The 57,671-nt window shown below is 60.9% G+C and carries 51 protein-coding genes (1 of these 51 running past the window's edge); 18 read left to right on the top strand and 33 right to left on the bottom strand.

What is annotated here, in order from left to right; translation table 11 throughout:
* Positions 1-104: 104 nt before the first annotated feature.
* A complete protein-coding gene (locus tag AC1DX4_RS23870; protein ID WP_032899629.1) occupies positions 105-1,031 on the top strand; it encodes a LysR family transcriptional regulator in 927 nt (308 codons plus the stop codon).
* Between the two features lie 167 nt (positions 1,032-1,198).
* Positions 1,199-2,071, top strand: coding sequence for an MBL fold metallo-hydrolase (locus AC1DX4_RS23865; protein ID WP_477222628.1), 873 nt, complete (start codon positions 1,199-1,201; stop codon positions 2,069-2,071).
* 81 nt (positions 2,072-2,152) lie between these two features.
* Here the strand turns inward: AC1DX4_RS23865 and AC1DX4_RS23860 are convergent, their stop codons facing one another.
* Together AC1DX4_RS23860 and AC1DX4_RS23855 are read right to left on the bottom strand one after the other, a co-directional pair.
* A complete protein-coding gene (locus AC1DX4_RS23860) occupies positions 2,153-3,319 on the bottom strand; it encodes an ABC transporter substrate-binding protein (protein ID WP_477222627.1) in 1,167 nt (388 codons plus the stop codon).
* A gap of 237 nt (positions 3,320-3,556) precedes the next feature.
* Complete coding sequence (locus AC1DX4_RS23855) at positions 3,557-3,817, bottom strand: hypothetical protein (RefSeq protein ID WP_477222626.1); 261 nt, start codon at positions 3,815-3,817, stop codon at positions 3,557-3,559.
* Between the two features lie 87 nt (positions 3,818-3,904).
* Between AC1DX4_RS23855 and AC1DX4_RS23850 the strand changes: the two genes are divergently transcribed.
* The 7 genes from AC1DX4_RS23850 to AC1DX4_RS23820 all read left to right on the top strand — a co-directional run bounded on the left by AC1DX4_RS23850 (position 3,905) and on the right by AC1DX4_RS23820 (position 12,595).
* A complete protein-coding gene (locus AC1DX4_RS23850) occupies positions 3,905-4,804 on the top strand; it encodes a branched-chain amino acid ABC transporter permease (protein ID WP_477222625.1) in 900 nt (299 codons plus the stop codon).
* Between the two features lie 10 nt (positions 4,805-4,814).
* Complete coding sequence (locus AC1DX4_RS23845; RefSeq protein ID WP_477222624.1) at positions 4,815-6,656, top strand: branched-chain amino acid ABC transporter ATP-binding protein/permease; 1,842 nt, start codon at positions 4,815-4,817, stop codon at positions 6,654-6,656.
* Positions 6,653-7,381: an ABC transporter ATP-binding protein gene (locus AC1DX4_RS23840; RefSeq protein ID WP_477222623.1), complete on the top strand. Its 729-nt coding sequence runs from the start codon at positions 6,653-6,655 to the stop codon at positions 7,379-7,381. Before AC1DX4_RS23845 ends, AC1DX4_RS23840 begins: the two co-directional genes overlap by 4 nt.
* Positions 7,382-7,778: 397 nt before the next feature.
* On the top strand, positions 7,779-9,098 hold the full coding sequence (locus AC1DX4_RS23835) for a sugar ABC transporter substrate-binding protein (protein WP_477222622.1): 1,320 nt from the start codon (positions 7,779-7,781) through the stop codon (positions 9,096-9,098).
* An 18-nt stretch (positions 9,099-9,116) separates the two neighbouring features.
* Positions 9,117-10,721, top strand: coding sequence for a sugar ABC transporter ATP-binding protein (locus AC1DX4_RS23830; RefSeq protein WP_477222621.1), 1,605 nt, complete (start codon positions 9,117-9,119; stop codon positions 10,719-10,721).
* The gene (locus AC1DX4_RS23825; RefSeq protein WP_477222620.1) at positions 10,637-11,758 is read left to right on the top strand and encodes an ABC transporter permease; all 1,122 of its coding nucleotides are present in this window, start codon (positions 10,637-10,639) and stop codon (positions 11,756-11,758) included. The genes AC1DX4_RS23830 and AC1DX4_RS23825 overlap by 85 nt, the downstream gene beginning before the upstream one ends.
* A 42-nt stretch (positions 11,759-11,800) precedes the next feature.
* On the top strand, positions 11,801-12,595 hold the full coding sequence (locus AC1DX4_RS23820; RefSeq protein WP_477222619.1) for an SDR family NAD(P)-dependent oxidoreductase: 795 nt from the start codon (positions 11,801-11,803) through the stop codon (positions 12,593-12,595).
* A 32-nt stretch (positions 12,596-12,627) separates the two neighbouring features.
* Here the strand turns inward: AC1DX4_RS23820 and AC1DX4_RS23815 are convergent, their stop codons facing one another.
* The 3 genes from AC1DX4_RS23815 to AC1DX4_RS23805 form a co-directional block, all read right to left on the bottom strand.
* On the bottom strand, positions 12,628-13,638 hold the full coding sequence (locus tag AC1DX4_RS23815) for an ABC transporter permease (protein WP_477222618.1): 1,011 nt from the start codon (positions 13,636-13,638) through the stop codon (positions 12,628-12,630).
* Positions 13,635-15,152 carry a sugar ABC transporter ATP-binding protein gene (locus AC1DX4_RS23810; RefSeq protein ID WP_477222617.1) on the bottom strand — a complete coding sequence of 506 codons (1,518 nt, stop codon included), beginning with the start codon at positions 15,150-15,152 and terminating at the stop codon, positions 13,635-13,637. Before AC1DX4_RS23810 ends, AC1DX4_RS23815 begins: the two co-directional genes overlap by 4 nt.
* Before the next feature lie 67 nt (positions 15,153-15,219).
* Positions 15,220-16,149 (bottom strand): sugar ABC transporter substrate-binding protein, encoded by a 930-nt coding sequence (locus tag AC1DX4_RS23805; protein ID WP_477222616.1) that lies wholly within the window; start codon positions 16,147-16,149, stop codon positions 15,220-15,222.
* Between the two features lie 427 nt (positions 16,150-16,576).
* On the opposite strand from AC1DX4_RS23805, the gene AC1DX4_RS23800 reads away from it, so the two are divergent.
* Positions 16,577-17,359 (top strand): SDR family NAD(P)-dependent oxidoreductase, encoded by a 783-nt coding sequence (locus AC1DX4_RS23800; protein WP_477222615.1) that lies wholly within the window; start codon positions 16,577-16,579, stop codon positions 17,357-17,359.
* Positions 17,360-17,510: 151 nt separating this feature from the next.
* On the opposite strand, the gene AC1DX4_RS23795 is transcribed toward AC1DX4_RS23800, so the two are convergent.
* Both AC1DX4_RS23795 and AC1DX4_RS23790 read right to left on the bottom strand, forming a co-directional pair.
* A complete protein-coding gene (locus AC1DX4_RS23795) occupies positions 17,511-18,389 on the bottom strand; it encodes an N-acyl homoserine lactonase family protein (protein WP_477222614.1) in 879 nt (292 codons plus the stop codon).
* Between the two features lie 24 nt (positions 18,390-18,413).
* On the bottom strand, positions 18,414-18,935 hold the full coding sequence (locus tag AC1DX4_RS23790) for a hypothetical protein (RefSeq protein ID WP_477222613.1): 522 nt from the start codon (positions 18,933-18,935) through the stop codon (positions 18,414-18,416).
* 111 nt (positions 18,936-19,046) lie between these two features.
* Between AC1DX4_RS23790 and AC1DX4_RS23785 the strand changes: the two genes are divergently transcribed.
* From AC1DX4_RS23785 to AC1DX4_RS23765, 5 genes are all read left to right on the top strand, one after another.
* Positions 19,047-20,087, top strand: coding sequence for a LacI family DNA-binding transcriptional regulator (locus AC1DX4_RS23785; protein ID WP_477222612.1), 1,041 nt, complete (start codon positions 19,047-19,049; stop codon positions 20,085-20,087).
* Positions 20,088-20,237: 150 nt separating this feature from the next.
* Positions 20,238-21,068, top strand: coding sequence for an SDR family NAD(P)-dependent oxidoreductase (locus AC1DX4_RS23780; RefSeq protein ID WP_477222611.1), 831 nt, complete (start codon positions 20,238-20,240; stop codon positions 21,066-21,068).
* A gap of 59 nt (positions 21,069-21,127) precedes the next feature.
* On the top strand, positions 21,128-21,928 hold the full coding sequence (locus AC1DX4_RS23775; protein ID WP_477222610.1) for an N-acyl homoserine lactonase family protein: 801 nt from the start codon (positions 21,128-21,130) through the stop codon (positions 21,926-21,928).
* A gap of 45 nt (positions 21,929-21,973) precedes the next feature.
* The gene (locus tag AC1DX4_RS23770) at positions 21,974-22,882 is read left to right on the top strand and encodes an NAD(P)-dependent oxidoreductase (RefSeq protein ID WP_477222609.1); all 909 of its coding nucleotides are present in this window, start codon (positions 21,974-21,976) and stop codon (positions 22,880-22,882) included.
* Positions 22,883-22,913: 31 nt separating this feature from the next.
* A complete protein-coding gene (locus AC1DX4_RS23765) occupies positions 22,914-24,296 on the top strand; it encodes an MmgE/PrpD family protein (protein WP_477222608.1) in 1,383 nt (460 codons plus the stop codon).
* 138 nt (positions 24,297-24,434) lie between these two features.
* On the opposite strand, the gene AC1DX4_RS23760 is transcribed toward AC1DX4_RS23765, so the two are convergent.
* The 16 genes from AC1DX4_RS23760 to AC1DX4_RS23685 form a co-directional block, all read right to left on the bottom strand.
* Positions 24,435-25,367 (bottom strand): 3-hydroxyacyl-CoA dehydrogenase, encoded by a 933-nt coding sequence (locus tag AC1DX4_RS23760; RefSeq protein ID WP_477222607.1) that lies wholly within the window; start codon positions 25,365-25,367, stop codon positions 24,435-24,437.
* 11 nt (positions 25,368-25,378) lie between these two features.
* On the bottom strand, positions 25,379-26,269 hold the full coding sequence (locus tag AC1DX4_RS23755) for an N-acyl homoserine lactonase family protein (protein ID WP_477222606.1): 891 nt from the start codon (positions 26,267-26,269) through the stop codon (positions 25,379-25,381).
* A 22-nt stretch (positions 26,270-26,291) separates the two neighbouring features.
* Positions 26,292-26,846 (bottom strand): hypothetical protein, encoded by a 555-nt coding sequence (locus AC1DX4_RS23750; RefSeq protein WP_477222605.1) that lies wholly within the window; start codon positions 26,844-26,846, stop codon positions 26,292-26,294.
* Positions 26,833-27,876, bottom strand: a complete 1,044-nt coding sequence (locus tag AC1DX4_RS23745; RefSeq protein WP_477222604.1) for a LacI family DNA-binding transcriptional regulator — start codon at positions 27,874-27,876, stop codon at positions 26,833-26,835. Before AC1DX4_RS23745 ends, AC1DX4_RS23750 begins: the two co-directional genes overlap by 14 nt.
* A 59-nt stretch (positions 27,877-27,935) precedes the next feature.
* Positions 27,936-29,225 (bottom strand): histidinol dehydrogenase, encoded by a 1,290-nt coding sequence (gene hisD, locus AC1DX4_RS23740; protein ID WP_477222603.1) that lies wholly within the window; start codon positions 29,223-29,225, stop codon positions 27,936-27,938.
* Between the two features lie 59 nt (positions 29,226-29,284).
* Positions 29,285-30,508, bottom strand: a complete 1,224-nt coding sequence (locus AC1DX4_RS23735; protein ID WP_477222602.1) for a sugar ABC transporter substrate-binding protein — start codon at positions 30,506-30,508, stop codon at positions 29,285-29,287.
* A gap of 82 nt (positions 30,509-30,590) precedes the next feature.
* Entirely contained in the window at positions 30,591-31,514 is a 924-nt protein-coding gene (locus tag AC1DX4_RS23730; protein WP_477222601.1) for an ABC transporter permease, read from the bottom strand.
* 122 nt (positions 31,515-31,636) lie between these two features.
* Positions 31,637-32,653: an ABC transporter permease gene (locus AC1DX4_RS23725; protein ID WP_477222600.1), complete on the bottom strand. Its 1,017-nt coding sequence runs from the start codon at positions 32,651-32,653 to the stop codon at positions 31,637-31,639.
* On the bottom strand, positions 32,650-34,272 hold the full coding sequence (locus AC1DX4_RS23720; protein ID WP_477222599.1) for a sugar ABC transporter ATP-binding protein: 1,623 nt from the start codon (positions 34,270-34,272) through the stop codon (positions 32,650-32,652). The genes AC1DX4_RS23725 and AC1DX4_RS23720 overlap by 4 nt, the downstream gene beginning before the upstream one ends.
* Before the next feature lie 64 nt (positions 34,273-34,336).
* Positions 34,337-35,284, bottom strand: coding sequence for an ABC transporter permease (locus tag AC1DX4_RS23715; RefSeq protein WP_477222598.1), 948 nt, complete (start codon positions 35,282-35,284; stop codon positions 34,337-34,339).
* Positions 35,281-36,864 carry a sugar ABC transporter ATP-binding protein gene (locus AC1DX4_RS23710; RefSeq protein ID WP_477222597.1) on the bottom strand — a complete coding sequence of 528 codons (1,584 nt, stop codon included), beginning with the start codon at positions 36,862-36,864 and terminating at the stop codon, positions 35,281-35,283. Before AC1DX4_RS23710 ends, AC1DX4_RS23715 begins: the two co-directional genes overlap by 4 nt.
* A gap of 63 nt (positions 36,865-36,927) precedes the next feature.
* Positions 36,928-38,070, bottom strand: coding sequence for a substrate-binding domain-containing protein (locus tag AC1DX4_RS23705; protein ID WP_477222596.1), 1,143 nt, complete (start codon positions 38,068-38,070; stop codon positions 36,928-36,930).
* A 74-nt stretch (positions 38,071-38,144) separates the two neighbouring features.
* Positions 38,145-39,635, bottom strand: coding sequence for an aldehyde dehydrogenase (gene aldA, locus AC1DX4_RS23700; protein WP_477222595.1), 1,491 nt, complete (start codon positions 39,633-39,635; stop codon positions 38,145-38,147).
* A gap of 42 nt (positions 39,636-39,677) precedes the next feature.
* Positions 39,678-40,682 (bottom strand): 4-hydroxythreonine-4-phosphate dehydrogenase PdxA, encoded by a 1,005-nt coding sequence (pdxA, locus tag AC1DX4_RS23695; protein WP_477222657.1) that lies wholly within the window; start codon positions 40,680-40,682, stop codon positions 39,678-39,680.
* 244 nt (positions 40,683-40,926) lie between these two features.
* On the bottom strand, positions 40,927-42,021 hold the full coding sequence (locus tag AC1DX4_RS23690) for a four-carbon acid sugar kinase family protein (RefSeq protein WP_477222594.1): 1,095 nt from the start codon (positions 42,019-42,021) through the stop codon (positions 40,927-40,929).
* Positions 42,008-42,907: a DeoR/GlpR family DNA-binding transcription regulator gene (locus AC1DX4_RS23685; RefSeq protein WP_477222593.1), complete on the bottom strand. Its 900-nt coding sequence runs from the start codon at positions 42,905-42,907 to the stop codon at positions 42,008-42,010. The genes AC1DX4_RS23690 and AC1DX4_RS23685 overlap by 14 nt, the downstream gene beginning before the upstream one ends.
* 198 nt (positions 42,908-43,105) lie before the next feature.
* Between AC1DX4_RS23685 and AC1DX4_RS23680 the strand changes: the two genes are divergently transcribed.
* The 3 genes from AC1DX4_RS23680 (at position 43,106) to AC1DX4_RS23670 (ending at position 46,843) form a co-directional block, all read left to right on the top strand.
* The gene (locus tag AC1DX4_RS23680; protein WP_477222592.1) at positions 43,106-44,269 is read left to right on the top strand and encodes an ABC transporter substrate-binding protein; all 1,164 of its coding nucleotides are present in this window, start codon (positions 43,106-43,108) and stop codon (positions 44,267-44,269) included.
* 73 nt (positions 44,270-44,342) lie between these two features.
* Positions 44,343-45,839 (top strand): sugar ABC transporter ATP-binding protein, encoded by a 1,497-nt coding sequence (locus AC1DX4_RS23675; protein WP_477222591.1) that lies wholly within the window; start codon positions 44,343-44,345, stop codon positions 45,837-45,839.
* 2 nt (positions 45,840-45,841) lie between these two features.
* A complete protein-coding gene (locus tag AC1DX4_RS23670; protein ID WP_477222590.1) occupies positions 45,842-46,843 on the top strand; it encodes an ABC transporter permease in 1,002 nt (333 codons plus the stop codon).
* Between the two features lie 88 nt (positions 46,844-46,931).
* On the opposite strand, the gene AC1DX4_RS23665 is transcribed toward AC1DX4_RS23670, so the two are convergent.
* The 10 genes from AC1DX4_RS23665 to hisD (AC1DX4_RS23620) all read right to left on the bottom strand — a co-directional run.
* Positions 46,932-49,484 carry an ATP-binding cassette domain-containing protein gene (locus tag AC1DX4_RS23665; protein ID WP_477222589.1) on the bottom strand — a complete coding sequence of 851 codons (2,553 nt, stop codon included), beginning with the start codon at positions 49,482-49,484 and terminating at the stop codon, positions 46,932-46,934.
* An 81-nt stretch (positions 49,485-49,565) separates the two neighbouring features.
* Positions 49,566-50,759: a substrate-binding domain-containing protein gene (locus AC1DX4_RS23660; RefSeq protein WP_477222588.1), complete on the bottom strand. Its 1,194-nt coding sequence runs from the start codon at positions 50,757-50,759 to the stop codon at positions 49,566-49,568.
* A gap of 88 nt (positions 50,760-50,847) precedes the next feature.
* A complete protein-coding gene (locus AC1DX4_RS23655) occupies positions 50,848-51,924 on the bottom strand; it encodes an ABC transporter permease (RefSeq protein WP_477222587.1) in 1,077 nt (358 codons plus the stop codon).
* Positions 51,925-51,936: 12 nt separating this feature from the next.
* Positions 51,937-52,824 carry an N-acyl homoserine lactonase family protein gene (locus AC1DX4_RS23650; RefSeq protein WP_477222586.1) on the bottom strand — a complete coding sequence of 296 codons (888 nt, stop codon included), beginning with the start codon at positions 52,822-52,824 and terminating at the stop codon, positions 51,937-51,939.
* A gap of 27 nt (positions 52,825-52,851) precedes the next feature.
* Positions 52,852-53,472, bottom strand: a complete 621-nt coding sequence (locus AC1DX4_RS23645; RefSeq protein ID WP_477222585.1) for a hypothetical protein — start codon at positions 53,470-53,472, stop codon at positions 52,852-52,854.
* Positions 53,473-53,530: 58 nt separating this feature from the next.
* Entirely contained in the window at positions 53,531-54,280 is a 750-nt protein-coding gene (locus tag AC1DX4_RS23640) for an SDR family NAD(P)-dependent oxidoreductase (protein WP_275954858.1), read from the bottom strand.
* 23 nt (positions 54,281-54,303) lie between these two features.
* Positions 54,304-55,218, bottom strand: coding sequence for an NAD(P)-dependent oxidoreductase (locus tag AC1DX4_RS23635; RefSeq protein WP_477222584.1), 915 nt, complete (start codon positions 55,216-55,218; stop codon positions 54,304-54,306).
* Positions 55,208-56,131 carry an NAD(P)-dependent oxidoreductase gene (locus tag AC1DX4_RS23630; protein ID WP_477222583.1) on the bottom strand — a complete coding sequence of 308 codons (924 nt, stop codon included), beginning with the start codon at positions 56,129-56,131 and terminating at the stop codon, positions 55,208-55,210. Before AC1DX4_RS23630 ends, AC1DX4_RS23635 begins: the two co-directional genes overlap by 11 nt.
* Positions 56,118-57,002: an amidohydrolase family protein gene (locus tag AC1DX4_RS23625; protein WP_477222656.1), complete on the bottom strand. Its 885-nt coding sequence runs from the start codon at positions 57,000-57,002 to the stop codon at positions 56,118-56,120. The genes AC1DX4_RS23630 and AC1DX4_RS23625 overlap by 14 nt, the downstream gene beginning before the upstream one ends.
* A gap of 102 nt (positions 57,003-57,104) precedes the next feature.
* Positions 57,105-57,671 carry the 3' end of a histidinol dehydrogenase gene (hisD, locus tag AC1DX4_RS23620; RefSeq protein WP_477222655.1) on the bottom strand. It continues 741 nt past the right edge of the window, so 567 of the gene's 1,308 nt are visible here — the last part of the coding sequence; its start codon lies off the right edge, out of view; its stop codon occupies positions 57,105-57,107.

Below are 57,671 nucleotides of genomic sequence, written 5' to 3'. Positions count from 1 at the left end.
GGCCTGCCGAACGCTTGTCAACGCTTTCGATGTATCCCAAACTCGTCAATTCGTTGCATGACAACGGAATTCGATCTTCCGCATTGTGCGACGAGGCAAAGCCCATGTTCGATCTAAGGCAGCTCCAGCTATTCATAGCAGTTGCGGAATTCGGGAGCTTTTCGCGGGCCGCCGTCGCGCTGTCCGTGAGCCAGCCGGTTCTCAGCAGGCAAATCAAGTCCCTGGAAGAGAGTGTCGGTATAGCGCTTCTTTACCGCAACGGCCGTGGCATTGTCCTGACCGAGGCGGGCAAGCTTCTGCAGAATTATGCGTCCGCAATCCTCGAGCAGGCCTCGCGGGCAACGAGCGAACTCGGGGCAATGCGATCAAACCCGCGCGGTGCGATCGTGCTTGGAATGCCCCCATCCGTGGGAGTTGTCCTGACCGCGCCCCTCGTCCAGCATTTTCACGAGCAGTTCCCGCAGGTGAGCATGCGGGTGGTCGAGGGGTTCAGTGGCCATCTCCTCGAATGGCTCGTCATGGGCAAGATCGACGTGGCGGTGCTCTACAATGCGCCGCGTATGAACAATTTGCTGGCGGAGCCGATCCTGCGCGACGAGCTATTCCTCCTCGGCGCCAAGAACGATCCCTGCAATCTCGGTTCCTCACCCGTCGACGCCGCAGTCGTTTCGAAGATACCGATGATCCTTCCCGCACGGCCGCATGGGTTGCGAGTGCTGCTGGACCACATCTTCGGCGCGGTCGGCATCGAGCCCAGGATCGAAGTCGAGGTCGAGGCGATGCCTTCGACACTACGCCTCGTGGAGGCCGGAATGGGCTACACGATCTTGTCCTATTCGAGCTGCCACGACCTGGTTGCGCAAGGCAAGATCAGCTACTGGCGGATCCAGAATCCGTCGATTGAAAGGGAGCTGCTGCTCGCAACATCTAGTCAGCGGCCGACCACCACCGTTATCCGGGCATTGACGACCATGATACGCGACGAAGTGCGCGCTCTGCGCAAAATGGGAATCTGGGAGCCGAAGCCGTAAGGCTTCTCCCAGTCATCGGTCCCGCGTCATGCCGGAAGCGATATATCTGTTATCCCGAACCCGATCAGTGAGTTCGCTTCACTTGGCTGCGCGCAGCGGTCACATTGTGGCGAAACGCGAGGAGGAGGGTCCGTGCGTGTGCACGCCCCGTCTGGAGGAGGAGCACCATGACCGACGAGCCAAGAAAGCAGACCCCCGGCGTCTACAGACGCAAGGTCGGCGACGCCATGGTCACCGTGATCAATGACGGTTTTCTCGATATCCCTATGGCCATTCTGCGTGGGACAGAACGTGGCGACATGGAAGCATTGATGCGGGAGCATTTCCACGAGGGCGGTCCCCGCCTCACCGTCAATGCGTTTGTCATCGAGACCGACTCGAACACGATACTCGTCGACGCCGGCGGCGGGTCGACAACGGTCTTTTCGATGGGGCAACTACCGCACAACCTGTCCACAGCGGGCTTCAAGCTCTCGGACTTCGACACGGTTCTTCTGACCCACATCCACCCCGATCACTCGAGCGGGCTGATGGACGAAGCCGGCAAGCCACTCTTCCCGCGCGCCGACATCATCGTCCACAAGGATGACTTCGACTTCTGGTCCGATACCGAGCGGCGCGGTCGCTCGGCCGCTGCGGTACCCTATACAGGTTCCGCCGACGCCTTGCTTTCAAGCCATCGCGGGCGTTTTCGCCCGGTGGACGGAGGCGAAGTGATGCCGGGCATCACCCAGTTGCCGCTTCCCGGCCACACGCCGGGCCACAGTGGCTATCAACTCGATTCCGCCGGCGAGACACTGGTGATGTGGGGCGACACGGTGCACGTGCCGGAACTCCAGATTCCCCTGCCTCAGATTACCAGCGAGTTCGATGTCGATGAGGCGTTGGCAGCTGAAAACCGCCGCAAGATTTTCAACCATGTCGCAAGCGAGCGCCTGCTCGTCACTGGCGGCCACCTGCATCTGCCGGGCTTTGCCCATCTGGTGAAGGCCCATGACGGCTTTCGGCTTGTACCCGAAGCCTGGCGGGTCCAGCTCTAGGCGGTTCATGAAAATGCCAAGGGCCGGCTCCAGGAGGAGCCGGCCCGTTTCTGTTCGCGCTTGGGAGGTGCGACAGTCCGATCAATCGGTGACTTCAACCCAGGTCTTGCTCTTGGCGTCATGCTTGACGAGCGTGACCTGAGCCGCGGTGATGGTGATGTGGCTTGTCTCCGAGAAGCCGATATTGCCTGTCATGCCCTTGAAGTCCTTCACGGCGTTGAAGCCTTTTTGCAGGTCCCCCGGCTTCGTCGACTTCACATCCTTGATCACCTGCGCCAGCATTTTGATGCTGTCGTAGGCGCCTGCCGAGAAGGGCGTGGCATCGACGCTGAATTTTTTCTTATAGGCGTCGCGGAATGCCAGGAGTTCCGGGCTGGGGTGCAGTTCGGTGGTCAGCATGGCGGTGATCATGCCGTCGGACAGGTCGCCTGCCAGGCTCGAGAAGGTGTCGTCGGCATTCGTCTCGTCATTGCCGTATACGATCGCTTCGTAGCCGATCGAGTGAAGGTCCTGCATGAACGCGGCCTGGTCCTGCGGCGTCAGCCACACATCCACGCATTTGATGCCTGCCGCCTTGATGGCGTTGACTTCGGGCATCAGGCCGGCAGTGGCGCCCGTCGACCAGTTCTCGGTGATGGTGTGATCCATCGCAATTTTCTTGCCAGCCTTGTCGTAGGCCAGCTGTATGCCGAAGAGTCCGCCCTGTCCGTAGGTCGAGGGATCGTGCAGCACGGCAAGCCCGTCGGGGCAATGCTTCAGGGCGTGCTCGCCGATCTTCTCACCCCAGGCGAAGGTGTTGAGACCGAAGTCGAACACCCATGGATTTGGTGGGCTCGTCGGTCCCTTCGGGTTGACGGTCAGTCCGCCGTCGTCGACGACGCCGATCGTCGGGAACTTGTGACGCTCGGCAAGCTGCGCGGTCACCGGGCCGGTATCGGGGGAACCCGCGATGACAATGGCGCCGGCCGACATCAGCTTTTGATAGAGCTGACCCGACAGTGTCGCCGACGCGTTGTCGTTGTGCGCGTCGAGCTTCAACATATGGCCGTCGACGCCGCCGGCGGCGTTGACCTCATCGACCGCCATCTGCGAACCGTTGACCGTGGCAACGCCTGTCGAACCGTAGGCACCGGTGGTGCCGGCGATCAGGCCAACAAGATAGTCGTCGGCAGCATTCGTCTGGATGGTTGCACCGCATAAGGCCGTTGCGGCCAGCAGCAAGGTAGACGTCGTCGCGAGCTTATTCATGTTGTTCCCTCCCTGCGATCGGCGGGCCTGTCTCCGACAATCCGATCGCCCTTTTTGCCCTGCGCCTCACTGGGACGCGCGTGTCTTCGCCCGGAATTTTGCCACCCACGACCCCCATCTTGTCAACGCGGGGTAAGCCGCTCGGGACGGGGTAAGAACTCTCCCAAAATGCAGCCCCGGAAGGAATTACATTGGCGCGATCGCGGCGGGAGAGGCTCACAAGAGAGAGCGCTTCCATCAGATTAGACGATTGATATAAAAAGATTTTTTGTCTTGCCTGCGATTGACGAAGAAATCGGTCATGCGTTTTTCGTCAGCGCGCAGCGCTTCTGTTATCGGTCGGGTCGGCGCACCGTTCGTCGCGTTCCTCATAGCTGTTATGTCACCGGCATTAGCTATTTCCGCGCGGGCTTTTTCGACTAGGTGTTCGGTATTGGCGCAGCGTGTCAAATGCGGACGTTGCGACAGGAAGCCCGGCCCGACAGGTCCCGTGAACATGGTAGGGTCGACCGGACGGACGCGACTTCCGCGGAGCGGTCGAAGCGGCAAGAAAGCCGGTGACGGCCGGATGATGGGGAGCCAACAGTGCTGCAATTCTTGCTGAGTGGCATTGCCATAGGATCGGTCTACGGTCTCATCGGCATGGCCTTGGCAATCTCGTTCTACGTCACTCGCATCATCAATTTCGCCCAGGGCCAGCTGATGATGGTGACGGTGATGATCACCGCAGAGTTGGTATCGTCCGGCTATCCGGTCTGGCTTGCCGCTGCTGCCGGGCTGGTCTCATCGTGCATCATTGGCGTTCTGTCCTATCTGATTGCCGTGCGGCCAATCCTGCTGTCGAACCGCTTCAGCTTCGGCTGGCTTGTATCAACGCTGGGCTTCGCGGTGATCGTCGAGAACGCTGCCGCCTACATTTGGGGGCCGACGTCGCAGGCCTTCCCGCCAATCCTGAACAGCATCAGCGTGCCGATCGGAAACGCCGTGCTCACCGGCCAGCAGCTTCTCGCGATCGCCACCGCCGCCATTCTCGCCGCCGGCTTCGAAATCGTGCGACGATATACGCTGTTCGGCAAGCTCGGCATGGCGACGGCAGCGGATCCGGAAATGGCATCCGCCATCGGCGCCAACACCACCGTGGTCGCCATCGTCGCTTTCGCCATCTCCGCGGCCTTTGCCGGCATCGCCGGATTGCTCATCGGGCCGACGACCTTCGCCAACCCTTATCTAGGCGACACGTTCGGTACCTATGGCTTCATCGCCATGATGATCGGCGGCGGCACGGAGCGGCCGATCGCTGCCATGTTCGGCGGTCTTGTGCTGGGCGTCTGTGCCGAAGGCGCCAACGGGCTCATCAATTCACAGGCTTCGGACTGGTTTCCCTTCATCGTGCTCGTCGTCATCCTGATCGTCTCGCCCAAGGGTCTGTTCAGTGCCAGCAATCCGCTCTTCCGTCCGCGCCGTCCGGCAGCGGCGAGCCGCTGAGGAGCGGGGTATGAATTTCACGACCGATCGCCAGGCATCGGCGGCCATCCCGCAAGCCGGCGGCTGGCGCACCGTGGGGCTTCTTGCCGTCATTCTGGCTTACCTGGCGGCGACGGCCTATGTGGCGCGATCCGATCTCGGCCTGCAAAACCTCGTGCTGGTGGCCGCCGTCTTCGGCATCCTCGCCATCAGCCTGGATCTCGTAGCGGGCATGCTGGGGCTCTATTCTCTTGGCCAGGGTGGGTTCTTCGGGATCGGCGCCTATGCGACGACAATCGTCGCCAACGACTATGGCTGGAATGTCTTCGGACTGTTGGTGATCGTGCTCGTCGCGGCCGGCCTCGTCGGCGTGGCCGTCGGCGCCATGTCCCTGCGCGTCAGCGGCCTATACTTCGCCATCACCACCTTTATCTTCACCTTGGTGCTGACGGTCCTCGCGACCGATATGGTCAATGTCACCGGCGGGCTTCAAGGTTTGCTCGGCCCGGCCTTTCCGGACTTCCCAGACGGTCTGCAGTGGCTCGGCTCGCCATTGGTCTGGTGCACGATGGCCGGGCTTTTGCTCTGCCTGATGCTGGTCTGGAACATCCGCCATTCACCGTTCTATCCGATCCTGCTCTCGATCCGCGACGCCGAACCGTTCGCGGAGGCGGCGGGCGCGCGCACCGCGGCGATCAAGGTCGGCGTTTTCGGGGTCTCGGCGGCGATGGCCGGCGGAGCGGGATGGCTGTTCTCCTTCCTGGGCGTCGTGTCTCCGAGCCAGTTCGACTGGTCGGTATCGCTCAATGTTCTGGTGATGGTGCTGATCGGCGGCATCAACACGACGATCGGTCCTGTGATCGGCGCGATGTTCGTCTCGATGTTCCCGAACGTCGTCAACATCAATCCGTGGCTGCAGGAGATCGTCTATGGCGCGCTTTCTATTCTCGCCATCACGCTTCTGCCGGACGGCGTCGTTGGAGTGGTCAAGCGTTTGCTGGCGCCTCTCATTGGAGGTTCTGCACCGGCGAGCGGGATTGTTGCCGTCGACGAACCGCTCCCCGCTGCGGCAATCCTTCCCGCGACCGCGCTCCCGACCACAGCGCCCGAGATCATCGTCGAATGCCGCGGCATCGAATTCGGCTATGGACTTGGGCCGAAGGTGCTGCGCAATGTCGATCTCGCGGTTCAGCGCGGCCATATCCACGGCCTCATAGGGCCGAATGGCTCCGGAAAGAGCACGCTCGCCAACGTCATTTCCGGCCGTCTCTCGCCTCATGCCGGCCAGGTTCTGGTCAAGGGGACAAGGGTCGACGGCATGCCTGCGAGCAGCCGCTCGAAACTCGGGCTCCGGCGAACCTTCCAGGCCGCGCAACTGGTCAAGGAACTGACACCGACGCAGAACGTCATGGTCGGTCTGTTCGATCGTGTGCCACGCATTGTGGGCCGTGCCGCGTTTTGGCCGATGCTTGCGTCCGGCCGCCGCGATATGGCGGCGATGCATCGTCGCTCCGCCGAAACACTTGCCCTTGTCGGGGCCGGCGAATGGACGTCCCGGCAGGTCGGAGATGTTCCGCACGGCATCGAACAGCTCACTCAACTCGCGTCGGTCTGCGTGGCGGGGCCGGATGTCATCGTTCTCGATGAGCCGGCGACCGGCCTCTCGGCGAAGGAGGTGAGGCATCTGGCCACGATCCTCGCCAATCTCAAGAGCCAGGGCGTCACGATGATCATCATCGAGCACCAGACGCGTTTTCTGTTTCCGCTGTGCGATCGCGTCACCGTGCTCAACGCCGGCGAAGTGATCCTAACCGGGTCGGCCGACGAGGTGCGTGCCGACCCCGTGGTCAGACAGGTTTATCTCGGCGAATGAACGAACAATCGTCCCCCGTACTGGAGATCAGCTCGCTGAGCGCTGGCTATGGCCGCTTCGACGTCGTGCGCGACATCGGGCTCTCGGTTGGCAAGGGTGAAGCGGTTGCACTGCTTGGCCCCAACGGCGCCGGCAAGACCACTGTGCTGCGCGCGATCATGGGCCTGGTCAAGCAGCGGCGCGGCCTGATCCGCATTGGCTCGACAGATGTATCCGACCTGCCGACCCATCGCATAGCGCGCGGCCTCGCCGCCATCGCGCCGGAGGGGCGGCGCCTGTTTCTCGACCAGTCGGTGGAAGACAATTTGCTGTTGGGCGCGCTGCATTTGCGGCATGACCGAGCGAGGGTCGAGAGGCTGCTGACCTCGGTCTACGATCTTTTCCCGGTGCTGAGGAACTATCGCCACCGGCTGTCGTCGTTCCTCAGCGGTGGGGAGCAGCAGATGGTTGCCATCGGCCGCATGCTGATGAGCGACCCCGAGATCATGCTGCTCGACGAACCCTCTGTCGCGCTGTCGCCGGTCGCCGTCGACATCGTGGTCAAGGCGATGCTGGAACTGCGCAAGCGCGGTGCGTCGCTCCTGCTCGTCGAACAGCGCATCGATGTGGCAACCCGGGTCTGCGACCGGCTCTATGTCATGACGCATGGCGAGATCGTCGAGGAAATGACGCCCGAAATTGTCCGTTCCGGCGGCATGTCGATACTCAACAAATATCTCGGCTAGCGGCAGGCAGGCATAGCCCTTTCAACGCAATGAAATACGCGGTCAGTGGCCGAGCCTTCCGATTGAGGCTCGGCGCTGCCAGCGGGCTCGCCTGCGCCATGACCCAGGACTCGCCCAGATGTGTATTTGCCTGTTACCGGTATCTAGATTCAGCTTAATCTTGGCCGTGATGGCAGTCTTCAATGACTCTGAAAAAAAGATGAGTATCTCAAGTAAATAGTTGATTTCAAATGATTTTATTGACGTATGAGTGCGAGATAGTTCGAATGGAATTGATCTGCTACCGCTAACATTTTTCCTTGCAAAGGCTCCTGAACCGGCCTAGCTTGCGTTCGATTGGTGGCCAGCACGCCAAACGGATAGCGAAAGAATTCCAAACGGCCTGGGGAGGTTTTTCATGTGCAATGATGTGGCGCTCGCAGAATTGCTTGCGAACAAAATGGATGGAGGCCGCTCTCGGCGGGAGTTTTTCAAATTGCTCGCCGCCGCCGGGTTGGCGGTTCCGCTGATGGGGAGGTCGGCTTACGCCGCCGATACCGCAGGAATCTTGAAGAAGCGCCTGAACTTCATGGATTCGTTCTACACCCTGAACAATGATTACTTCAATCAGATGGACAGCGGCGCCGGGCAGGCGGCCGCGGTGCTCAACATCGCGGAATCGCGCGAATTGAACAATGGCGACGTCAACGTCCAGAAGAGCCATGTGGAGAACGCCCCGAACCTTGGCATAGACGGCATCACCATGGTGGCCGCGACCGAGGGGTCGGAGGTCGATCTGCTGCGGTTGGTCAACCGGTTACGCATCCCGACCGTCAACAATCACACAAAGGCGGTTTGGAACACGCCGGTCGACAGTGGCGATTATTATGTAGCGTTCCATGCTCCCGCAAATGTCACGGCCACCCGGGCACGCTCGGCACAGGTGTTCGAGAGGCTGGGCGGCAAAGGGAAGGTCGTCTATATCGAGGGTATCCTCGGAAATCCGGTGGAGACCGAGCGCGGTCACGGCTTCGACCTCGCGCTGAAGGACTATCCGGGCATCGAACTCGTCGCCCGTCGCCCCGGCGGTTGGAGCCGCACCACGACCGCGCCGGCAATCGCCGATATCCTGACCGCGCATCCCGACATCGACGCCGTGATCGTCTCCAACGACGACTCCGCGGTCGCGGTCGTCAACGCCCTGGAGCAGCGCGGCATCAAGGCGCTGGTCAGCGGCTGCGACGCAATTCCCGATATGATCGACATGATCGCCAACGGACGCGCCTTCAACACTTATGCCTATGGTCCGGCCTGGCTGGGCGCCTATTCGACAGTGGTGGTGTTCGATTATGTCAACGGTTGGCGTCCCTCCTTACCCGAGCGGATGATGATTTTCGGAGGCTACATACTTGATACGCCCGAGGCCGCAAAGAAATACAAGGAACTGAATTCGGGATCGACATCACCTTATGACTTCCTGAGAATGTCGAAGGTTCTGCATCCGGACGATTGGAATCCGCAGAACCTGCTCATTCCTTTGCATCCCGAAGATCATTGGACGTGGCGGGGTGAGAAGCCGGCCAGCTATCAACTGCCGAAGGAATATGCGGAGGCCAAGGAAAAGGGCGAGTTCGAACGCGTTACCAAACTCTACGCCGATCGCTTCTCCACGGATCCATTCTCGCCGGTGCGCGCCCTGACGTCCAACAGCGGTCCGATCGTCATCGGCCCGAATTAGACGCGCTCAGCAGCGACCATGAATGGTTCTTCCTCAGCGACGGAACGACCCGGCACAGGTGATGCCGGTCACTTGGCTGCGAGCGAGCGCATTCGAGGCGCATCCTCGCCGCCACTTCTGGAAGTGCGGGACATCGGCAAAAGTTTCGGTGGCGTCCCAGCGCTTTCCGGCGTGAGCCTCACGCTGCGCAAGGGAGAAGTCATCGGCCTCGTTGGTGAGAACGGCGCTGGCAAATCGACGCTGCTGAAGACGATCAGCGGAAACCTCCGGCCCGACGCCGGCGCCCTGCTGGTGAACGGGCGACAGGTCTCGCTGCGTAGCTACGCCGATGCCAACCGAGAAGGCATCTTCCATATCTATCAGGATCTCGCCCTGATCCCGACGCTGTCGGTGTACGAGAATGTGCTGTTGGCGCACGAGGCAGCGTTCTCCCGCTTCGGCGTCATCGACAATCGCGCGATGCTGCGACACGTCACCGAACTCCTGGCGGATTTCGGCCATCAGCGCATAGACGCGACGCGGAAGGTCGAGACATTCGATCTTTCCACTCGGCAGGTTATTGAAATCATCAAGTCCTTTGCCCTGGCAAAACTGGCGGGAATTGAATCGCCGGTGATGCTGCTGGACGAGCCGACCGCCGCGCTGACCGGGGACGAGGTCGAATTCCTGATGCGGCTCATCCAGTCGGCTCGAGAGCGCGCCGCCATCATCTATGTTTCGCACCGCCTGTCGGAAGTCATCGAGATCAGCGACCGCCTCTACGTGCTGAAGGATGGCGCCATGGTCGCCGAATTACCAGCCGCCGACATAGCCGAGAACCGACTGCACGAATTGATGGTGGGACGCACGCGGGATGAGTTTTTCTATTGCGAACACAACCAGCAGGAGCCGCAGGACCGGACGGTCCTCGACGTGGCCGGCCTGACCCGAACCGGCTCCTTCGGCGATGTGACGTTCAGCCTTCGTGCGGGCGAGATCCTCGGTGTGGCGGGCCTGCTCGGCTCGGGCAAATCCGATCTTGGGCAAGTGCTCGCCGGCGCCCTGCCTGGGGCCACCGGAACCATCAAGGTCGATGATGCCATCGTTCCGGAGAACCGTTCGATCCAGACGATGAGTGACCTGGGCATCGGCTATCTGCCGCCCGATCGCCGGGATGGGGTGATACCGCCACTGTCAGTGGCCTCGAACATGAGCCTGGCCCGGCTGACGCGTCACGGCGAGACCTATTGGCTTGACCTGGCGGGAGAGAAGCGCGCGGCGCTCGAATTCGTTGCGACATTGGGTATCAAGACGGCGGGGGTAGACGCGCAGATATCGACCCTGAGCGGCGGCAACCAGCAGAAGGTGCTGCTCGCACGATGGCTGCTTCGTCAGGCCAAGATTCTCATTCTCGACAATCCGACGAACGGGGTCGATGCCGGTGCGAAGGAAGAGATCTACAGCGTACTCCGGCGGATCGCCGCCGAGGGCGTCGGTATCCTGCTGATCAGCGACGACCTGCTCGAGCTGATCGGTCTGAGCAACCGCATTCTCGTCATGTGCGGCGGCAACGTGGTGCGCGAGGTGCCAGCGCCGCCGAAGAACAAACCGGGCGAAGTCGAGCTCGTCGCGGACATGGTCTAGGTCGCGGGCAACCAGGGAGCAGGACGATTCAACCGATAACGCAGGACCCATCCGCCGCGGCGCGGCCCACCGGCCATTCCAGCCCTCGGCAACAATCCTGGCGGCCGCAAATCTCCGTGGCGGCCATCAGTCCGTGGTTGGCACTGATCGCGATGATCATCGTGTTTACAGCGTTGAATGGCCGTTTCTTTACCATCGGCAACGCCATCAACATCCTGCAGCAGGCGGCAGTTCTTATCGTGCTCAGCGTTGGCGGCACCTTCATCATCCTGATGGGCAGCATCGATCTCGCCGTCGGTTCGATGGTTTCACTGGCCGGAATGAGCGCGGCGATGCTGATACGCGACCATGGCGAATGGGCGGTCATTCTGGTGCCATTCATCACCATGTTGGTCAGCGCCATCGCCGGCGTGCTGTTCGCCTACGCCAGGCTTCCGTCGTTTCTGACCACTCTGGGCATGCTTTACGCGATCAACGGCATGACGCTTTATGTCACGCAGGGCGCGGCGATCAACCTGCCGACCGACCTGGTGATCGGATCGATCTTCAATGGCAGTCTCCTGGGGGTGCCCACGGTCGCCCTCTGGGCGATCGGTATCGCGCTCGCAGCGATCTTCGTCGCCAGGCGAACCCGCTTCGGTCGGTTCATTTACGCCATCGGCGGCGGTGAGACGGTTGCCAAACTCTGCGGCGTGCCGGTTGCGCGCTACAAACTCTACGCCTTTCTGGTATCCGGATTTCTGTCCGGTGTGGCCGGGATATTCCTTATGCTCCGCATCGGCGGCAGCGACCCCACAATGGGCGACCCGATGCTGCTGCCGGCGATCGCCGCGGTCGTCATGGGCGGCACCCCGCTCACCGGGGGCGTCGGCGGGCCGCATCGGACGATACTGGGCGTTCTCATCATAACGATTCTGCAGAACGGCATGAATCTCGCCAATGTGAACCCCTTCCTGCAGAACGTGGTTCTTGGCGCCGGCGTCATCGCGGCCGTTGCCGTCAACATGGACCGCAAGCGGCTCTTCTTCGTCAAATGACCGATAGGCATGAGGCGATTTTCATGAACTCAGGAGGCAGTAATGCGAGCGAAATATGATTTCTCCAGACGGTCGGTGCTCGTTATCGGCGGCACGACGGGAATAGGGCGTGCCACGGCCCTGGCCTTTGCTGAGTCCGGCGCCAATCTGTACGTGGCCGGCCTTGGCAGCGCTGAAGGCCGCAGCCTGATCGAGGAGGTCGGGCAGCGTTTTCCCGGCATCGCCATCGAGTTCGCCGAGGTCGACGTCCGCAGCGAGGATGCGGTCCGCAAGTTTCACGAAAATGCCTACAAGCGCTTCGGGCGCATCGACGTCGCGTTCAACAATGCGGGGGTTCCCGGCAAGACGGCGCCGATCCATGAACTCGACCAGGCCGATTTCGACCTGATCACCGAGGTCAATCTGCGCGGCATCTTCTTCGGCATGAAGTATCAGATCCCGCATATGCTGGCGAATGGCGGCGGAGCGATCGTCAACACCTCGTCGCTGTTCGGCGTGATGGGTTACGCCACCACGGCCGTCTACTGCGCCAGCAAATGGGGCGTGATCGGGTTGACGAATTCGGCCGCGCTCGAGGTCGCGAGATCGAATATCCGCATCAACGCGATTGCACCGGGATCGACCATGACACCGCTCCTCACCAACATGTTCGGCGGTGAGCAGAGTGCGAGGGATACGGTCCTGCCATCGTTGCCAATGGGCCGGATCGCCGATCCGTCGGAGATTGCCCGCCTGGTGTTGTTTCTGGCATCGGACGAAGCCTCATTCATCACCGGACAAGCCGTCATCATCGACGGCGGCGGCTTTGTCGCCGGCGCTGACAAGACAGCCGCCTAGACTGTTATCGAAGTTCAACCAGCGCTTGCCCTCTACGCCGAAGCGGCATAGCGCCGGGCGAGCGCGGACATCCCGACTGCCAGCACGAGAATCCCGCCCTTGAAGATCGGCTGGAAATGGGTGGGCGCGCCGAAGATGCTGAGCCCGTTGAATCCCACAGCCAGGATGAGCACCCCGATCAAAGTCCCGGAGATATGGAATTCGCCTTCCCTCAACGTAGCGGAGCCCAGGAAAACGGCGGCGAAGGCGTCGAGAAGATAGCCGTCGGCCGCCGCCAACGTGCCGCTGCCAAGCAGCGAGGACAGCAGCGTTCCGGTCAATGCGGCGCAGAAGCCGGCGGTGGCGAAGGCAAAAATCTTGATGCGGTCCACCCGGATGCCGGAGAGCCGCGCTGCCTCCAGATTGCCGCCGACAGCCTGCATCTTCTGGCCGATGTCGGTCTTGTTCAAGATGACCCAAAGCGCGATCAGCACGATCACCATGATGATCACCGGATTGGGCAGGCCGAAGACGAGCCGGCCGAGCGAAATATCGGTGAAGGCACGAGGGATGCCGGTCGCGATCGGGAAGGAGCTGTAGGTGAAGCCGATGCCCGTCAGCATTGTTCCAATGCCCAGCGTCGAGATGACGGCATTGATCCTCACCTTCGTCACCAGCACGCCGTTGAAGGCGCCGATCGCGGCACCGAGCAGCAGCGCGCAGACGATGCTGAGCCAGATCGGAAAACCCTGGTAAGCCATGAGGCCGGTGACGATCAGACCGACGAAGCTCGCTACGTAGCCGATGCTGAGGTCGAACTCGCCAACAACAAGCGTATAGGTCAGCCCGGAGGCGATGATCGCGGTCAGGGACGCCTGGCTGAGGATGTTGAGGAAATTGGCGCGCGACAGGAAGATTCCTGGTGCGTTCGCCGAGAAAAAAACCACCATCAGCAGCAGCCCAACGATCGTGCCATAGCGGGAGAGCCAGATTAGCGCGGTCCGCTTCCACGAGGATTTTCGCAGCGACGCGTCCTTCGCCGCGGTTCCGGCCTGGGCCATCATGCGATCTCTCCTTCTGTGTCATTGGTGTCGTGGTAGCTGAGCTCGATGATCCGGGCCTCGGTGATATCGGAGCCGGTCAACTCGCCGGTAATGCGGCCTTCACGCATGACGAGGACGCGGTCGGCGAGAAGCGTGAGTTCCTCGACATCAGATGAAATCGCAAGGATGCCGACGCCGGACCGGGCGAGCGCCCGGATCGCATCATGTATCTCTTCGCGGGCGCCGACATCGACGCCTCGTGACGGCTCGTCGAGAATGAGGAGCTTGGTTCCGGCATTGAGCCAGCGGGCGATCAGCGCCTTTTGCTGGTTGCCGCCTGAAAGACCGCCGATCCTCGTCTCGATGCTTGGCGTTTTGATGCCCAGCTGAGCCACGAGGCCCTCCGCTTGGCGGCGGGACTTCCGGCCCGATACGAACGGCAGACCTGGAATGGCGCGCAGCTTCTTCAACGTCGATATGTTGATGTTGAAGCCTACCGACTGCTGCAGCATCACACCCTGCGAGCGGCGCTCCTCCGGAACCAGCGCAATACCGGCGCGCACGGCTTCAGCCTCGTTGGCGATATCGAGCCGTTTGCCGTCGAGCTCGAAATGGCCAGCATCCGGCCGGGCCACGCCGGCCACGAGATGGGCAAGTTCGGTCCGTCCTGCGCCGACGAGGCCGCCGAGCGCAAGCACCTCGCCCTTGTAGAGATCGAAACTCACGCCGTTCACGGCGCTCTTCCAGGCAATTTCGCGGACGGAGAAGATCGGCTGCCGGTTGCGGTCGGTCGCGAAACGGGCGCGCTCGTCCGGTGGGCGTATGTCATGGCCGATGATGGCTCTGACCAGGCCCTTCTTGTCAAGCGCTCCGCGCTCCGCGGCGTCGACGATCCGCCCGTCGCGCAATACCGTGATCCTGTCGCAAAGCTGAAGCACCTCTTCCAGCCGGTGAGACACATAGAGGATGGCCACGCCCTGGGCGGAGAGATCGCGGATGATGGCGAAGAGTTGTTCGCTCTCCGGGCCAGACAGCGAGGCGGTGGGCTCGTCCATCGCGATCATGCTGGCGTCGCGTACAAGCGCCTTGCTGATCATGACGAGCCAGCGCTGGGCCACCGAGAGTTCGGAGACCTTCGTCTCGAGCGGAAAACGGATGCCAACGCGTTCGGCGGCGGCACGAGCGGCAACGCCGGAACGCCGCCAGTCGATCATGCCCAAACGCGTGACCTTGGGTGCGCCAAGCAATATATTCTGCAGCGCGTTGAAATGCGGGATCAGGTTCAGTTCCTGGTGGATGAAGGCAAGCCCGGCCTGCTCCGAAGCCTGCGGCGATCCTTTTTGCAGGTCGTCGCCGGCCACCGTCACGCTGCCTTCGTCAGCCACCGTTACCCCGGCGAGACAGCGGATCAGCGTGGACTTGCCGGCGCCGTTGGCGCCGACCAGGCCATGCACCTTGCCGCGCTCGATGTCGAGATCGGCGTGGTCGAGGGCAAGTTCTCCAGCGAAGGACTTGGTCAGGCCACGGATTTGCATCCAGGGCCCGACTGAGGCGGCGGGCGGCATCTAGGCGCGCCGCTCCGCCAGCTGCCGCAAAGTGGTCTCACATTCCATTGGGATGGTCGGCCATGAACTTGTCGACATTGTCCTTGGTGACCACGATACCGGGGATCTGGATATCCTTCGGCTGCCAGGAAGCGCCGGCCTTGATCGAGTCGAGTACTGCCTGGAACACTTCCTTGCCTTCCTGGAAGGCCGGCTGCCAGACGGTCGCCGTCAGGTCTCCTTCCTTGACCAGTTGCAGTGCTTGCGGGCTGCCGTTGATGGAGACGGTGGTGACGTCGGTTCGGCCGGCCTGGCGCATGGCGGCAACGGCCCCCTGCATCGGCTCGTCCCAGCAGGCCCAGATGGCCAGCGGCTTGTCCCCGCCGGCGGGGTGCGCCGTGAGCCAAGCGGCGGCGGTCGCGTTGCCGAACTGGACCTGTCCCGGCGCCGTCACTTCACTGTAGTTGACCTTGACGTCGGACTTGCCCTTCACGCCCTCATCGAAGGCAACGCCGCGGTCGATGCAGAGCTTTCCGGGGTGGAAGGTCATCGCCAGGACGTCGGCCTTCCCACCGACCTTATCGGTCAGGAATTTCACCGAATCGTCGCCGACCTGGCGGCCGCTGGTCGTCACCACGATGCCGGGAACGATTTCGCCGCCCCACGTGGCGACGGGAATGCCTGCGTCGCGCGCCGCGGCGAGACCGGAGCCGATGGAGCTGCTGGCAAAGGCGAGCACGAAGATCGCGTCGACTTTTTGCGCGGCGAAAGAATTCATTGCAGCGTTCGCTTGGTCCGCGCTGGCCTGGGTATCCGTCACCTTGACATCCCAGCCGGCAGCCTTGGCGGCCTCGGTCGCGCCGCCAATGACGGCTATATTGAGCGCATCGTTGGCCAGAAGTGCAACGACGCCAAGCGTTTTCGCCTCAGCGACGGTGGCAACCATCATGGCGCTGGCCGTCAAAGCGGCAAGCAGTAGTTTGTACATTTGGAAACTCCTCCCTTTCGTTTCAGGCCGTCCCCACGACGGAGCCGGCGCCTTCCTTGCACGAGGGCTCAATGAATTGGTTGCCCTCGCATTCTAAAGACCCGCTCGGCGGCTAAAGTGCACCGAAGCGGTATGCCTGTCCAAGGTCGAGCAGCGCCAGCAGATCAGATTCTACGGTTTTGCTCAGGGTTTGGACCCTCGTATTTGATAGCGGTATCACGTTCACATTTGAAAAGTCGGAAGCCGGACAGCCTGAAATCACTCTAAAATCCACTTTTCGTTCAAAAACAAACAGCCATTGCCGCCTTCCTTGCGTCTTTGCTTATTTTCTCTTGTTAGCGGTATCACGTCAAGGCTATGGATGGCGAGGGCGCAGGTGAATTTTGCCGCGGGTATCTTGCGGTCGCGGACTACAGGAGGACCAACCATGCAAGTGAAGTACGATTATTCCGGGAAGAACGTCATCTTGATCGGTGGAACGACCGGCATTGGCCGCGCCACCGCGCTGGCGTTCGCCCGGGCGGGTGCCAATCTCTACGTTTCGGGGATCGGCGCCAAATTCGGAGAGAGCCTCAAGGAAGAGGTGAGGCCGCTTGGTGTCGAGATCGAGTTCATGGAAACCGACGTGCGCGACAGCAAGGCGATGGCCATGCTGCACCAGAAGGCCTTCGACCGTTTCGGCAGGATCGATGTCGCCTTCAACAATGCGGGTGTGCCCGGCAAGACGGCGCCCGTGCACGAACTGGACGACGCGGACTATGATTTCCTGATGGACGTCAATTTGCGTGGGATTTTCAATGGGCTAAGGCATCAGGTCCCGCATATGACAGCGAAGGGCGGAGGTGCGATCGTCAACACGTCTTCGCTGTTCGGTGTCATGGGTTTCGCCACCACCGCCGTCTATTGCGCAAGCAAATGGGGCGTGATCGGTCTGACGAACTCGGTCGCGCTGGAAGTGGCCCGCAAGAACATCCGGGTCAACGCCATCGCTCCCGGCTCGGTCATGACGCCGCTGTTGAGCGGCATGTTCGGCAGCGAGCAGAGCGCGAAAGATACCGTTTTGCCGATGATTCCCATGGGGCGCATCAGTGATCCGTCGGAGATAGCCCAACTTGTGCTGTTCCTTGCCTCGGATGCAGCCTCGTTCATCACCGGCCAGGCCATCGTGATCGATGGTGGCGGCTTCGTGGCAGGCGCGGACCAACTCTGAAAAAGCAGGGCATGACTCAAATCCGACACCATGCGGATGTCGGATTTGAGGAGCGGTGTATGCTCGGTAGCGTCTGAGGCTCGTGGCAATCCGGCCTCGCCAGAGCATTGCCACAGTTTGGGGCAGGGCGCCTGCGCCCTGTCGCTCTGGCTCAGCCGACCCAGCTCTTCTCGCCCTTCGCGAGTGCGATCTCCACGACCTGCAAGCCCTTGTCGGTGAGCCGCGAAGGAAATGTGGTGCGCAGCCGATCCTCGTGGACAGGAATCACCCGCCGCACCTCGCCACCCACCAACTTCAGCATTTGCGCGCTGGCGAAGATCAAATTGTGCTGACTTCCGACGGCAAGGCCAATCGGCACGATCTGCGGCGCTTCAGGATCGAGGCCGGTCAGGTTGTCGTATGTGTAGATCAGGTCGCCCGCGAAGATCCACTTGTCCTCACCATTCTTGGCGCCGTCGTTGCGGACGGTGACGTACATGCTGCCATAGGTATGGGTATCCGCGGCCAGATGGACGTCGATGCCCGGCAGGACATCCTCCTGGTCGCCGTCGATGCAGATCATCCGGCCTTCCTTCGCCGCCTCGACGGCGCGTACGATATCGGCCGGATCGCCGCCGCCGGTCAGGAAACGATATTCAGGGCTCAAGGTCAGAGCCCAGATCCATTTGTCCAGTTCGCTTTTCTGAATATAGAATTTTGCGTTTGGAAACAGATGGATGGCGCCCATATGGTCGAAATGGGCATGCGTGATGAAGACGCTGGTCACGTCTTCCGGGCTGACACCGCACTCGGCCAGGACCGCTCGCGGCTCGTGATAGTTCGAGACCCCGTAGGCGGTCGCCAATTGCTCGCCATAGGCTACGTGATCGTAGCCGGTGTCGATCAGGATCGTCTCGCCCTTTCCCTTAAGCAACACGTAGGCATAGGGCAGTTTGCGCGTGCCCTGATGCTGGGGGCCGTACATCATCACGCTGAAGGGGAATTTCTCCACCGCCGCATATTCGAGCACCCAAATCGAGTAATCCGCCATACTTTCCTCCCTGATACAATTGGCCTAGGTGACGTTCTGCAGCAGGCGCTTCGGCGCGTGGGTTGCGCAGCAGGCCTGCCCGAAATCGACAAGTTCGAAGCCCGGCAACAGACGGGTCGTCGTTCGAAGGTGATCGCTTGATGCCCGCAACGTCCGCACGAGCGCGTCGCTTTGCTCGGAGGCGTCGATGCGGCTGTAAGCCAGTGCCGCGACACAGGCCTGGAGGAGCGTCTCGGCGGCGCCACGCAGGTGGTAATGATGATGTCTGGCGATGTCTGGAGCCACAAGCGCGCGCACCTCTTCGAATGCTCGCATCGCTGCGTCCCGCGCGCCGGCGAGCGCGCCTTCAGCAAGCGCTGCGCGGCTGCGCGACGTCATCAGCAACAGCGCATAGCCCCCGACCTGCGTCAGTGTCTGGCTGATCGCCTGTTGCGCCGGCCGGGCCGCCGCCACATAGCGCAGCACCGCCTTGTCCGCTTGGTTGTTCGCTGTTCTGTCCATTGCGATCGCCACGGCATCCTGAATGCGCAAAATCCTGTCAGCCAATACCCTGTTTTGGTAGCGGTAACAACAAAATTACAGATTTCTGCCGCCAAGGCTTGTTTGTGTGTCCGTGCAATGATTTGATTTCTGTCGCCACGTCGGATTGTGACAGGAATGCCGAAAAGATCATCTGGAGACGGAAACCCGCAGACGGGCAGCGCCAGGATGCGAGACGTCGCGGCTCGCGCCGGCGTCTCCACCATGACCGTTTCAAGAGTGCTGAACGGGCCCGGCAAAGTCTCCGAGGAGATGCGCGAACGGGTACTGCGGGTGGTTCGCGAGATCGGCTATTTGCCGAACCACCTGGCCGGCAGCCTCTCTTCGAATCGGTCCACGACGATCGGCCTCATCGTGCCGAGCATCGACAACTCGATCTATACGCAAACGGTCAAAGGCCTGTCGGAAGTGCTCAAGCGCTCGGGCTTTCAGCTGATGATCGCCGAGTCCGGCTATGACCCCAACGAAGAGGAAGAATTGATTAATATCTTCCTCAGTCAGCGGGTGAGCGGCCTGGTCCTGCACAGCACCGAGCATACACCGCAAGCGGCGGAGAAAATCCGAAAATCGGGCATACCCGTGGTCGAAAACGGCAATATACCGGAAGAACCGCTGGATATGGTGGTCAGTTTTTCCAACCGTGAAGCGTCCTATGCGATGACGATGCATCTCGGCCGGCTTGGATACCGCAAGATTGCTTTCGCCAGTCTTTACTCGGTGCACAACGACCGCTCGCAGGATCGGCTGCAAGGCTATCATGCCGCGTTGAACCAGCTTGGGCTCGATCCCGACCCCCGCATAGTACTGGAGACCGAGCGAGGTCTCGCTGCCGGGGCGGAAGTCATGGCACGCGTTGTGCAGAGCGTGCCGGAAGTCGATGCGCTGTTTTGCGCAGGCGACGTGCTGGCCGTCGGCGCCCTCTTTGAATGCCAGAAGCGCGGTTGGCCGGTCCCGGGCCGGATCGCTCTGGCAAGCTTCGACGACGTGGACCTTCTGCGCCACGTCAGCCCCTCCGTCAGCACGCTGAGGCTGCCGCGCTATGACATCGGCGAACGGACGGCGCGAATCCTGCTGAGTCGAATCATCGACGGCGCCGAGCATCTGCGGGGCAGCGTGATCGATCTGAAATTCGAATTGATCCAGCGCGAAAGCACCTGACTTCAGATATCCGGTATCACCCGTTGCATCGCTGACGTCGCTGCTCTAAGCTTGAAATCTGTTACCGGTAACAGATATGAATCGCCGCGCAGCCCTGTATCGGCCAAGGATGAGGACGTTGATGATGCTCACAGAGCAGCGGAGCAGGGTATGAGCGTGGAGGAGACGGCACCGCCGGTGCTTCCTGTCCAGGCGAAGGCTCTGAGCGGACGCCGCGCACTGATCACCGGTTCCACCGGGGGGTTGGGACAAGCGATCGCCACTCGGCTTGCCGAGGCCGGCTGCAGCGTCATGCTGCATGGGCTCGAAGCGCCTGACGCGGTTGAGCCGCAGCGTGAAGCACTTGTCCGCAGGACTGGCGCGCAGATTGCCTATCACAGGGCCGATCTGTCCACGCCAACGGGTGTGGAGTCGCTCGTTGCAGCCGCCGGCGTCGAACTTGGCGGGGTCGACATTCTGATCAACAACGCGGTCGTAAGGCATTTTGCGTCGATCATGGATTTTCCGCCCGAACAATGGGATTTGGCGCTGGCCGTGAACCTCTCGGCCATTTTCCATGCTGTCCGGTTGTTGCTGCCGAGGATGCGGGCGCAGAACTTCGGTCGTGTCTTCAATATAACCTCCGTCTACGGCATGCGCGGCACGGCAGGTCGCGTCGGCTATGTGACAACGAAATCGGCTATCCTGGGCCTGACGCGGGCCGTGGCCTTGGAGAACCTGGACGTCGACGTCACTTGCCACAGCCTCTGCCCAGGTTCGGTCCTGACACCCGGCACCGAAAGCCGGGTGGAAGAATTGATGGTGGATCGAGGCATTGACCGCAGTGCGGCAGAGCGCCTGTTCCTGGAGGGCAAGCAGCCGGGCGGCAGCTTCGTCTCGCCGCAGAGCGTGTCCGATCTCCTGGTTTTTCTCTGCGGGCCGATTGGCCGCGACATGACCGGAGCCATGCTTCCGGTCGAGGGAGGATGGCTTGCCAGCTAATCGGATCCGGATCGACGTGATCCGGCACAACGGCGGGCTGGCGGCGAAAGGAGCCACACATGGATGAGACCTACGAACTCTACGCCGTTCGCTACGGTCACCACGACCGCAATGCAGCCGCGAATTTCATCGGCGGCGATCCGCATGATGGTCCGATGCCGCTGGACTACTTTGTCTGGGCCATCGTCGGCAAGACGCGAACCTTCGTGTTCGACACCGGCTTCGACGCCAAGGTGGCGCAGAAGCGGCAGCGGCATTTGCTGCGGCCGGTCGACGAGGGGCTGAAGATGATCGGCATCGACCCCGACAAGGTCGAGGACGTCATCCTGTCGCATATGCATTTCGATCATGCGGGCAACCACGACCTGTTTCCGCATGCCCGCTACCACGTTCAGGACGTGGAGATGGCTTATTGCACCGGGCGTTGCATGTGCCATGACTATCTGCGCCACCCCTTCGCCTACGAAGACGTGGCGAGCATGGTCGCCAAGCTCTTCGCCGGGCGGGTGGCGTTCCACGATGGGGTGAGCGAGATCGCCCCGAACCTCACGGTGCATCGCGTCGGCGGCCACTCGAAGGGATTGCAGGTGGTCCGGGTGAAGACGGCGCGCGGCTGGGTGGTGATTGGCTCGGACGCTTCGCACTTCTACGCCAATTTCGAGCAGAACCGACCCTTCCCGGTGCTGGAGAGCGCTACCGACATGCTGGAGGGCTACGCCACCATGCGCAGGCTCGCGAGTTCGCCCAAACATGTCATTCCTGGCCACGACCCGCTCGTCCTGACGCGCTATCCGGCCGCGTTGCCAGGGGTCAACGATATCGTGCGCCTGGACCTCGATCCGATTGCGGCAGCGCCTTGAGCGCGCAGACGCGATCTGCACCCAACCTATAAAGCGGAGATCACGATGACTAACCTTAAACTGGGTTTTGCCGGTATTGGACGCATGGGAATGCCGATGGTGAAGCGGCTTATTGCGGCCGGCTACACAGTAAGCGTCTACGACACCAACGACGCTGTCGTCTCGGCGTTGACGAGAGAGGGCGCGGGAAGGGCCAAGACCCCGGCGGAACTGATGGGCCTGTCCGATGTGATCCTCTTGTCGCTTCCAACGCCAGAGATCGTGCATGCCGTGGCGCTTGGGTCCAATGGGCTTGTCTCGGGCAAGGGCGCAAAGATCGTCATCGACCTGTCGACCACCGGCCCGCGCACCGAGCGGCAGGTGGCCGAAGGCCTGAAGGCCGCTGGCATTACGACGGTCGACTGTCCGGTAAGCGGGGGCGTCGGCGGCGCCGAGAAGGGCACTCTCGCCATGATGGTCGCCTGCGACGTGTCGACAATGGAGACGGTGCGACCGATCCTCGAGACACTCGGCAAGCCGATCCATGTCGGCGCCGAGCCGGGCATGGGGCAGATGATGAAGGTGATCAACAATCTGATGTCGGTCACGGCGCTGTCCATTGCCTCTGAGGCGCTGGTGCTCGCCACCAAGGCCGGGCTCGATCCCGATATCCTGATCGAGGTGATCAATTCGGGCAGCGGAAGCTCGAATGCGACGATGACCAAGATTCCGAAATTCGTGCTGACGCGCAGCTTCGATTTCGGCTTCTCGATTGGTCTGTCTGCGAAGGATATTCGTCTCTGCCTCGAGGAAAGCGACGCGCTCGGCGTGCCGATGATCGTGGGCGGCGCGGTACGGCAACTTCTGACGGTGGCAAAGAGCGATCTGGGCGCGGATGCCGACCTTACCGAAATCATCAAGCCAATAGAGGGCTGGGCCGGCGTGACGGTCGCCGGCGCCAAGGCGAAGAGTTGATCCTGGCAATGTGCGGATCGGATACGCGCTCATGACCGGCGGCATCCTACAGCCTTCCGCAGCAGGCCTCTCGCGCCGGCTCGCGGCTTTCGTGCATCGCTCACGCTGGGAGGACATCCCGGAACCGGTCCGCGCGCACGCGATGAAGGCCGTCTTCAATGGCTTTGGAACGGCGCTCGGTGGCTCGTCCGATCAGGCGGTGCTGCGGCTGACCAAAAGCCTCGCGCCTTTTTCGGCCGGCGAGACCGCGACCGTCATCGGCCACGCCCAGCGCCGGGACGCGTTGACGGCCGCGTTCCTGAACGCCGCGGCGATAAATGTCTTCGATTTCGACGACACCCATGCTGGCACGATTATCCATCCCACCGCGCCCGTCCTGCCCGTCTTGCTGGCACTTGCGGAAATGCGCCCGGTCAGTGGAGTGGAATTGCTTCATGCCTTTGCTCTCGGGGTGGAGGTCGCTTGCCGCATCGGCAATGCAGTCTCGCCTGACCACTACGACCGCGGCTGGCACATCACATCCACATGCGGGATCTTCGGCGCCGCCGTGGCTGCGGCGAAGCTCCTTGATCTTGGCGAAGACGAGATACTCTGGGCACTTGGCAATGCCTCGGCACAAGCTTCAGGCCTCGTCGAGACCCTCGGCTTCATGGCCAAGAGCACTGGCGTCGGCAATGCGGCGCGCGGGGGGCTCACCTCCGCCCTAATGGCACAGTGCGGGGTCGAAGGGCCGCCGCAGCCGCTCGAAGGGCCGCGCGGCTTCCTCAAAGTCTGCTCGGACCATACTAAGCCTGAGCGGATCGAGGACGGACTGGGCGCTGAGTGGGAAATCATGCGCAATATGTTCAAGCCATACCCCTGCGGAGTGGTGCTGAACCCTGTGATCGACGCTTGCCTCACCGCTCGTGCCACCGCCAATTTCTCAGCAAGCCAGATTGCCGGGGTTGTCGTGCGCGGCGCCCCCTTGCTCAAGGCCCGCGCCGATCGCCCCGAAGTCACCACGGGGCGCGAGGCGCAAGTGAGCGCCCAGCATGCGGTGGCCGTCAGTCTGTTGCGCGGCCATGCGGGTGCGGAAGACTTCAGCGATGCCGCGGTGAACGATCCGCAGGTCAAGGCTCTCCGTGCCAAGGTGCGCCCAGTCGAGGTCGACGCCGGCGCGTCGGTCGAAGCCGCTCATGTCTCAATTAGATATGCGGATGGCTCTTCTGCAGTGACGTCCGAAAAAGTTGCTACTGGCAGCCTCGCCCGGCCCATGTCGGACGCAGCACTCCGGGAGAAATTTGCCGCCCTCGCGCGATACGGTTGCCCGACACTTGCCGCAGATTCGCTTTCTGATACGCTTTGGACGCTTGCCGATCAGAAAACCGTCGGTGATCTCATGATGCTCGCTCGCCCCGAAGAGGCACATCCATAGGCACTTGCTCAAAGCGCCATGAAAAGGTGCTTCAGCTGGAGCGCAACGAAGGGCGGCAACGGCGCTATTTCGCCAGCCTCTGCCTCCGTTTCCCATACATCATGTGACCTCGATCGCTTCTTGCGGACCGGAGAAATTCTAGCGCTCCGGCTGACCCCGTTTATGAGAAACCAGAGCCATAAGCCGACGGTTGCGCCATGCCGAACGGGCCTCGAGCTCTGGCTTTGCCAGTATTTTCCGGCGCTCGGCCGTGGCGAGTCTTATCAGATCAGGGGACCAAGGTTTCGGATCGCGGCGATCCTGCGCGATCGAGTGGTAAAGCGTTCCCAAACGTTGCGCGTAATCGTCTATCCCACCGGGCGCATTCAGATCGATCGTCTCGAACGGTCCCATGAACGACCAGCGCAGGCCGAGACCATGAGCAACTGTTCGATCGATGTCGGCCACACTGGCCAAGCCCGCATCCAGCAGCGCCCAGGCCTCGTTCAGTAGCGCACCCTGAAGGCGGTTGAGAATAAAGCCTTCGATCTCACGGTTGACGACGATCGGCACCTGTCCGACTTGCTCCATCGCCGCGCGCAGCCATGGAACGATTTCCGGATCTGTCCATGGCGCGGGTACCAGTTCGACAAGTGGCACCAGATGCGGCGGATTGACCGGGTGGGCGATTAGAAAGCGCGATCGCCTGGGAGCCTGGTCCGTAAACGCAGAAGCCGGGATGCCTGAACTTGAACTGCCAACCACCGCATCGTCACGGATGGCCGCGCCGATCTCTGCGGACACTGCCTTTTTTACGTCGACGCGTTCGAAGACTGATTCCTGCACGTAGTCAGCCGCCGATACTGCATCGACCAAGCTGTCGACCACTTCGATGCGTTGCGCGATTGCATCGACATCGCTGACCAGGCCGAACTCTTGCATGTCCGAAAGACTCGCGCGGATACGAGAGGGCGCGCCTCGCCGGATGTCTTCACTTGCGTCGAAGAAACGGACCGGGATGCCGGCACGCGCAAAGACGACCGCCCAGCCGCTTCCGACCAGTCCGCCGCCGATAACGGCGACTTGCTTCAACTCCCTTGTCATCATCGTACCTTGGACGTCTCGCCGTCAGCCAGGCAGATTTCCGAAATGCGCAGTCCGTCCTTGGTGATCCGCGACGGAAAGCGGTCCTTGAGCCTTTCCTCGTGTACTGGAATGACACGTTGCGCTTCATAGCCGACCTGTTTCATCATCGCTTCGGTGGCCATCAGCAAATTCTGCTGGCTACCAAGAGCAAGACCGACCGGCACATACATCGGCGTATCGACATCGACGACGCCCCCTGGGCCTTCGACATTCTCGAAGACATAAACGAGGTCGCCGGCGAGCACCCAGGCGTCGGAAGACTGCGCCTTGCCGTCGTTGCGGACATTGACCCACATGGACGCAAAGGTGTGGCTGTCGTAGGCGACATGAAGGTCGATCCCCGGAAGAGCGTTCTCTACGGTGCCATCGACGCAAATGAGCCGTTTCTGGCGCGCAAGATCGACGCCGCGGATGATGTCACCGGGATCGACAGCCACCATCATCCAGCGGAGCCTGTCAGGCAGCGACATCGCCCAGGTCCACTTCGCGATCTCCCGTTCCTGAATGTAGAATTTCGCCTTCGGAAAATCCTCGACATTGCCGAAATGGTCGAAATGGGCATGGGTGATGAAGACGGTATCAACATCCTCGGGTGTGAGGCCAACCCCGGCGAGAACCTCCTTCGGAGAACGCCAGTTCTCGACACCGAACTTGTCGCCAAGGTGCTTGCCATATTCCTTGTCGTTGTAGCCGACATCCACCATGGCGACGTGCCCGTTTCCTTTGATCAGGGCATAGCAATAGGGGAGTTTGACGTAGCCTTGGTTGTGCGCGCCGTAGAGAACGCCGCTCTTGTGGTATTTGGAGACGTAGGAATATTCGAGAACCCAGATCGAATACTGTGACATTATTTCATTTCCTCCCTAGTCGTTATAGGCGGGTTTCGGCGCCGCAGTTGCAACAAGAATGCCTGAAGTCGACCATGGTCATGCCGAAGCGATCCTCGGACGCCGATTGAAGATGCCTGTAAGCCGCTGATATATTTCCGAGCGGCTCTGCGAGGTCTGGGGCATCCTTGGCAGTTTGTTGCCTACGCAAGACGGCAAGGCAGGCGCCCACGAGCCTTTGTGCGCTGATCAACTGCTGCAGATGCCCATCAAGGCGAGACGTTGTCCGCAACTTCGAAAGGCGTTCGCGGAGTTCGTCGAACAATTCCGCAGCACTGGCGATCGACGGAAGATCGAGCACTTCGCGGCGGCCGCTTGCCTGCAGCAGGATCATCAGGCCAGCGACCTGGCCGATCAAACGCTTAAGACCGTTGTAAACCTGCCGGGCCTCGAGGCCATAGGCGACCACCTCATCCGCCACACCTTCAGGCAGCGACAAGGCCGCGACTTCGCGAGCGGGGCCAAAGCCAGCACAGTCCGGGCCATGAATTTGCGCCGCCCAGTCCAGCATCGAAAGAGAAGACTTATTGCCTGCCATCGATGGCCCTCGTGGTGCTGCGTTCAACAAGTTTTCCCGGAATGCGCTGCAGGGCGGGCTGACTGGCATCGTTGCGTGACAGAGACAGAGTCAGATCCACGGTCCGTTCGACCATCAATTCCATCGGCTGACCAACAGTTGTGAGATCGTGCGACGGCCAGGAGGCCATCGCGATGTCATCGAAACCGACTACAGACAGACGGTTCGGTATCGAAAGGCCAAAATCGCGCCTTGCCGCGTCCATGGCGCCGATCGCCAGGATATCGTTCGCACAGAAAAGCGCGGTCGGCGGTTCGTCGGACGAGAGAAACCCATGCGCCGCGGCATAGCCGGCCGCGTAGCTGAATTCCTCCCCTACGCTGCTGAGAGGGGCCTGCACGCCTCTTTCCAGGCAGCGGGCATGAAAACCTTTCCAGCGATCGACGTTGGTCGAGGCATTCGGCAAGCCGGCGACAAAGGCCAAACGTCTGTGTCCGAGATCGATCAGGTGGTCGGCGACCGTCCTGCCGCCGAGTTCGTTGTCGCAAGTCACCGCATAAGAGCGCTGGCTTGCATCGTAGCGGTTGAAGAACACGACCGGCGTACCAACCTTGCGGCAAGCATCGGACGATGCCGAAGAAAGCGTCGTGGCCAGGATGATCACCACGTCGGGGTGATAAGAAAGCAGGACGCGAAGCGTCTCGTCCTCGCTGCGCTTTGGGTCGGTCACCACCAGCATCACATTCAGGTCCAGGGCTTGCAGCTTTCCCGTCAATCGCGTCAGCACTTCGGGATAGAATGGATTGGTGATGTCGGACACGACGATGCCGACGATGCGGCTGCTCTTGGTGATGAGGCCGCGTGCGAGCGGATTGGGCTGGTAGCCGAGTTCCGCCGCGCGCGCGAGGATCCTCGCGCGCGTCTTTGGTGCGATCACAGCGTCCTCGTAAAAGGCTCGTGAAACCGTGGATACCGACATGCCCAATTGTCTTGCCAAATCTTTCACCGTTATGCGGGGCGTATGAGGCTCCTCCAGGGCGACTTCGGTCATGGCTGCTAGGCTCCAGTTTTAGCGGCGAACCATGTTTCGACGTGCTTTGTTCAAGGTCGTCAAGCGGCGTTTCGGCCGCCGTAGCGCCGCACGCGGATATTGGCCTGCTCCGCGTGTCCGGCAAAACCTTCCAGCATGCACAACCTCGCGCAATATTCGCCGACCAGTCCACTGGCCTCGTCGGTGAGGATCCGCTGGTATGTGCAGGTCTTGAGAAATTTACCGACCCACAGTCCGCCGGTGTAGCGGGCTGCTTTCTTGGTCGGCAGCGTGTGGTTGGTGCCGATGACCTTGTCGCCAAAGGCCACATTCGTGCGAGGCCCAAGGAACAAGGCGCCGTAGTTGGTCATGTTGTTCAAGAAGTAATCGGGGTCGCGCGTCATGACCTGCACATGCTCGGAAGCGATGCGGTCCGCCTCGCGCACCATCTCCTCATCGGACTCGCATACGATCACTTCGCCATAGTCTGCCCATGCCTTGCCGGCGAGTTCCGCCGTCGGCAACCTCAGAAGCTGCCTTTCGATTTCGGCCATTGTTGCCCGGGCGAGCTTCTCGGAGGTGGTAAGCAAGACGGCGGGCGAGGTCGGCCCATGTTCGGCCTGGCCGAGCAGATCGGTTGCGCAGATCTCGCCGTCAACGCTTTCGTCGGCAATGATCAGGGTTTCGGTCGGACCGGCGAAGAGGTCGATACCGACGCGTCCGAAGAGTTGGCGCTTGGCTTCGGCGACAAAGGCATTGCCAGGACCGACCAGCATATCGACCGGCGCGATCGTGTCGGTGCCGAGCGCCATTGCGGCAACCGCCTGCACACCGCCAAGCACGTAGATTTCGTCGGCGCCGCCCAGATGCATGGCGGCGACGATCGCCGGATGCGGACCGCCGTGGAAAGGCGGTGCGCAAGCAATCACGCGCTTGACGCCGGCCACGCGCGCCGTGACCACGCTCATATGCGCCGAGGCAACCATCGGATATTTGCCGCCAGGCACATAACAGCCAACGGCATTGACTGGAATGTTGCGGTGGCCGAGTACGACACCGGGGAGGGTCTCGACTTCAATATCCCTGATGGAGTCGCGCTGATGCTGGGCAAAGTTGCGCACTTGCGCTTGGGCGAAGCGGATGTCTTCGAGATCGCGCGGAGCAACCGCGGACAAGGCTTTTTCAATGTCCTGCTCGGAAAGGCGAAAGCTTTCGGGCGACCAGTTGTCGAATTTTTCAGAGAGCTCGCGCACGGCCGCGTCGCCTCTCGCCTCGACGTCGGCAAGAATATTTTCAACGGTCAATCGCGTCCTGGCGTCGACCGCCGCCACTGTGCTCGCGTCCTGGCCGCGCTTGAGATAGTTGGGCATGTTCGTCCTCGTTCTCTAAGAAGATGGAGCGGGCGGCGTGACGCCGCCCGCCTTGACCATTACGGATTGACGGTCGGCTGAACCTTGGTCAGCTTGTACTGGTCTGCTGGCGGCTCGCACTTCTGGCAGTTGATGCCGGGCTCGTCGGCGGCTTTCGGAACATCGGCCGGCAAAGGCTGGATGGTCGCGCCTGGCGTTGGCTTGCCTTCGAGCGCCGACTGGATGGAAAGCTCCGGCAGCAGCGTCGGGCTGAACACCTCCGTCACGAAGGAACTGGGCACAACGCCTTCCGGGAAGGCATTACAACCATCTTCGAACGTCTGGCCTTTGCACAGCTTGACCTGGTCGGCGGGCACCCACGGCAGAGGATATTCGATGTTGCCCGGCTTGAGATCGCGCTTTCCGGTCAGGGCTTCCATCATCAGCTTGAAAGCATAGCCCGCGCTGGCCGGCGGCGAGCCAGCGGAAACGCCTTTCAGGCCGCGCTTCTGGAAATCCGGATTGGCCAGCGCGAGGCGGAAGCCATTCGAGTTTTCACCCGTCATCGGCACCAGTTTGCTTCCCTTGTCCATGAGGGCCTGGATCGCACCGTATTCACCGGCCTGAGCCCAGATGCCGTCGACGTCCGGATGCGCAGCAAGCGCCTTGGCTGTTTCCTGCTGGGTCGTACGGTCGTCCCAGAAGGAATAATATTCGTCCACGACCTGGATGCCGGGATACTTCTTGAAGATCGACATGGCCCCATCGGTGTGGCGCTTGTCGACCGAGTTGCCCGGAACGCCGCGGCTGAGGAAGATCTTGCCTTTGCCGCCGAGCGCATTGACCAGGGCCTGAGCGCTGTTCTCGCCGAAGCCCGCGGTAATGTAGCTGACGTTGTAGGCGCAGGGCTCGGTGACAGTCGCGTCGTACATGAAGAACTTCACGCCTTTCTCACAGCCTTTGTGGATGACGCGATTGAGGGCAGTGGAAGAAATCGGAAAGCTGATAATGCCGTCGGCCTTGGCGGCAATCATGCTCTCATACGCGGCGATCTGCGCCTGGGGATCCGTGCCCGAGATCACCTGGGTCAGTTCCACCGTCTTGTCGTAGGGTGGGGTGGCGGCAAGCGCCTTGACGATGTTGGCTGCCTCCGACTGCCAAGAGTTGCCGCTGTAGCTCATGCTCAGGTAGATTTTGAACTTCTTGTCCTGCGCTGATGCCGACGGGGCGGTGAGCGAGAGGCTGACCGCGGCAGTACAAAGAGCGGCTGCGCATAAACTTAGTTTTTTCTTCCAGTTTGGCATCGAGGTCTCCCAGATCGTTTTGACCGCTTGTTGATGGGAACGTTCTCACTGAACGTCCCGGATCGCCGGGCGCGGGCGGTCTTTACCGCGCCAGTCGGCGTCTTAGAAAAGCGAAGGTGTTTTCCCTCAGCAGGAGCAGGGCAATGAGGATGATCGAGCCCTCGATGACCGTGCGCCAGCCCTGCGGAATGCCAACGGCCGAAATGACAGTGCTCAACGCCGTGAGCAGGATGGCGCCGCCTATGGTGGCGACGAACGAGCCGCTGCCACCAAGAATGGACGAGCCGCCGATTACGACGGCGGCAATCGAGGGCAGCAGATAGTCGTCGCCCATGCGCAGCGTTGCGCCGTTTGCGTAGCCCGCCAGCATCATGCCGGCAAACCCGGATGCGGCTGCGCTCAGCATATAGGCGATCAGAACCGAACTGCGCACTGCAATGCCTGCGACATGTGCCGCGACCGGATTCGCACCAATGGCTGTCAGGCGGCGGCCGTAGGATGTTCGACCCTGCAACACCGAGCCGAAGATCGCGAAAGCCAGGATGAACAGGAGAATGACCGGGATGCCGATCCAACTCGCTTTCATCAGATCGGTCAGGATTGGGGGAGCCGCGCCGCGCGGTGTACCGCTCGTCAGCCCAAGTGCCGCGGAAGCGGTGATGATCCCGGTCGCCATGGTCATGATGAAGGGCGGGATACGCAGTAACGTCACTCCAAGGCCGCTGATCCCGCCAATGCAGGCGCAGATCAGCAAGATCGCCGGTATCAGCGGCAAGCTCATGCCGCTGGAGGCATCGATCCAGCTGGTCGTCAGCACGCCGCCAAGCGTTATGAGCGCCGGGACCGAAAGGTCGAGACCTCCGATCATGATGACGATCCCCTGGCCGAAGGCCACGACGATCAGGAAAGACGCCAGAAGGATTATGGTGTTGACGTGATCCCATGAACCGAGTGCCGGGCTGACGAAGCGTGAACCCAGCACCAGCAGGATACTGATACCGAACACGCAGACCGCCGTGATTGTCTCTGGCCGCAAGCGGGCGGTACGCCGATTGTCGGCGACACTTTCCGTCTGCCGTTGGGTCCGCGGGGTAGGGGCTACAGTCGCCCCGGGAGGGCGCGTTTCGGTCACGATGCACCTCTTCGTTCAACAAAATGCGTCACGACATTTCCAAACACCACCGCCAGCACGAGCACCACGCCCTGGAAAATGCCGGTGTAGAAGGACGACACGCCGCCGGCGAACAGCACTTTCTGCAGCAACATGAGCGTGCCGGCGCCGATGATGCTGGCGATGACACTGCCGCGCCCACCGCTCAGCGACGTGCCGCCGAGCGCCACGGCAGCGAAGGTCAGCATCAGGAAAGAGGCGCCCGCATTGGGATTGCCTGTCGCGGTTTGAGCGCTGAGCATGAAACCCGCGAGGCCGTAGAGCATGCCACCGATGACAAAGCTTAGAATTCGCACGCGTTTGACATTGATGCCGGACAGATGCGCGGCTGTCTCATCAGCTCCCACGACATAGAGGCCCGTGCCGAACGCCGTGCGTCGGCAAATCATCCAGAGGACGACAACGGCCGCAACGAAGAGCCCCGAGATCGGGATCACGCCGAAAAGCACGTCGGTCAGATCATAGGAGATGAAATCCGCGACCGTACCTCCCGGCGCGTCGAGGATCACCAATGAAAGGCCCTGGCAGATGATCATCGTCGCCAGCGTGGCAGCGATCGACTGGAGACGCAGCACAGCGACCAGGAAGCCGTTTATCAGGCCGACCACGCCCCCGATCGCCAGGCAGATGGCAAGGCTTTCGACCGCCCCCATCGGGCCGTCCAGCGGATAAGCCGCCATGATGACATTTGTCAGCGAGATGACGCCGGCGACGGAAAGGTCGAAGCCTCTGGACAAAACGATCAACGTTTGACCCGCCGCCGCGATCGCAAGGGGAACGGCATTGTTCGTCAGGTTGAGCACCGTGTCGGCGGTCAGCGCGGTCGGATCCCATATGGAGTACAGGCCATACAGGATGATGTAGAGAACGATGATGATGCCGGTGCCGCTGGCCAGTAAGGCTTTTGCCCTTGCAGACATTGACGGAGCGAGACGGTGAGGGGTGGCTGCTGCCTTGGTTGCAAGAATGCTCATGCCGCGACCTCGCGCTTTGATTTTGCGGGGTCTCGGGAATGACCGGTAAGGGCTGCGACCAACGCACGCTCTTCGATGGCTTCGCCGGTGAATTGCTCGAAAATACGTGCGCCGTAGAGCACCAGACAGCGGTCGGCCAGACGCGTCAGTTCCGTAAGTTCCGATGAATAGAGAAGCACCGATCCACCCTTGTCGGCGAAAGCCTGAATGGCCGCGTAGATAGCCTGCTTGGTGCCGACATCGACACCTCGTGTCGGATCGTAGAGAAGCAAAGTACGCGCGCCCGTAAACATCGCACGCGCGAGCAATGCCTTCTGCTGATTGCCCCCGGAGAGGTCGGCGATACGAAAATCGAGATAGCGCGCATTGAGTTCGACCCCTTCGGATGCCCGTGCGGCACTGTCCCGTTCCAGCGCGGGCCAGACAAAGCCGGTCCGGCTGATGTGCTGAATGACGGGAAGCACGATGTTTGCTGCCGTCGACAGCGTCGAGAATATGCCTTCCACCTTGCGTTCTTCGGGAAGGAAGCTCAGTCCGGCTGTGATGGCATGGCGCGGGCTCTTTGGTTGTACGGGTTTTCCTTCGACCAGGATTTGTCCCGACGTCGCTTTATCCAGGCCGACTAGGGTGCGGAAAAGTTCGCGCTGGCCTTGGCCTTCCAAGGCGGCGATGCCGACGATCTCGCCCTCTTTCACGTCGAATGTGACGCCCTTGAGCTTTGCGCCGGTGACATTCTTCAGTTCGAGCACGGAACGCGTCTCGTGAACGAGCGAGCGGGTGCGCCGTCCGTGCGCCATCTCGGTGCGGCCGACCATCAGCTCGAAAATATCGGCATCGCTGGCATCCGACAATCCGACGCTTGCCACAGAACGGCCGTTTCGCAGCACCGTTGCCTGCTTGCACAAGGTGCGCACCTCGGCCAGGCGGTGGGAAATATAGAGGACGGCGGTCCCGGCCGCGGTAATGTTGCGAACCAGATCGAACAGCCATTCGACATCGGTCAGCGCCGCTGTGGGTTCATCAAGGATAAGAACCTTTTCGGCATGGTGCATAGCGCGGGCGATCTCTAGGCGCTGCCTGTGGGCGAGCGACAGGCTGGCGATGCCGGCGATCGGCGAGACGTCGTCGAGACGATAGCGATGCAGGATTTCAGCTGCGGCTCGCGCTGTCTGGTAGGGAGAGACCAGACCGAACGCCCCGCGCTTCATGGCGGGCAGCAGCAGCGCTTCGGCAACGGTCAAGTTGGGCGCAAGGCTCAATTCCTGGAAAGCCGTGGCGACGCCTGCTTGTCGTGCATGCAGGATCGAATGCGGCGCATAGACCGCACCGTCGAGACGCATCTGACCGCTGTTTGGCGCAAGCACACCGCTGAGGATCTTGACCAGCGTGGATTTGCCGGCGCCGTTTTCGCCGAGCACCGCATGGACTTCGCCGGCCGCCAGATCCAGCGACACATTTTCCAATGCTGTCGTCGCACCGTAGGATTTGGTGACGGCAGCGGCCTGCAATCGTGGCGGCGACACACTCAACAGATTTCCTCCAAAACGTTCTCTTCCATCCCAAAACACGCTGTGAGAACGTTCTCTTTTTACTATTTCATCGAAACGCGCTGCGATCAACCGATCATCGCTGGTTAAATGGCGGAGCCACATATCCTCGAATTTTCATGCCTCGCTGCTGCTTTCATCGGCGGTTCAACGAGACGGCAATGATGATGATGGCTCCCTTGATGACCTCCTGGATGCTGGTCGAAAGACCGAGCACGAGAAGACCAAACCCAAGAATGCCTATGAAGATTGCGCCGACGACGGAACCGACGATTGATCCATAACCGCCAAAGAGACTTGTCCCGCCTATGATCACAGCCGCGATCACGTCCAGTTCGAGACCCGCTCCCAGGCTGGGATTGCCTGCCGTGGAGCGGGCCGCGAGCATCAGCCCCGCAAGGGATGCGGTCATGCCGGATAGTACAAAGGCGAAGATCTTGACGCCGTCCGTGCGCACACCGGAAAAGCGCGCGGCAACAGCATTTCCACCGGTCGCATAGACACGTCTGCCGTAGGGCATCTGATGCAGCAGGTAGTAGCCGGCGGCCGTAAGGACGATCGTCCACCAGATCGGTGCCTGCATGCCCAGAAAACTGCCGTTCCAGAACAGATTCGAAAAATCATCGTCGACGATCGACACTGGCCGGGTGCCGGTGATGGTCAGCGCCAGTCCGGAAAAGATAGACAACATCCCAAGCGTCACAAGAAACGATGGAATGCGCAGTTTCGTAACAAGCACGCCCGACACCGCGCCGATCGCGGCCCCGGCGCCCAACACCAGAAGTGCGGCGACATAGGTGGGGACATTTTGATCGAGCAGCAACGCTCCGATCATACCTGAAAAGCTGGCAACCGACCCGACCGACAGGTCGATTTCACCGCAGATGATGACGAACGTCATGCCGATCGCCATCACAGAGACGATGGCTGTGATGCGCAGAACGGCGCTTGCGGTTGAGACTGACGCGAAGTGGGGGGCGAACAAGACGAAATAGAGGGTGATCGCCAGGAAGATCACATAGGTGATGTGATCGCGGAAGAAATTCGTCGCACCTGCGCGCATCGGCATCGAAGACGGTTTCATGCTGCAACTCCCTTGGCGCGCACGCTGGTTTGTCTGGCGGCCTCGGCCTGCAGCAACGCGCGAAGCCCAGTCTCGTCGTGCGCGCTGCCGATGCTGCGCGTTATGCGCCCCTGCGCCATCACCAGAATGCGATCGGACAAATCCAGAAGTTCTTCGAGTTCCGAAGAAATGAGCAGCACGGCGACGCCCTCCCTGGCCGTGCGCCGCACAAGCTCGCGCATATCGCGCTTGGCATTGACGTCAACGCCGGAAGTTGGCTCATCGAGGATCAACAGCTTCGGCTTCATGGCCAGCCATTTTGCGAAGACAATCTTCTGCTGATTGCCGCCCGAGAGCTCCTGGGCTTTCTGTACGGGGCCGCGGCACAGGATATTGAGTTCGTCACGGTATTGTCTGAACAGAGCCGTTATCCGGGCCTTCGCCATCGGTCCAAAGGGACCCGCGAGCGAGAAATCGGAAAGGCGGGGAAGCGCGAGGTTCTCCTCGATTGAGCGCCCGCCAACAAGCCCTTCGAGCCGACGGTCTTCGGGAACAAGCGCGATACCAGCAGCGATGGCCCCGCTGACGCTGCCCGGCCGAACGGGTTCGCCTGCGACGGTGATGTGGCCGGATACGTCCGGAAGGATGCCGAACAAAGCCTTGCCCAAGGTCGAGCGGCCGCTGCCGACAAGCCCGGCAAGGCCGACGATCTCGCCTGGATCGATCGACAATGATACGCCGGACAGCTTGCGCGACGTGGCCAGATCGCGGACCTCAAGAGCGGGCGTCCCGACGGGCGTTGCCGGGTGGCGTTTCGCGGGCAATGCGGCGGTCGGCAAAGGCACTTGGCCCTTTGGCCGCGACATCATCGCGGCGATATCCTCGATGGATGTCTTACTCGGCTCGAGTGGGCCAACCAGGCGCCCATCCTTGATGATCGAGATGCGATCCGAAAGCCGCAGCACATCGGCCATGCGATGGCTGATGTAGACGATACCGATCCCGTTCTGCTTGAGCTGACCGATGGTGTGAAAAAGCGTTTCTTCCTCGTGGATGGTCAAAGATGACGTCGGCTCATCCATCACGAGCAGTTTGGCGCCCCGCGAGATCGCCTTGAGGATCTCGACCATCTGGCGTTGGGCGAAGGCCAGATCGCCCACGCGCGCGGAAGCATCAAGCGAGAAGTCGTACCGCTCGATCAGAGCCTGGGCATCGCGAACCATTGTTCTGGTGTCGACGCGCAGGCCGAAGGCGAGTGGCTCGCGAAGGATGAACAGGTTTTCGGCAACCGATCGGTTCGGCAAGACGCTCAGTTCCTGGAAGATCATTGCAATGCCGCGGTCAATCCTCTCACGAAGCGACAAGGCGGTGACGTCCTCTCCGGCGAACAAAATGCGGCCCTCATCCGTTCGATAGGCTCCCATGAGAATCTTCATGAGCGTCGATTTGCCCGCACCGTTCTCGCCTAGCAGCGCATGCGTTTCACCGGCCATGACCTCGAACGAAATATCAGACAGCACGCGGTTCGCGCCGAACGACTTGCTGATGCGTTGCATCGTTACGATCGCGTTCCGGGACGTTGAAGTTTTCGCTTCGGCCATGACGATTTTCTCGATCGCTTGGGGAGCGTCGGCGGACTGCTGGAGCCCGCCGACGGAAAGGGGCTAGAAACACTCGCCGTTGCAGATTTTTACCACCGAGGCGGGAGCGTCTTCCTTGGTGACCTGCTTGAGGGCACTGAGAAGGTCGAGCTTCTTGACACGCAACGTCGGCACCGAAATGTATGGCGGGACGTCATGTCCAAGCAATGCAAGCGCGGCCGCCTTGGCCTCGGCGACGCCCTGGTCGTAGGGACGCTGCGCGCCTACGGCCAGAAATTCGCCACGTGCAACGTTCAGCGCGCTGTCAGCGGCAATGTCATTCGTGGTGACGACGATATCGCGCCCGAGTGTCTTTGCCGCAGCGACGACTTGCTGAGCGGGCGTGTCCCAGGCAACGAAAATACCCTTCATGTCGGGATGCGCCGTCAACATTGCGGTGGCAACTTCGTAAGCCTTCTCCGGCGCCGTGAAGGTGCCGACATCCGCGACCTTGACGTCGGGATGTTCGCCGAACGCCTTTAAGGCACCGACCTTGCGGGCTGCGACGGAGTAGTAATAGTCATAAACCAGCGTGATGACGCCGACCTCACCCTTGCCGCCAATCGCTCCGACAAGTTCTTGCGCGGCGAAATAGGCGTTCTTCTCATTGTCGGAGGCGACAACGGTCACATAGTCCTTGCCCGGCGCCATATCGACCGGGACGTTGTCCATGAAAACCAGCTTGATGCCGGCTGCCGCCGCCTTCTTGTAGGCTTCGGACTCAGATTTCGGATCGATCGGGATCGAGAAGATCACGTCCGGCTTGCGGGCGGTCATCTGCTCCAGATCGCTGATTTGCTGGCCCGGTTGGAACTTGGCGTCGGTGGTTCCGACGACTTCGATACCGAGGTCCTTGAGCGTGTTGCTGATTCCGGCGACCTGCAACTGAGGCCATCCTGCATCCATGGTGTGCATCACCAGTCCAGCGGTAAACTTTCCCGCCTTGAGCTTGGCAAGGTCCTCATCGGACAATTTCAACACGTCCGGCGACACCGCCGGCGGACCATCCGGGAAACCTGGGACGGGTTGGCCCCGCGGCGACAGGGGCAGGGGCTCGAGCAGAGCTTTTGCTTCCGGTGGAATGGCGTCATCGGCGAGAGCCGACGATGCGGCCAGTCCTGATAGCGCCAAGGCCAAGGCGGCCGCCATAAATCCACGATAGTGCATTTCATTCCTCCCGATCATATGAAACGGCCGTAGCGGCCGGGTGGCGACCTGGCTGGTCGTACTGGTTGGGCTGTTCAGCGCCCGTAAGGCATCAATGCCGCCGTAGCGGCACCCGAATAATTGACGTAGACCGTCTTCTTGCGCATGTAGCTCTCGAGCCCATGCACGCCGTCGTCACCGCCCAGTCCGCTTTCGCGGAACCCGACATGGAAACCCTGCAGCATTTCCGGTCCGATCCGGTTCACGTAGATCTCACCGAACGAAACCTCGTTGACGGCGTTCATGACGCGGCCCAGATCATTGGTGAAAAGATAGGCCGACAGGCCATAGTTGCTGGCATTGGTGATGCTGACAGCCTCCTCGAAGGTGTCGAAGGGCATGATCGGCACGACCGGGCCGAAGATTTCGCGCGTCATGATCGGCATATCAGGCGTCACGTCTGTCAGCACGCTCGGATTGAGCCAGTAGCCGCCATCGATGGGCGCCTTGGTCGGGCGTCCGCCGGCGAGAGCAAGCCTCGCGCCGCCCGCCACGGCTTCCGCAAGGACCGACTCGACTTTTTCCAACTCATCACGACTGACTTTCGGGCCGATATCTGTATTTGCCTGCATCGGATCACCGACGACGAGCGACTTGGAGAATTCCACAAAGCGTGTGACGAACTGGTCGTAAATCGAACGGTGAACGAGCGTGCGTTCGTTGCAGATGCAGACCTGTCCGCAATTCATGTAGCGCGACGTGGCTGCGGACCGAACCGCTAGTTCGAGATCGGCATCAGCCAGGACGATGAATGGCGCCTTGCCGCCAAGCTCCAGCGAAACAGGCGTCAGATTGCGCGAAGCATTCGCCATGATGCGCTTACCGGTTGGTACGCTTCCAGTCATGGTGATGAGGTCGACGCCGGGTTCCGTGCAGAGCACTTCGCCTATGGTTTCACCTCGTCCCGTTATGATGTTCACCACGCCGGCTGGCACGCCTGCTTCGACAAAGATGCGAGCCATTTCGAGCGCCGAAAGCGGCGTGTCTTCATGCGGTTTGAGGACGATGGTGTCGCCGGCGATCATGGCTGGCGCCACCTTTCGGCTGACCAGGGCGCTCGGGTAATTCCACGGAATAATGGCGGCGACGACGCCTACCGGCACACGCTGTATCCAGACCTGCTCTCCCGCGTAGTCGGATGGCAGGATCTCACCTTGAATGCGACGGGCAAATTCGGCGTAGTAGTCGAAGAATTCGGCTGCGCCGCCGACTTCACCTATTGCTTCATTGATCGGTTTGCCTTGCTCCCTAACCACCACCTCGGCCAGATGCCGGGCGTTCTGCCGGATAAGGACCGCGATCCGCTTCATGATCGCCGCACGGGCAAGAGGCGATTTGAGCCCCCAGGCCTTCTGCGCCTTGCGGGCGGCTTCTATCGCCTGGCGCGCCTGGTCCGGGCTTGCCTCGGGCACGTCGACAAAGGCCTTGCCATTGGCCGGGTTGATAACCGAGCGCGTGCCGGCTTCACCGGTGACGAACTTCCCGTCGATCAACATGAGATAGGATGCCTTGTCTTCTGCTGCCATGGTTCAATCCGGTTCTGCGTGCGTTGCCGGCGTGCCGACGCCCTAAGGGTTGGTTTTCGCCGCGGCCATCTGGACCGCGAACTCGATCGCTTCGACCAAGCTGTCCTCATTGGCGATGCCCTTGCCGGCGATATCGAAGGCCGTGCCGTGATCCACGGAGGTGCGGATGATCGGAAGGCCAAGCGTGACATTGACACCGGAGAGCGCTTTCCACTCACCGGTCTCGGGATCGACATTAAAGCCGAGCAGTTTCACCGGGACATGGCCCTGATCGTGATACATTGCGACCACCGCGTCATACTGGCGGGCGCGCAACTTGACGAAAACTGTATCGCCGGGAACAGGCCCAAACACGGCAAAATCGGAAGAGTTGTAGGAGGCGACGACCGGGGTCGTGATGTCGATATCCTCACGACCGAAAATGCCGCCTTCGCCGGCGTGCGGGTTGAGCGCGGCAATCGCAATTCGGGGATGGGAAATGCCAAGGCCGCGCAATGCCTCGACCGTCAATTGGATAACCCGCCGCAACCGAGGTTCGGTCAGTTTCGATGGAACCTGGGCCAGCGCTACATGGGTCGAGACATGGCTGACGCGAAAATCGCCATGGGCAAGCATCATCACGGAATCGCGGGCGCCGGTCAGTTCAGCCAGCATGTCGGTGTGGCCGGCATAGTGATAGCCGGCCAGATTGAGCGCTTCCTTGTTGAGAGGAGCCGTAACGATGCCGGCAATTGAACCGGCCTGTGCCAGGCGAACAGCTTTTTCGATCGCCAGATAGGCGAGGCGGCCGCCTTCAGCCGACATGATGCCTGTCTCAATGGGTGTTCGTTCGGGGCCGGCTTCGAGAATGGCTACAGCGGGAAAAGTCCCAGCGGCCGAAGCTGACGGTTGTTCCTCCGCAATGCGCCCGGAAATCGACTCCATTGCACGCATCGCGGTGACGCTGCCGATTATGAGAAGGGATAACGATCCGCTGGCAAGGCGCGGTTTCAGCCGTGCACATGCCTTTGCGATGATCTCGGGGCCGATGCCCGCAGGATCACCCATTGTGATGCCGAGTCTTGGACCAGACATAAACGCCTCTAATCGGTCAATTGTGGTCATCTTCTAATCCCTCTAACCATGAATGCGCAATAGTTTTCTTTCTCAGTCATTCGCAATCAGCCAAAGCGACGAGATCCGCCCTTTTTCTCACGTCTTGTGGGGGCAATCCCCATGTAGCTGGCTGCTGAGACATCGTTTGACGTCATTTGACCGGGCGAATGGACTCGCGGCCGGGCATTGGTCTTGATTAGGGACGCGCGAGGGCCGCAAGCCTGCAGAAGAGGGCGCTATCGCCGAATGCGCCGGATTTCGATATTGTGGGCAGGCCCTCGAAAACGCCGCCTTTGATTCTGGAGATCGGAAGCCCCGGCTCAATCTCGCTCTCGACCGTGAGTTCGACGACGCCAAGGCTGGAGCACACCGATCGCAATGTTTCGCCGCCAGTGACGAGTAGCGTTCCGGGCTTTGGCAAACCGTCGAGAAGCGACGCAAACACCTTGCCGATATGATCTGCCACCAATTGGCGATCACCCGATGCAACGACGGTGACAACCGACGGCGCACCGCGCATGATCCGTTTTGCCAGATCGCTTTTCGCTTTGTCGATGTCGCGTTCCACGCCGATATGCGCATCAGCATGCTTGGCGGCAAAGGAGGCCACCTGTCCCGCCGTGACTTCGTGATTTGTGCCGACAAGGCCCAGGAACGGGGCGGACAATGCCGGAACAGGCTTGTGTGGTATGCTCAGGTGTCGTGCCAGCGCTGCAGCCAGGCCGCCCGTACCAACCCAGAGCGTGCTAGGCGCGCCCGCCGTCGCAACGATTTCGTCCAGGTCCTTGTCCGTTTCGGCGTCGTAGAGGGTGATGAAATGAAGTGGTCGCGCCCCCGGTACTGCCCGGCCAGACGAAAAGCGCTGACCTAGGCCGGTGACGATGTCGGGACCTACCATTTCGGGCCGATCAAGCCGCCATTGACGCCCAAGGCGTGTAACGCGGCCCTGAAATGGGAACGCTGGTGCCAGAACAACCCGCAGGTACGCACCCTCGACGATGCAGGCTTCTATTTCGGCAATGACGTGACCACGCAAAAGGCTGTCGATCTTCTTGAAGCTCAGCTGTCCGGCGGCCAGCCATGGCGCGAACTTCAAGTGTCTGGCGACGGCCGTTGTCTCGGCGCCCTCACGTGTGGCGATATCGACAGCCAAACGGCCCGAGAACGCGCGATCCAGTTGCCAACTCACCCCAACACCTCGGCCGGGCGAGGCGAAGCAAACCGCGCTATCCAGGGCGCCGGTCAGGTCGTCGGCGACGATCCGGATGTCCACAGCCTCAAGAGCGCTCAACTGAAGAACCCGAACGGCTGACGCGCACGACCCGGACGTTTACATCGAGCGTCCGAAGATTGGTGAGGTTGGCCTGATCGATGCCCTCATCGGTAATGATCTGGTGGATATCGGCCAGCCGGCAGATGGTGCAGAAATTCGGCGTGGTAAATTTGGAATTGTCGGCAAGCACGACGACGCGGCGCGCCGCGGCGATCATCGCCTGCTTCATCGCCGCGACCTCAAGCGAGGTCTCCGTGAGCATGTCTCCGGTGATGGCATGAGTGCCAAGAATGGCCACATCGGCATGTATGGTGCGCAGGAAATTCTCGCCAGGCTGGCCAACCAGAGTTAGGGAACCCGGCTTACAGGTGCCTCCAAGCATGACGAGGCGTACGCCCGGCACGGTTGCGAGTATCTGCGCGATCGCGAGACTGTTGGTGACGGCCGTAAGCGCAATGGGCGCAGCCGCGATGGCGCGGGCGACTTCCAGAACTGTCGTGCTTGCGTCGAAAATGACACTCTGCCCGGCGCGAAGTTCCGACATCATGGCCGCACCTATGGCCTCCTTCTCGGCCCTGGCGAAGTGTGCGGCAGTGGCGAGATCCGGCTCGAAGGTGGCGAGTTCAGTGCGTTGAAGCATCGCTCCGCCATGCGTTCGCTCCAATGCTCCCTGCCGTTCCAGTGTCTCGAGGTCGCGCCGTATGGTCGAAGGTGATGCGCCGATGAGATCGATGAGTTCCTGAACGCCGACGGTTCCTTCCCGTTTAAGGCATTCGAGAATGAAAGCATGGCGCTTGGCCGGGATCACATCGACCCGTCCACGCCCGCCATCGTCTTCCCATGATCCGGCGGACGCTGAGGGCGCCATATCTTCCACCGCAGATTTTCGTACATTCCTTGCCACGGTCGTATCTCCGCACAGTGCAGCAACGCGCTCGCCGGAATCACAGCGATCCCAGCATCGCGAATATCACGAATTCATCCGGCGAGCCCACTGGTTTGTGGTGTGGATGAGCGAATTCCTGCCGCTTTTGGTCTTATTAGAATTATTTTGACTGATTTTGATCACATGTGGTAAGCGATAGCCGTCAAACTTCGTCAGTTGGCGCTGGCAAGCGCGCAGTTCTTGTCAAAAATAGAAATCAAGTCAGTGATTTTAGAGCGTTTGGGCTCTGTTGCGAACCGGGTTGGAGGAACCATGCTTTTCTTGTCGAAGCTGAAATCGGCCTTTGTCGGCGCCGCTGCCGCGGCTTTCTTGTCAACGGCGGCTGTCGCCGCCGATCAACCCACGGTCGGCGTTGTCGTGCCGACCTTGGATGCACAATTCTGGAACAGCTATGTCGCTTTCATGAAGAAGGGAGCGGACGAGCTTGGTGTAAAGCTCGTCGTGCTCAACGCCGACAACAAGCCCGACCAGATGGTCAAGTCGCTTGAGGACCTGGTGGCCCAAAAGGTGGACGGCATTGTCTTTACGCCCTATTGGGCCACTGCTGCTCGCGGGCTTACCTTGGCGAAGGAAGCCGAGATACCGGTCATCCTCACTGACAGCTACCCGGATTTTTCGCCTCAGACCGAGCGTTTCCCCAACTACATCGCCTTTATCGGGCCGAGCGATGAAGACGCCGGATACCAAATGGCCAAGGCGCTGTTCGCAGCGATCAAGCCGGGGTCGGATGGCAAGAAAGTGATCGGCGTGGTGAACGGCACCACCGGCACCTCGGTCGCCATTGATCGTCGCAAGGGGCTGGAAGACGCTCTCAAGGAAGCGCCCGATGTGCGCGTCGCCGGCGAAGTCGATGGCAATTTCGTCCGTGATACGTCACAGACCGCGTTTGAATCGCTCTTCCAGGGCAATCCGGACATCACCGGCGTCTGGGCTGCGAACGGCGGCACTGCGACCGGCGTGATGGCTGCTCTCAAGAATCACGGCAAAGCGCCCGGCAAGGACGTCATGGTCGTCGGAATGGATCTCAACCCTGAGAATGTCGATGCGGTAAAGTCCGGCGACCTGCTTTTCGATATTGGCGGTCATTGGCTTCAGGGCGGCTTCGCCCTTGTCGCCCTTTTCGATCAGATCAAGGGAATTCCGGTTCCCGCCGGCGCCGACAATGTCAAGCTGAAGCTGCTGCCGCTGACCAAGGATCGCGTCGCGCAGTTTGAGAAGGACTTTCCCGGCGGCGTGCCGACATATGATTTCCGGCAGCACTCCCGCTTCTACAACAAGGACGCCAAGCCGGCCGTGTTCGAGATGCAGTATAGCAACTGAACGTCCGATTGGGCCTGCCAGCAATCCCACGGTTGCAGCCAGGCCCTGCCTGGCATTTGGGCGTAGTCAATTCATGACACTTACCGCGAGCGACCTGCACAAAAGCTATGGCCAGACACGTGCCGTGGATGGCGTATCCGTGGTGCTCCGGCCCGGTATGGTTCACGCCATCGTCGGCGAAAACGGAGCCGGCAAATCGACGACCTTGCGTATGCTTGCTGGCGCGGAACGGCCTGACAGCGGCGCTATGACCTTGGATGAAGCAAGATATGCTCCACCAAGCGTTGTCGGAGCGGCGGCCCTTGGCGTATCGCTTGTATACCAGGAAATCACGATCAACCGTTCGCTGACCGTTGCCGAAAACATCTTCATCAATCGTCTGCGACAGTTCGCCGGCCCTCTCGGTTTTGTCGATCGCAGGCGTATGGAATTGGCGGCGCAAGCTATCCTCGAACGGATTGGCGCGCAAATATCGGTCTCTGCCGACACAGGCAGCCTCAATCTCGGCGAGCTGAAATGCATCGAGATCGCCCGAGCGCTGTCTACAAACCCGAAAATCCTCCTTCTCGACGAATCCACCGCCTATCTCGATCATCGAGAGGTTCAGGCTGTCCTTCGCGTCATCAGCGAGCTCAAAGGGCAGGGGATGACTGTAGCCTTCGTCTCCCATCATCTCGACGAGGTGCTTGCCGTCGCGGATGAATTGACGATCCTGAAAGACGGGCAATATGTCGGAACATATCGCACGGCCGAGATCGAGCCCAATGAAATTCATCGCCGCATGGTGGGGCGCGAGCTCGCCAAAAGCATCTATCCGCCGCGGCCGCCGAAAGATCCAGGCAAGCCTCGACGGGGTCCTGTTGTCTTCGAAGCCTGCGAGGTCGCCGTTGGGCGCGAACTCGACGGCGTCAGCCTGGATGTACATGCCGGCGAAATCCTCGGCCTTGCCGGATTGAAAGGCGCTGGCGCCGAAGCGCTATTCGCAGCCATTTGCGGCGACTTGCCTTTGCGCAGTGGCTCGATGAAGCTTGCAAATGGTTCATACGCGCCGTCGAGTCCGACTTTCGCCTGGCGACAGGGCGTCGCTCATTTGCCGGGTGACCGTCACAATGAAGGCCTGATCGCCGACTTCAGTCTCCTCGACAATCTGGTGATGGCCCGCCCACCGCATCGTGGGCCGTTCTTCGATCGCGCCGCTGCCATTGCCATCGCGGGTGACCTCATCGCCCAGTTCGGCATCAAGACGCAAAGCGTCGACGCGTCCTGCCGTTCACTCTCGGGTGGCAACCTGCAAAAGGTGGTGATCGGCAAATGCTTGGCTGTCCAGCCACGTCTGCTCCTGCTCAACAATCCTACACGCGGCGTCGATATCGGCGCCCGCGCGGAAATCTATCGCATCATTCAGCAGAAGGCGGCGCAGGGTCTCGCCGTGATCCTGTCTTCAGAAGACATGCCTGAGCTGATCGGTATGTCGGACCGCTTGCTGGTACTCCGGCAAGGACAAATTACGCATCGCATCGAGACGGCAGCCGATGCCACTGAACATGACATCATTGGACATATGGCCTGACCATGGAAACGAACGACACGCCGAGCGCTACCACAACACCGAGCGCAACCGGGGAACCGACCTTGAATGCAAGCAGGTTCGAAGTCGTCAAACGCAGTTTTCCGCTTGCCATGCTCGTTCTGCTCATTGTGATCTTCTCGATATCATCGCCACGCTTCTTGACCTTCAGTAACCTTCTTATTGTGCTTCAACAAGGCACGGTGCTGCTGGTTGCCGCGCTAGGCATGACCTTCGTCATCATGGCTGGTTCCATCGATCTTTCAGTCGGTTCAATTGTTGCACTCGCGGCATTGGCAGCCGCGTTGACAGCTGACAGCCTTGGCGCTGCGGCGATCATTCCCGCCATTGCCGTCGGTGCGGTTGCCGGATTGATCAATGGCGTTCTCCTGGCCAAGGGCAAGGTGCCGTCCTTCATCGCAACCATGGGAGCGATGGTTGTCTATCGCGGCGTCGTGCTTCTTTTCACCCGCGGCGCGCCTGTCTCGATCGAGGATGAGCAATTCCTGAATGTCTATACCAATCGGACTTTGGGCATTCCGCATTCCGTGATCATTGGCTTAGTGCTGATGGTTGTCGCGTATGGCATCATCAACAGGACGGTGTTCGGGCGGGAAGTTCGTGCCATCGGCGGCGGAGAACGTGTCGCCATTTTAACGGGCATTCAGGTCGCTCGCGTGAAAATCTATATGTATGTGCTTCTCGGTGCCTTGTGCGGCATTGCCGGCTTGCTGCAAGCCGCGCGCGCCATGGCCGCCACCGCCCAACTCGGGGAGGGGCTTGAACTGGACGTCATAGCCGCGGTGGTGGTCGGCGGAACACCATTGACCGGAGGCGTAGGCAGCGTTGTCGGTACCATGTTGGGCGTCTTGATCATCACACTGCTTTCGAATGGCATGAACATGGCTGGTGTCGATCCGTACCTTCAGAATATAGTCAAGGGTACGGTTCTGGTATGCGCCGTATTCGTGACCATTGATCGCAAGAAGATCGGCATCATCAAGTGAGCGTCGACCTGCTGTTGGGCGAGATCTCGCGCCTTTTTTCGGATCTTCGCGCACTCGACGTTGTATCTCCAGTCTGCGGCAGTTCGTTTCACGGCCTCTCGATGGACGCTGACCGGGCCTGCGAATAGACTGCCACTGCGATCAGTGTCAGCAGGCCGATGAACCAATATTGCCAGGCTTGTGACAGACCCAGGAAAACCATCGACGAATTGACTTCCTGGATCAGGACGGCGCCAAGCAGCACGCCGATGAAGCTGCCGCGTCCGCCGAAAAGACTGGCTCCGCCGAGGACCACTGCGGCAATGCTGCCCAGCGTGTATTCGATGCCCTGATTGGGATCGCCTATCCCGAGCTGCGCCACCACCATCATGCCACCAAGCGCCGTGAGCAAGCTGCAGGCGATGAACGCGCCGACGACAGTCCAGCCTGTGCGCACACCAATATGCGCCGCCGCCTTCTCGTTAGAGCCAACGGCGCGCAAGCTCATCCCCCAACGGCTGTAGCGCAAACCGACTTCAAGGATGATTGCCAGGACCAACGCGACGATGAACACGACCGGAATGCTGCCGATGGTGGCTTTGATGGTATCCATGACGGTGGCGCTGATGGCCCCATCGGGATAGGGCCGCAGCAACACCGAGATGCCCTGAATGATGATGTAGACCCCTAGCGTCGCGGCGACGGAGGTGAAGTTTCCGAACCGAACCAAGGTCCCGTTGGTCAGGCCGACGAGGGCTGCGGCGCCAAACACGGCCAACACGCCAACGATTATCGTCCCCATGCCGGCACCTTCATTCAGGAAGAATGACGCGATGACGAGGCTCAAGCCAATCAACGGGCCGACCGACAGATCGATCCTGCCGGTGAACACTGCGCACATCTGGCCAAACGAGACGAACGCCAGCGCAGCGGAAAGGAACAGGATTTTCTCGATGTTGAAGCCTGAGACGAAACGAATGTTGTGGCCAGACGCTACCAAGCCCAGCAACACGATTAGCCCGGCAAGCACGAAGCTTGGAACATAGTCGCCGGCGGCAACCATTCGCAGCCAAGAGCGCGTAGCGCCGGATCTATCTCGTCCTTGCTGGTCGGTCTTGCGATGGGTGGTGGCCGTTATCATGGTCCGGCCGATATTGGCCTCATTGACGTCTTGGCCTGAGAGTTCGCCCACGACGTGGCCACGGGAGAAGACCAGCACGCGGTCGCATAGGCCCTCAAGCTCGACAATGTCGGATGAGACGATCACCACCAATGTCCCGTGCGAGGCGACGTCACGCAGGATGCGGTAGATTTCGGCGCGGGCACCCACGTCAACCCCGGCTGTCGGCTCCTCTGCCAGGACGAGCGACGCCTCTGCCAAGAGCGCTCGCGACAGGATCGTCTTTTGCTGGTTCCCGCCGGAAAGCGTGGCGACATTCTGCTCGATCGATGCCGCGCGAATGTTCAGGTCCACACGCTGCGCTTCCATATGCCGCCGTTCGAGCGAACCGTCGACGACACCAAAGTTCGCGAAACGTGACAGGGCCGAAATGGTGCCGTTTTCGCGCACGGAAAGACTGGGAAAAAGGCCTTCATGCTGGCGGTCGGGAGACAGATAGATAATGCCGGCACCACGAGCGGCACCAGGGTTGCCGAGCGGCACGATCTTCCCATCCAGAGTGACGGCTCCACGGGCATTTCCAAGCCCTGCCAGCGAACGCAGGAAGTCGCTCTGGCCGTTTCCGGTAATGCCGGCGATACCAACGATCTCGCCGCCACGCGCCGACATGTTGATGTCTACGAAATCAGCGCCCGAAAGCCCTTTGACCTCAAGAACACTCGCGCCACTCATGACACCGGATGATTTGGGCGGAAATTGCTTGGTAACGGTGCGTCCGACAATGAGGTTGAGAATCTGGTCATCGCTGACATCGCGCACCGGTGCAGATCCCTTCACTTCACCGTCACGCATGACGGTGACCGTGTCTGCGATCTGTCTGATTTCCTGCAGCCGATGCGAAATGTAGATGACCGCCGCGCCCCGAGCCGCAGCTTGGCGCACGTTGCGAAACAGGATGTCGACAAGGTCGGCTGTCAGAGCCGCGGTGGGTTCGTCAAGAATGAGGATCTTCGGGTCGATCGCAAGCGCCTTGGCAAGTTCTATCAGTTGGCTTTGTGCGACGTCGACATCGCACAGCCGGGTCTTGGGGTGAACGGCAGAGCCAACACGACGGAGTTGGGCGACTACCCAGTCATTGGCATTCGCATAATCCGTTCGAAGCGCTGCTGGAACTGCAAGCAGCAGGTTTTCAGCCACCGTCAGATCAGGAAGCACTGCCGGGTGCTGATGCACGATGGCGAGCCCGAGCCGCTGCGCCTGTGCCGCGCTCAAGCGATCTACAGTTTGTCCGCATATTTCGATCGAACCCTGATCGAAGCTCAAATTCCCGGAGGCAATGCCCATCAATGTCGACTTGCCTGCGCCATTTTCTCCCAGAAGCGCATGAACCTCGCCACATCGTGCGTCAAACGAGATGTCCTTCACGGCCACGACATTGCCGAAACGCTTCCATACGCCTTGCATGCGCAATCCCAACGGGGCGTCCGATACGGCGTCGGCCGGGGGTGCCATGTCAGGCTGAAGCTGTTCGACGGTGGCCATGGTCGATCCTCCTAAGTGTCTCCATCATCCTCCTTGAGGAGATGAAGGGGCGGGCAGAAGCCCGCCCCGTTTTGCTCGAGATCAGAGACCGCCCTTAAGGGCCGCCAGGACTTGTTCGTCCGTCAGGCTGGTGCCATTCGAAGCGGATTCCGGGAGCTTCGGATTGCAGAACACCGTTCCGGCAAGCGAATCCTCCAGCTGGAAGTTCGTCACTTCCTTCACACCCGCCGCGGCCACCGTATGCTTGGTGCCATTGGGATCGGTTATGACGAGCGGCTGATCCATCTTGCCGCCGGCGGCCTCGGCAATCGCCCAGCGCACGGCCAGGCGAACATTCCACTGCTCGGCGCTGTTTGTCGTGTACTGGAAGGTGGACTTGGCGTCGGCGTCGTGCAGCTTCTTCCAGGTGCAGCCGAACACGTTGGCGTCTTCACCGGCGATCAGCGGCAGCGGCCGACCGGCCCGTTCGAAAACGCCCGAGGCGACAACGCCCATGCTGAGGTCGGCGATCACACCGTCGATCTGCGGATACTGGGCAATCAGCGCGCCCAGTGATTTGGCGACCATGCTGGAATCCCAATTCGTCACTTCGAACGGTTTCTGCCCGATCTGGACGATGCCCGGATAGTCCTTGAACGCTTCGAGGATGCCATCGGCGCGCTCACGGCTCTGGCTGGTTCCGGCAGGTCCGCCGAGATAGGCGACATTTCCCTTGCCGTTGAGGGCCTTCGCCATCCATTTTCCCCAGTCGACGCCGTCCTGGTGGAAGTTCGTGCCGACGAAAACGCTGTAATCCTTGCCTTCCTCGCCGCCGACACGGGCCCGGTAGGGGACGACGGTGCTGCCTTGCTTGAAGGCATCGCGGATCGCCGGCAACATGGCTGGGCCGGCATCGGGGAACACGACAATGGCATTGACGCCGCGTGCCGCGAGACCGCTGAGGTCGGAGATTGCCTTCTGGGTGTTACCCTGTCCGTCGGTATGATCCCAGCCGGTGACATTCGGGCACTGGCTGGCCTCGTTGATCGCAGCGGCCGTCGTCATCTGCCGCCAGGGGTTTTGGGCGAAGCCATCCGCCAGCGCGACGGAGATTTCCTTCGTTCCGCAGAAGCTCGGCGGCGTCGCCGCCGGTTCGGCGCAGAAGACACCACCGGCAATGCCCTTGCACCAATCCGCGGCGCCGGCTTGTGTGACCGACAGCGGTGAGACAGTTGCAAAGGCCGACAGGGCGAGCGCGGCGCCCGATAGCACGTTTAATCCAAGACAAGACTTCATCATTTCCTCCCAACGAAGTTTGGTTGCTGTTCTCCAACCTGCCCGTGATGGACAGCGTTGAAACTGTTTATTCCCTTGGCCGCCGACATCATGCGGTCGACCTGTTCCTCAAGCTGATTGCACGCCTGAGATTGCGAAAATTCAGACCATAGATGCCGACCCCGACCAGGATCGCGGCACCTTGAAAAAGGTATTGAACGCCGATGCTGGCGCCCGTCGTCAGCACCAATTGCTGGAGCTGTGTGAGAAAGAGAGCGGCGATCACGGTTGCGGCCAGATTGCCCTTGCCGCCAAACAGCGAGGTTCCACCCAGAACCGTCGCGGCGATCGACGGCATCAGGTAGTTGTCGCCCTGCTGCGGACTTGGCAGTTGCATAAGGCCGCCGAGCAGAATGCCGCCGGCCGCATAGAGCAGGCTCGCGCCCACATACGCGGCGATCTGGTAGCGGTCAGCGACGATACCTGCCGCGCGTGCGGCCCGGCTGTTTGCGCCGACAGCCTCGAAATTGCGCCCGAAGGTGGTCGCCTTGACGACGAAAATGACGACAATAGCCATCGCTACTGCCAAATAGGCGAGCTGCGTGATGCCAAATATCTTGCCGTTGGCGAATGCCGCTATCGACCCGGGTACCGACACCGGCGTGCCGCCCGAAATCTTGACGTTCATGCCATAGAGCAGCGCGTTCATGCCGATCGTGGCCACGATGGGCGCAACACGAACCTTGCTGACGAGCAGGCCGCTGATCAGCCCCGCTACAGCTGCAGCGGCGAAAGCGTAAAAGAGTGCCAGGACGACACTGCCCTCGGCATTCGGTTGGCTCTCCGAGAAGTAACAGACGATGACAGCGCTGAGCGAAACCATCCCCGGCACGGACAGATCGATGCCGCCCTGCTGGATGACGAGTGTCTGACCCAGGCTGACCAGGGCCAGGATCGCGGCAAAGGGAAGCATTCCGCTCATCGCTCCGGTGCCAAGACTTTGCGGGGCGATCAGGCCGCCGAAGACGAACAGGACCAGCGTTGCCGCCGCGATACCCGCGGTCGGCCCGCCAGCTGAGGCAAACCAACTGCTCGGTCCGGATGCACCTTCTCCTAAGGCCGTGACCGGCTTTGGCTTCTCTGAAGGCTTTTCCACGTGTCTTGTCCTTCTGCGGATTCGCGGCATTGAACTTGTTGGTTAAAGCAGTGCGGATCTTGCTCCGCTGGCCAGACAGATTTCGCTGATGCGCAGCTTCTGGCTGGAGAGCCGGGACGGGAATGTCTGTTCGAGCCGCGACTCGTGAACGGGTATGACCCGTCGAGACTCATGACCGACCTGTTTCATCATGGCTTCGGTGGCCATGATCAGATTGATCTGGCTGCCGGTGGCAAGGCCGACCGGGAGATACATGTCGTCGATCTTGAGCTGTTCGGAGGCGCCGTTCAGGTTCTCGAACTGGTAAACAAGATCACCGGCAAGCACCCAGGTGTCCTGGGAATCCGTCTTGCCATCATTGCGCACCGTCACCCACATGCATGCGAAGGTGTGGCTGTCATAGGCGACGTGAAGATCGATGCCGGGGAAGACGTTGTCCATGGCGCCATCGACCGCGATGAGGCGTTTGTCGCGCGCCAGCTGCACACCGCGCAGGATATCCGCCGTATCGATGCCGGACAGGATCCAGCGCATGCGGTCCGGCAGCGACATTGCCCAGATCCATTCCTGCAGTTCCTTCTTCTGGACGTAGAAGGTGGCATTGGGAAATGCATCGACATTGCCGAAATGATCGAAATGCGCGTGTGTGATGAAGACCGCGTTGATGTCTTCCGGCGTCAATCCGATTTCGGCAAGAACCTCGCGCGGTCCGCGCCAGTTCTGGACGTTGAACAGAGTGCCGAGATAGTTGCCGTAGTCGCGATCGTTGTAACCGACGTCGACCATCGCAGCCCAACCGTCTCCCTTGATGACGGCGTAGCAGTAGGGCAGCTTCACATAGCCCTCATTGTGAGCGCCGTAGATGACGCCGCTCTTGTGGTATTCAGGCACGTAGCCGTACTCGAGGACGTAGATCGAATAGAGTGACACCGATTTTTCCTCCCTTGATCCAGACGGTCAATTTTTCGCGGGCCGGCAGTTGCAACAGGCTGCCGTGAAGTCGACCGGCGTCAGTCCCGCGGAAGGTTGCGAAACCGTCAGCAGCGACCGCTGCGCGGAAAAGAGCGCGTCAACGACGGCATCGAGGTCGGGACTTGCCGGATCGATGAGATCGGCGAGACGATCAAGCCGCGAGAGTATCCGGCTGAGAAACACAAGCAGATCGGCGAACGCGGCTTGATGACGCGCCGCTGTCGGAGGTGCCTTTACCGCCCCCAACCGATCGGTTGCCTCGCGCAATTGCCGAGAGACCGACGCCAGCAGCAGATCATTGCGGTTGCGGTCAAGGCTGTCGGTTTGCAGCAGAAGCAGGATACCCGAAAGCTGACCGACGCAACGCTTGGCGGCGTCGTAGAGCGGTCGGGTGTCAGCCAGGTACAAGGCAATTGCTTCATCGGCGATCCCCGACTTCAATAACGCATCGGGCTGGGACTCGTGGGGGGTGTCCCATATCGAACAGGTGGGAGGGTGCACACCGTCGATGCGCGAAGACGGCGCCGGAAATTCGTGACCATACGTTTGCCGCGCCGTCCCATGCGCTAACGGCGCCTCATCTTGTCCGGAATTGATCCTGAGCATGCGTCGCCTCCAAATGTTCGTCGTCGCATCGATCCGCAGGCCCGTGCGGACTGTCTTTTCAGTGCATGAATCGGCCGCCGTTCACGTCGAGAATGAGTCCCGTCACGTAGTCGGACAGGTCCGAGACCAGGAACAGGCAGGCTTTTGCGATATCGTCAGCCGTCCCGAGCCGGCCCAGCGGGATGTTCACGACGATGTCGCGTCGCTTGTCTTCGGTCAGCTTGTCGCCAAAGATGTCCGTGTCGATCGTGCCGGGGGCTATCGCGTTGACGCGGATATTGTGCTGCGCCAGTTCACGCGCCATCGATTTGGTGAGGCTGTGGATGCCGCCCTTGGCGGCGGAATAATGCGGTCCGCCGAAAATGCCGCCGCCGATCTGGGCCGCGATCGAGCCGATCGAAACGATCGCGCCGGAGCGCCGTTCGATCATCGAAGGCACGGTAGCCTGGGCCATGTTCAGGCTGCCACGCAGGCTGGAATCGATGACCAGGTCGAAATTCTCCTGGGTGATATCCATCAGCCGGTCTGGTTGGCTGATGCCGGCATTGTTGACCAGGATGTCGACATGTCCGAAGCGGGCCATGACGTCACCAACTGCCTTGCGGCAAAAAGCAGGGTCCCGGACATCGCAAGCCACGCCGATGTGTTCGGAGCCGATGTCGCGGGCCGCATTCATGGCGGCCTCTTCGTCGAGGTCGAAGATCGCCACGCGGCAGCCCTGCGCGGCAAACCGCCGGGCCGTGGCCTTGCCTATGCCGCGCGGCGAGGCGGCGCCTGTGATAATGGCGGTCTTGTCGTTCAGCATCACGGTGTACTCCTCCCCATATGAATTCATTCGGCGGCCTCGGCCGCGTCTTCGATATTCAGGCCTGCCCAACCCTCGATGAGGGCCGCGATGCGCGAGCAATCGGCGTCGGCCATGCCTTGCGTCATGGCGAACTGCCAGAACTGGCGGACGTTGGCCCCGAGCCACATTGGCACGCCCATACGCTCGGCTTCCTGCATGCAAAGCGTCACGTCCTTGTGCATGAGCTCGGTGCGAAAATTCTGGTCGTAGCGGCGTGTCACCACATGCTTTGGATAGGCGATCTCCGACACCCAGGACCGGCCTGAGCCGGCATTGATGATCCGGAACAGATCCTCGGGCTCGATACCGCCCTTTTCGGCGAATGCCAGCGCTTCGCCAACGATCACCATGTTGGTTGCGGTGAGAAGATTATTGGCGAGCTTGAGGATCTGTGCCTTGCCGACGTCCGGGCCGAGATGGACAAAAGTCTTTGCAAATGTTGCCAGGAACGGTCGTGCCCGTTCCAGTGTCTGCTCCGACCCCGACGCCATGACCGCCAGCGTCTCGTTGCGGACGCCTATTGGTCCGCCGCTGACAGGCGCATCCAGCACCGAAACGCCGCGTTCCGCCATCGCATCACCGACCTTGCGCGCCATTGTCGGGCCGGTGGTCGAGAGATCGATATAGTGCTTGATGCGTTTGCCATGGATAAGGCCGGCCTCACCCAGTGCGACGGCCTCGACGATCGGTGCGTTTGGCAGGCTGACGAAGACCGTCTCGACCGCATTGGCGACCGCGGCGGCGCTGTCTTGCCGCTTTGCTCCCTGCGCGACAAGCACGTCGACGGCCGCAGCGTTTGTATCGAAGATGTGGATGTCGAACTGGGCTGCCAGAGCCTTGCTGACCATGGGCATGCCCATCGCACCGAGACCGACGAATCCGTAAGAATTACTGGGCACGCGCGCTCTCCCCGATCGCTGTAAGATGTGACGACGCGCCTTCGTAGAGGCGATAGATGCCGGTGCCGTCGATGTCGCCGTGGCCGGCGGTGACAAGCAGACGAAAGAGCTGGGCGGCTTGGCCGGACATTGGGGTTGCCGTGCCTGAACTACGGGCGAGCTCCTGCACCATATCGAGGTCTTTCAGCAGCTGACGCGCATAGGCCCGCGGCGCGAAATCATGTGCGGCGATACGTGGATAGAGCTGTTGCATCAGAACGCCGTCGGCATGGCCGTATTTCACGCATTCGGGCAGCAGCGCGGCATCCATTCCTGCCGCTTCAGCGAGGCGCACGGCCTCGGCCAGAACAGCATAATTGGTGCCGACCACGAGCTGCGCGATCATCTTGGCAACCGAACCCATGCCTGTCTGTCCGACATGGGTGAACTGCCGGCCGATGTCCTGGGTCAAGGAACGGATGCGTGCGATCGCCCAATCCGAGCCGCCGGCCATGATCGTCAGTGTGCCTTCGCCTGCCGCCGAGGGACCACCCGAAACCGGAGCGTCGATCCATTCGCATCCCGTAGCCTGTTGGACGCGCGAACCGATGGACCGGCAGAAATCCGGCGACACGGTTGAGAAATCCACCACGATCTGTGGTGACAGGAGAGCATCCGTCAGGCCCGCTTGGCCAAACACCACGGTTTCGACCGCCGCCTGCGACGGCAGGTTGAGGAGCACGAGATCCGCGTCCTCGACACAGTCTTCTGGCGACGCAGCGCCAACTGCACCCGAAGCCATAGCCGCAGCTTGCCGGCCAGCATCCGCGTCGAAGACTCGTAGCTTGTAGCCAAGCCCTGCAAGGCGCGCGGCCATGGGTCCGCCCATCAGGCCGACGCCGATATAGGCAAGGCGCGGCTTACCGGATGTCATAGAATTGGACCGCATTGTCGTGGAACAGGCGCTTTTGCGCTTCGGGTCCGAGATCCGCCGTGATCTCCTTGTAGCCACCAAAGATCGTATCGAGCGTGCCGCACACACTGTCGACCGGGAAATTGCTCCCGAACATGCAGCGCTCGACGCCGTAAATCTCGATGATCGACCTCACAATGTCGCGGTTGTTGGCGACCGTCCAACGCTGGCCAGGCAGGCCGATGCCGGAGATCTTCACCGCCACGTTCGGCCGCTTGGCGAATTCGGTCATTGCCGCCTTCCAGCCGGCAATCCCCTCGGCACTGCGATCGGCCGGCAGCCCTGAATGCAGCAGGATGATCTGCGTCTGCGGGAAGCGGTCGGCGAGCGTGCACGCCTCGGGCAGATGCCACCATGGTGTCTGCAGATCGAACCGCAAACCATAGCTGGACAGCATGGCGAAACCTTCGACCCAATGCGGGTCGACCATGCTGCCTGGAGCGGCTGAGCCGGGCTTGGGATTGGATTTCGGCTTGTGACGCAGGCCGCGTACGAAGCCGAAACCGGCCAGCCGCTCCAGCACCTGGGCGCGGTCGTCCCGGTCGAGCCATGCCTGGCCGACAGCGACGTTAGGCCACCCCGTCTCACGACGAAGGGAGGCGATATATTCCATCTCGCCGATTGGATCACTCGGATCCCACTCGGCTTCGATATAGACCGTCTTGACAACGTGGTGGCCGGCAGCGTCCCGCTTGTAGTCGGCCGGCAGATACGGCCGGCATATCGAGGAGTAGTCGCCATAGCGGAATGGAATCAGCGGCCGATCGTTGAGCCACGGATAATAGTTCTGCTCGGGATTCCAGAAGTGGACGTGAGCATCCACCATTGGCATATCAGTCACGTCTGTCTCCTCTCCGTCTCGGGACGACCCGTCTCAGATTGGATGCCAGCTCCTCTTCCGGCATCCGCAGTCGTCGCCGCGATTTATCGCGATTTATTCAGCGGCGGCCGCATAGGGGACGTTGCGCCCGCCATAGCGACGAACACGAACGTTTGCCTGCTCGGCATGGCCGGCGAATCCTTCAAGTATGCAAAGGCGCCAACAGTATTCGCCGATCATTGCCGAGGCCTCATCGGTCAGGACGCGTTGATAGGTAACGGTCTTCAGGAACTTGCCGACCCAAAGGCCGCCGGTGTAACGGGCGGCTCCCGCCGTCGGCAGTGTGTGGTTGGTTCCAATCACCTTGTCGCCATAGGCGACATTGGTTCGCGGCCCGAGAAATAGCGCCCCGTAGTTCGTCATCCGCTCGAGGAAGATATCCGGATCGCGAGTCATCACCTGCACATGTTCCGATGCGATGCGGTTTGCTTCACCGACCATTTCGTCCTCTGTCGAACACAGGATCACCTGGCCGTAATCCTCCCATGCGCGACGGGCGACGACGGCAGTCGGCAGGATGTTCAGCAACCTTTCGACCTCTGCGATCGTGGCTTTGGCGAGGGCCTCTGAATTTGTCAGCAAGATTGCCGGTGAGTTGGGGCCATGCTCGGCCTGGCCGAG

The organism is Mesorhizobium sp. P3_A8 (assembly GCF_056402995.1).
This window is presented reverse-complemented; position numbering and strand designations above follow the sequence as displayed.

Coding starts and splice junctions, on each gene's coding strand:
- AC1DX4_RS23750 (WP_477222605.1), bottom strand. CDS start 26,846: ATGGCAGGCAATAAGTCTTCTCTTTCGATGCTGGACTGGGCGGCGCAA.
- AC1DX4_RS23630 (WP_477222583.1), bottom strand. CDS start 56,131: ATGACATCCGGTAAGCCGCGCCTTGCCTATATCGGCGTCGGCCTGATG.
- AC1DX4_RS23785 (WP_477222612.1), top strand. CDS start 19,047: ATGCCGAAAAGATCATCTGGAGACGGAAACCCGCAGACGGGCAGCGCC.
- AC1DX4_RS23815 (WP_477222618.1), bottom strand. CDS start 13,638: ATGATGGCCCAGGCCGGAACCGCGGCGAAGGACGCGTCGCTGCGAAAA.
- AC1DX4_RS23765 (WP_477222608.1), top strand. CDS start 22,914: ATGACCGGCGGCATCCTACAGCCTTCCGCAGCAGGCCTCTCGCGCCGG.
- AC1DX4_RS23855 (WP_477222626.1), bottom strand. CDS start 3,817: ATGTTCACGGGACCTGTCGGGCCGGGCTTCCTGTCGCAACGTCCGCAT.
- AC1DX4_RS23755 (WP_477222606.1), bottom strand. CDS start 26,269: ATGTCACAGTATTCGATCTGGGTTCTCGAATATTCCTACGTCTCCAAA.
- AC1DX4_RS23735 (WP_477222602.1), bottom strand. CDS start 30,508: ATGCCAAACTGGAAGAAAAAACTAAGTTTATGCGCAGCCGCTCTTTGT.
- hisD (WP_477222603.1), bottom strand. CDS start 29,225: ATGCCCAACTATCTCAAGCGCGGCCAGGACGCGAGCACAGTGGCGGCG.
- AC1DX4_RS23870 (WP_032899629.1), top strand. CDS start 105: ATGTTCGATCTAAGGCAGCTCCAGCTATTCATAGCAGTTGCGGAATTC.
- AC1DX4_RS23645 (WP_477222585.1), bottom strand. CDS start 53,472: ATGCTCAGGATCAATTCCGGACAAGATGAGGCGCCGTTAGCGCATGGG.
- AC1DX4_RS23625 (WP_477222656.1), bottom strand. CDS start 57,002: ATGCCAATGGTGGATGCTCACGTCCACTTCTGGAATCCCGAGCAGAAC.
- AC1DX4_RS23780 (WP_477222611.1), top strand. CDS start 20,238: ATGAGCGTGGAGGAGACGGCACCGCCGGTGCTTCCTGTCCAGGCGAAG.
- AC1DX4_RS23835 (WP_477222622.1), top strand. CDS start 7,779: ATGTGCAATGATGTGGCGCTCGCAGAATTGCTTGCGAACAAAATGGAT.
- AC1DX4_RS23775 (WP_477222610.1), top strand. CDS start 21,128: ATGGATGAGACCTACGAACTCTACGCCGTTCGCTACGGTCACCACGAC.
- pdxA (WP_477222657.1), bottom strand. CDS start 40,682: ATGGGTGATCCTGCGGGCATCGGCCCCGAGATCATCGCAAAGGCATGT.
- AC1DX4_RS23820 (WP_477222619.1), top strand. CDS start 11,801: ATGCGAGCGAAATATGATTTCTCCAGACGGTCGGTGCTCGTTATCGGC.
- AC1DX4_RS23660 (WP_477222588.1), bottom strand. CDS start 50,759: ATGAAGTCTTGTCTTGGATTAAACGTGCTATCGGGCGCCGCGCTCGCC.
- AC1DX4_RS23675 (WP_477222591.1), top strand. CDS start 44,343: ATGACACTTACCGCGAGCGACCTGCACAAAAGCTATGGCCAGACACGT.
- AC1DX4_RS23670 (WP_477222590.1), top strand. CDS start 45,842: ATGGAAACGAACGACACGCCGAGCGCTACCACAACACCGAGCGCAACC.
- AC1DX4_RS23665 (WP_477222589.1), bottom strand. CDS start 49,484: ATGGCCACCGTCGAACAGCTTCAGCCTGACATGGCACCCCCGGCCGAC.
- AC1DX4_RS23845 (WP_477222624.1), top strand. CDS start 4,815: ATGAATTTCACGACCGATCGCCAGGCATCGGCGGCCATCCCGCAAGCC.
- AC1DX4_RS23810 (WP_477222617.1), bottom strand. CDS start 15,152: ATGCAAATCCGTGGCCTGACCAAGTCCTTCGCTGGAGAACTTGCCCTC.
- AC1DX4_RS23710 (WP_477222597.1), bottom strand. CDS start 36,864: ATGGCCGAAGCGAAAACTTCAACGTCCCGGAACGCGATCGTAACGATG.
- AC1DX4_RS23705 (WP_477222596.1), bottom strand. CDS start 38,070: ATGCACTATCGTGGATTTATGGCGGCCGCCTTGGCCTTGGCGCTATCA.
- AC1DX4_RS23715 (WP_477222598.1), bottom strand. CDS start 35,284: ATGAAACCGTCTTCGATGCCGATGCGCGCAGGTGCGACGAATTTCTTC.
- AC1DX4_RS23745 (WP_477222604.1), bottom strand. CDS start 27,876: ATGACCGAAGTCGCCCTGGAGGAGCCTCATACGCCCCGCATAACGGTG.
- AC1DX4_RS23865 (WP_477222628.1), top strand. CDS start 1,199: ATGACCGACGAGCCAAGAAAGCAGACCCCCGGCGTCTACAGACGCAAG.
- AC1DX4_RS23800 (WP_477222615.1), top strand. CDS start 16,577: ATGCAAGTGAAGTACGATTATTCCGGGAAGAACGTCATCTTGATCGGT.
- AC1DX4_RS23795 (WP_477222614.1), bottom strand. CDS start 18,389: ATGGCGGATTACTCGATTTGGGTGCTCGAATATGCGGCGGTGGAGAAA.
- AC1DX4_RS23655 (WP_477222587.1), bottom strand. CDS start 51,924: ATGCCGCGAATCCGCAGAAGGACAAGACACGTGGAAAAGCCTTCAGAG.
- AC1DX4_RS23840 (WP_477222623.1), top strand. CDS start 6,653: ATGAACGAACAATCGTCCCCCGTACTGGAGATCAGCTCGCTGAGCGCT.
- AC1DX4_RS23805 (WP_477222616.1), bottom strand. CDS start 16,149: ATGTACAAACTACTGCTTGCCGCTTTGACGGCCAGCGCCATGATGGTT.
- AC1DX4_RS23770 (WP_477222609.1), top strand. CDS start 21,974: ATGACTAACCTTAAACTGGGTTTTGCCGGTATTGGACGCATGGGAATG.
- AC1DX4_RS23725 (WP_477222600.1), bottom strand. CDS start 32,653: ATGAGCATTCTTGCAACCAAGGCAGCAGCCACCCCTCACCGTCTCGCT.
- aldA (WP_477222595.1), bottom strand. CDS start 39,635: ATGGCAGCAGAAGACAAGGCATCCTATCTCATGTTGATCGACGGGAAG.
- AC1DX4_RS23860 (WP_477222627.1), bottom strand. CDS start 3,319: ATGAATAAGCTCGCGACGACGTCTACCTTGCTGCTGGCCGCAACGGCC.
- AC1DX4_RS23830 (WP_477222621.1), top strand. CDS start 9,117: ATGAATGGTTCTTCCTCAGCGACGGAACGACCCGGCACAGGTGATGCC.